This window comes from Kitasatospora sp. NPDC002551 (assembly GCF_040296005.1).
Lineage (GTDB): Bacteria > Actinomycetota > Actinomycetes > Streptomycetales > Streptomycetaceae > Kitasatospora.
Genome location: NZ_JBEOWI010000006.1, coordinates 1 through 55,622, shown reverse-complemented (window position 1 = coordinate 55,622; position 55,622 = coordinate 1). Strand labels below are relative to the sequence as shown.

The window sequence follows — 55,622 nt, the reverse complement described above, 5'->3', positions numbered from 1 at the left end:
TGACGGCCAGCCAGGCGCCCACCGGGCCCATCGCCTGGGCCAGGCCCAGGATCGCCTGCGGGAAGTCGGTGAACCGCTTGCCGTACGGGTAGACGACCATCGGCACCACGGCGACGGGCGCGAGCGCCAGGCAGAGCGGGTTCAGCAGCGCGGCCGCGCCGAGGAAGACCACCAGGGCGAGGGCCGAGCCCACGTACGCGGTCTTCAGCGAGACGGCGCCGGTGACCAGCTCGCGCCCCGCGGTGCGCGGGTTGCGGGCGTCGATCTCCCGGTCGATGATCCGGTTGGCCGCCATGGCGAAGGTCCGCAGGCCCACCATGCACACCGTCACGATGAACAGCTCGGCCCAGTGCACCCGCTCGTCGGCCAGGAACATCGCGGTCAGCGCGGCGATGTAGGCGAACGGCAGGGCGAAGACCGAGTGCTCGATCATCACCAGCCGCAGGAAGGCCTTGACCTTGCCGGGCGGCACCTCGGGGAGGGCGGCGGCGGTGCTCACAGCCCGTACTCCTTCCAGCGACGGCTCACCAGGGCGGCGGTCGCCGGGTCGGAGCTGACCATCTCGGGCCAGCCGCCATCCCGGGTGTAGCCCTCCTCGGGCAGCTTGCGGGTCGCGTCGATGCCCGCCTTGCCGCCCCAGAACTGCTGGTAGGAGGCGTGGTCGAGGTGGTCGACCGGACCCTCCACCACGGTGAGGTCGCGGCTGTAGTCGACGTTGCCGAAGGCCCGCCAGGCGACCTCCTGGTAGTCGTGGACGTCGCAGTCGGAGTCCACCACGATGATCAGCTTGGTCAGCGACATCATGTGCGCGCCCCAGATGGCGTGCATGGTCTTCTGCGCGTGCTTCGGGTACTTCTTGTCGATCGAGACGATCACGCAGTTGTGGAAGCCGCCGGCCTCGGGCAGGTCGTAGTCGACGATGTCCGGGATGATGATCTTCAGCAGCGGCAGGAAGAAGCGCTCGGTGAACTTGCCGAGCGGGCCGTCCTCCGTCGGCGGGCGGCCGACCACGATGGACTGCAGGATCGGCCGGCGGCGCATGGTCACGCAGTCGATGGTCAGCGCCGGGAAGGGCTCCTGCGGCGTGTAGAAGCCGGTGTGGTCGCCGAACGGCCCCTCGGGCAGCAGCTCGCCGGGCTCCAGCCAGCCCTCCAGGACCACCTCGGCGTCGGCCGGGACCTGCAGCGGGACGGTCTTGCAGTCCACCATCCGCACCCGCTCGCCCGCGACGAAGCCGGCGAACAGGTACTCGTCGATGTCGCCCGGCAGCGGCGCGGTGGCCGCGTAGGTGACGGCCGGCGGGCAGCCGAAGGCGATCGCGACCGGCAGCTTCTCGCCGCGCTTGGCGGCCACCGCGGCGTGGTTGCGGCTGTCCTTGTGGATCTGCCAGTGCATGCCGATGGTGCGGCGGTCGTGCCGCTGCAGCCGGTACAGGCCGAGGTTGCGGATCCCGGTGTCCGGATCCTTGGTGTGGGTGAGGCCCAGGTTGAAGAAGGAGCCGCCGTCCATCGGCCAGGTGAACAGCGCCGGCAGCTCGTCCAGGTTGACGTCCTCGCCGGTGAGCACCACCTCCTGCACCGGGGCGTCGCCGGACTTCACGTGCTTCGGCGGCACGTGGGCCATCGAGGCGAGCTTGCCGAAGGCGTCCCGGAAGCCGGTGAAGCCCTGCGGCAGCTCCGGCTTCAGCAGGCCGGAGATCTTGTCGCCGATCTCCTCCGGGCCCTTGAGGCCGAGCGCCTTGGCGAGCCGGCGCTCGGTGCCGAAGACGTTCATCGCCAGCGGCATCGTCGAGCCCTTGACGTTCTCGAACAGCAGGGCCGGGCCCTTGGCCTTCTGCACCCGGTCGACGATCTCGCCGATCTCCAGATGGGGGTCCACCTCCGCCTTGATGCGCTTGAGGTCGCCTTCGCGGTCGAGGGCCCGCAGGAACGAGCGGAGATCGTCGTATGCCATGCCTGCCAGTATCCGCCACCCGCTAGCCTGGCCTGTGTCAAGGGCCCCCTTGACGCGGCGCACCGTCAGCGGCGGCCGTTCCGAGGGGCCCGACCGCCACCGACGCCGCCCGGGGGAGATCGCCGCCGTGCTGAGGATCCTGACCTTCGTGCTCCCGCTCGCCCTGTGGGTGTGGGCCTTCATCGACTGCCTGACCACCCCCGAGGAGGAGGTGAAGCACCTCCCCAAGGTGGTCTGGGTGATCATCGTGCTGCTCTTCCCGCTCGTCGGCTCGATCGCCTGGCTGGTGGCCGGCAAGCAGCGCGCGGTGCGCACCGCCCCGGCCGGCGGTTACGGCGCGAACGGCCCGGCGTACGACCGCCGGCGCGACGGGCGCCCGCTCGCCCCGGACGACGACCCCGAGTTCCTCGCCTCGTTGAAGAAGCACAACAACGAGCACGAGGACATGCTCAAGCAGTGGGAGGCGGATTTGCGCCGCCGCGAGAACGAGCTGCGCGGCAAGGAGGATCCGGACGAGGGCCGGCGGGGCTGACCCCGGATCGCCCGGACAGCCCACCCGGCATCCACCGGGTGGGCTGCGGTGTTTTTGGCGCATCCCTACGACTGGGAGGGCACCACCGCCTCGTCGGCACGGCCTTCACCGCCGTACCAAGCGCCCCTTGAGCAGCCCTTGAGCCGCGTCGGGCAGTATTCACGGAGACAGCCCTGACCTGCACGTTTCCTCATGTTCAGCTCACCCCGGGGCCATCTCGGCGACAGCCCGGGGTAATCGAACAGCTACCGGTCGCACGGGCCGAAACGCTTCGGTTTCTGTGCAGCCCTGACATCTAAACGGACGCGACCTTGTACGGAATCGACGCCGAAACCAGCGTGCGGCCCCTCGTACAGTCATAAGTGAAGAAGTGATTCGCAGCCGGGGGCATCGCAGACGTTGGCTGTCGGACAGTTCCCTCACCTTTGGAGTGGTTCGAGATGACGGTTGTGCACCAGGCGCCGGTCGACGACGACGCCCCCGAAGCCCCCGCCGACGTGCGGGGCAGGGTCGCGGAGCTGCACGAACTGCGCGAGCAGGTCCGCCGCGGCCCGAGTGAGAAGGCCACCGAGGCCCAGCACGCCAAGGGCAAGCTGACCGCCCGCGAGCGCATCGACCTGCTGCTCGACGAGGGCTCGTTCCGCGAGGTCGAGCCGCTGCGCCGGCACCGCGCCTCCGGCTTCGGCCTGGAGGCGAAGAAGCCGCACACCGACGGCGTGGTCGTCGGCTGGGGCACCGTGCACGGCCGGACGGTCTTCACCTACGCCCACGACTTCCGGATCTTCGGCGGCGCGCTCGGCGAGGCCCACGCCCAGAAGATCCACAAGATCATGGACATGGCCATCGCGGCCGGTGCCCCGCTGGTCTCGCTCAACGACGGCGCCGGCGCCCGCATCCAGGAGGGCGTCACCGCGCTGGCCGGTTACGGCGGCATCTTCCAGCGCAACACCAAGGCCTCCGGCGTCATCCCGCAGATCTCCGTGATGCTCGGCCCGTGCGCCGGCGGCGCGGCCTACTCGCCCGCCCTCACCGACTTCGTCTTCATGGTCCGCGAGACCTCGCAGATGTTCATCACCGGCCCGGACGTCGTCCAGGCCGTGACCGGCGAGAAGATCAGCCAGAACGGGCTCGGCGGCGCCGACGTGCACGCCGGGGTCTCCGGCGTCTCGCACTTCGTCTACGACGACGAGCAGTCCTGCATCGAGGAGGTCCGCTTCCTCCTGTCGCTGCTGCCGCAGAACAACCGCGAGATGCCGCCGGCCGCCGTCAACGACGACCCGGTGGACCGCCGCAACGAGTCGCTGCTCGACCTGGTGCCGGCCGACGGCAACCGGCCGTACGACATGCGCAAGGTGATCGAGGAGATCGTCGACCACGGCGAGTACCTGGAGGTCCACGAGCGCTGGGCCACCAACGTGCTCTGCGTCCTCGCCCGGATCGACGGCCACGTCACCGGCATCATCGCCAACCAGCCGCAGTCGCTGGCCGGCGTCCTGGACATCAACGCCAGCGAGAAGGCCGCGCGCTTCGTCCAGATGTGCGACGCCTTCAACATCCCGCTGGTCACCATGCTCGACGTCCCCGGCTTCCTGCCCGGCGTCGACCAGGAGCACGACGGCATCATCCGGCACGGCGCGAAGCTCCTCTACGCCTACTGCAACGCGACCGTTCCGCGGATCCAGCTGATCCTGCGCAAGGCCTACGGCGGTGCCTACATCGTCATGGACTCGCGCTCGATCGGGGCCGACCTCTCCTTCGCCTGGCCGACCAACGAGATCGCCGTCATGGGCGCCGAGGGCGCCGCCAACGTCATCTTCCGCCGGGACATCAACGCCGCCGACGACCCGGACGCGATGCGCACGCAGAAGATCAAGGAATACAAGAACGAACTGATGCACCCGTACTACGCGGCCGAGCGCGGTCTCGTGGACGACGTCATCGACCCCGCCGAGACCCGCCAGGTCCTGGCGTCCTCGCTGGCCATGCTGCGCACCAAGCACGCGGACCTGCCGAGCCGCAAGCACGGCAACCCCCCGATGTAGCAGCACCGCCCGGCCGGCACAGCACCGCCGGGCGCGCCGACGACGACCGACCCACCACCATCCGCCGGGAGAAGACCGGACCATGACCGCTTCCGCCGAACCACTCGTCCGCATCGTCCGCGGCTCGCTCACCGACGAGGAGCTCGCCGCCCTGACCGCCGTGCTGATGGCCCGCGCCGCGGCCGCCCAGCAGGCGGCGGCCGCCGCCTCGCCGGTCGAGCCGATCGCCAACTGGCAGCGCCTGGAGCGCCGCCCGGCGTACTACTCGCCGGTCAGCTGGCAGTGGGCCGCCTGACGGCTCGACCGAGGACCCGGACGGCACCCGTCCGACCGCCGGCCGGCCACCCGCGCACACGGGTGGCCGGCCGGCGGCGTTCCTCCCCCGGGGGCCGCGCGACCGGCGCGCACCGGCGCGCACCAGTGCCCGGAACGGCTCGAAAGGATCGCTACCGCACGGTACGCGGGCCGACGCCCGGCCCGGCCCCGTAGGATCCAGCCCTGCCGACGACTCGACACCAGGGAGACTGCGATGGCCAGGCAGGCCCGGGCGCTGGCGACCCGCCAGACGGTGCTGCGCGCCGCGGCCGAGGTGTTCGACGAACGCGGCTACGCGGGCGCCACCATGGCCGAGATCCTGGAACGGGCCGGCGTCACCAAGGGCGCGCTCTACTTCCACTTCCCGTCCAAGGAGGAGCTGGCGCTCGCCGTGATCGAGGGCCAGGGGTCCTGGCTGGCCACCTGGCGGCCCGCCTCCGACAGCCCGATGCAGACCGTCATCGACCTCGGCTACGCCTTCGCGCACTCGCTGCTGAACGACCCGCTGCTGCGCGGCGCGATCCGGCTGACGATCGAGCACGGCAGCTTCACCCAGCCGCAGATCGGCGCGTACCAGGGCTGGACGGACGCGGCGCGCGAGCTGCTGGAGCACGCGCAGGACGCCGGCGAACTCCATCCCGGGGTGCGGCCGGCGGCCGCCGCCGGGGTGATCACCGGTGCGGTGACCGGCATCCAGCTCAGCTCGCAGGTGCTGACGGACCGCAAGGACCTGCTGCAGCGGATGGCCGACCTCTGGGCACTTCTGCTTCCCGGCCTGGTGGAACCGCGCACCCTGACCCGCCTGAACGCTGCCGTTCGCCCGCTCGCCTCCGGGGTGCTCTGACCCGGCGCGGACGGCCGGCGCCCCCTAGACCGCGCTCGGGGCGGGGCACCCGATCGCCCGGATCCGGTAGGCCGGCAGGCGGTCCGGCGGGACGAGGGACGGCAGGGCGGCCGACCAGAGGCCGGTGATCGCCGCGGGGGCGAGCCGGCCGGTGGACTCGGCGGCGAACAGGACCAGCCCGGCCGCCAGGGTGGTGAGCAGTTCGGCCGCCTGCCCCCGGTCGAGACCGGGGCGCAGCTCGCCGGCCGCCGAGGCCCGGTCGAGCAGGGTGCGGAAGACGGCGGTCAGGCTCCGCCAGGCATCCGCCGAGGGCTCCGGCGGCGAACCGGCCGGGGCGACCACCCCACCGGTCGGGCAGTCCGCGGGCCGGCCGCCGAGGCCCAGCAGCACACCGGCCCGGACCACCACGTCCTCGCGCAGCAGCCGGGCCAGTTCGTGGGTGAGGTCGACGAGTTCCTGGACGGCCGGCCCGCCACCGCGCAGCGCCCGCAGCACGGCGAGGCCGACGGTGTCGGCGGCCTCGGTGCGGACCCCGTCGGCCAGCGCCTGCTTGGAGACGAAGTGGAAGTAGAGCGCGCCCTTGCTGACGCCCGCCCGGCGGCTGATGTCGACCAGGCTGGCCGACTCGAAGCCCGCGTCGGCGAAGGTGTCCGCCGCGGCGAGCAGCACGGCCTGCCTGGTTCGCCCCGCCCGTTCCTGCTTAGCCACTCGGCCCCTCCGGCCCCGGCCGCGGCGAGCTCCGGCCCGCCCGGTTGCTGTCACGGCGCCGCCGTCGATGGCGCGGCGCCCCCGTCTGCGGACCGTCGGTGGCGCGCCGCGCCCGCCCGAAACCGCATGGTTGGTATCTAATCTAGCCCCTGTTCGGCCCCCGCCGTCCAGGGGGGATCGGGCCCCGTCCGGGGGCCCGAGCGAGGCGGCCAGGCGTTGCCGCAGGCCGGGGCCCGGGTACGGTGGGCACCACGGGTGCGCGCCGACGGCGACCCCTCGGGGGAAGCAGAAACCGGGTGGCCTGTATGTTTTCCCCGGGCCGCCCGCACGGCCGGCCGACCGACACCCGGGAGTGGGGCCCGTCATGCCAGTGTTCAGCGCGATGGACGGCGACGCCCCCTATCCCCACCCCGGCCGTTACGACTTCCACGAGCGGACCGTCTCCCGGCACCTGGTGCGCCGTTCCTCGGTCGCCGAGGTGCTCATCACCGGCTGGCAGGCCACCGGCCCCTACGACTTCCTGCTCGGCGCCCAGTGGCCGCGCCTGCACGGCTTCTACCGGCTGCCCGGCGACCGGCACCACGACCCGGTGCTGATGGCCGAGACGGTCCGGCAGGCCGCCCTTCTGGTGGGCCACGCCGGCTTCGGCGTCCCGCACGACCACCACGCGGTGCTCGACGAGCTCGGCTACACGCTCGGCCCGGCCGGCCTGGAGGGGCTCGCGGTCGCCCCCGCCCCCACCGAGCTGATGCTCCGGATCAGCTGCCACGACGTCCGGATGCGGCACGGCCGGCTGGCCGCCCTGCGGGTGCACGCCGAGGTCGAACGCGACGGCCGGCCGGTCGGCCGCGGCTTCGGCGGCCTGCGGATCCTCTCCCCCGCCGCCTACGACCGGCTGCGCGGCCCCGGCCCGGCCGCCGCCCCGCTCAGGCTCCCGGACCAGGCCACCGCCCCGGAACTGGTGGGCCGCCAGCAGGCCGCCGACGTGGTGCTCGGCCCCGCGCTGCTGCCAGGCAGCTGGCTGCTGCGCGCGGACGCCGGTCACCCGGTGCTGTTCGACCCGATGGACCCGGCGCCCGGCCACCTGCCGGGGATGCTCGTCCTGGAGGCCGCCCGGCAGGCCGCCCAGCGGCTGCACCACCCGGACCGGGTGGTGCCGCTGGAGCTGGTGACGTCCTTCCACGACCCGATCGCGCCGGACCGCCCCTGTGTGGTGCGGGCCGTCCGGGAGGCGGGGCAGGAGACCGGTGGCGGCAGCGGACGGCGGGCGCCGCTGCGGGTCCTGCTGGTGCAGGAGGGCCGCACGGTGGCCGAGGCCCGGCTGCTCACCGGACCGGCCGACGGCGGCCCGGCCCAGGCCGCGCCGGCCCCGGCCCGCCGCGGCCTGCCGCTCGCCAGCTGAGCCCCCGCCCCGGCGGCACCGCCCCGGCGACCGCGCACCGCCGGCCGAGGACGGCGCCACCGGGCCCGGCGGATCAGGCGGCGACCAGCGCGGAGGGCCGCCCGGCGTGCATCACCGAGAGGTTCTCCGCCAGCCGGCCCGGGTCCTGGGCCAGCCAGAGCCGCAGCGCGGCGCCCAGCATCGCGCTGGCCGAGCCGATCCGCACCTGCGTCACCTGGGCGATCCGGGCCGCGCCCGGCACCAGCAGGTCGGCCAGCGGCGTCGGCAGCCAGACGGTCAGCGCGCACGGCGCGGGGGCCGCGAGGGCGCCCAGCAGCCGGTAGGCGTCGGCCGGCGAGCTGAACGTGGGGATGATGTCCAACAGCCCGTCGGCCACCACCTCGGACACGTCGCTGCGGTGTCCCTGGGCGAGCCGGCGGAGCAGCAGCTGCTCGGCGGCGGTGATTCGGACGGTCAGCATGACCTCGTCGCACTCCATTGCGCGATTTCCTCCTCAGTTCCTCTCCGTACCGGACCGGGCGGCCGGCACGAACTACCCCTGTCGCACCTCGGCCCGGCTTCCTCCTGGGGAGTGCCGGGCCGGTGGGTGGTTTCCGGTCCCGGTCAAATCCCCGCGTAGGAGTGCTTGCCGGTGACGAAGATGTTCACGCCGTAGTAGTTGAACAGCCAGCAGGCGAAGGCGGCGAGCGCCAGGTACGCGGCCTTGCGGCCCTTCCAGCCGGCCGTGGCGCGGGCGTGCAGGTAGCAGGCGTAGGCGACCCAGGTGATGAACGACCAGGTCTCCTTCGGGTCCCACTCCCAGTACTTGCCCCAGGCGGCCTCGGCCCAGATCGCGCCCGCGATGATGGTGAACGTCCACAGCGGGAAGACCAGGGCGTTGATCCGGTAGGACAGCTTGTCCAGGGTCGAGGCGGCGGGCAGCCGGCGCCAGATCGACGGCGAGGTGCCGAGCGGGCCCTTGGCCAGGCCGGCCGCCATCCGCTTGTCGAAGGAGTCCTTGCCCAGGTACAGCAGGGCGGAGATGAACCCCGCGTAGAAGGCGCCGCCGCAGACGATCGCGGTGGAGACGTGGATCGCCAGCCAGTACGAGTGCAGCGCCGGGACGAGCTGCTCGGACTCGGTGTACAGCACCTCGGTGGCGACGCCGAGGGTGAGCACGACGGCCAGGGTGACCGGCAGGCCGAGCCAGCGGACCGGCTTCTTCGCGAGCAGCAGCCCGACGAAGGCGAGCGCCATGGCGAGCGCGAAGGCGCAGGAGAACTCGTACATGTTGCCCCACGGCCAGCGGGAGACCGAGAGGCCGCGGGTGAGCACGCCGCCCACGTGCAGCAGGAGGCCGAGGACGGTGAGCGAGACCGCGATCCGGCCGGACAGGTCGGCCTTCTCGCTGGTGCCGGCCGCGCCGGGCCCGTCGACGTCCTCGTCGCCGCGCCCGCTGGTCACCACCGTGGCACCCTCGCCGGCCAGGGCGGTGCGGGTGAGCGTGGTGGTGCCGCCGCCCGCCGAGGCGACGGTGACGGTGACCTTCCTGGCGCCCTTGGCCTTGGCCTCGGCGACCGTCTCGGCCAGGCCCGCCTGCTCGGTGGAGCGGACGGCCACGGTGCCCTTGGCACCGAAGGTCCACTCGAACATGTAGGCGAACATGGCGATCAGGTAGACCGCCATCGCCGAATAGATCAGCTTGTTGGACAGGTCGGCCAGCTGCGGGTCGACCGACGAGGCGAGGTGCACCGTCTACTCCTTGGAGTTCGGGTCTGCGGGGACTGCGGTTCTTTCGGGTGCCGAGGCCTCGTCGGCCTCGGTGGTGCCGCTCTCGTCGGGCTCGTCATCGGGCTCGTCGTCGAGCGCGGGCGCGTCGTCCTGGAGGTCCACCGCGAGCGTCGCGAGCTCTTCGGCGATCTTCGCCGACTCGCTGCGGCCCAGCCCGGCCAGCTCGACCAGCGTGCCGCCGTCCGGAAGGGCCACCGCCCGCACCCAGATCCGGCGCCGCTGGATGAACAGCGAGCCGATCAGGCCGGCGATCGCCGCCACCGCGCCGACCAGCGCGATGCCGTTGCCCGGGCGGTGCGAGACGTTGAAGCTCGCCCACTGCTTGTAGCCCTCGAAGGTGACCGTGCCGTAGCCGTCCGGCAGCGTCCAGCCCTGGCCCGGCTTCAGCCGGGCCTTGGCCGGCTGGCCGTCCTGCTCCAGCTGGGTCAGGTTCTTGGTGTTGAGCTGGTAGATGTTCTGCGGCAGGCCGGAGTCGGTGCCCAGGTCGCCCGCGTAGACGTTCAGCACCAGCGCCGGGTCCGCGTCACCGGGGAACAGCGAGCGCGGGCCGGTGTTCCGGTCGAAGGCCTCCGGCGCGGTCGGCAGGAAGAAGCCGGACAGGCCCAGCTGGGTCTTCTTCCCGTCCTTCTCGCCGTAGTCGGAGACCTTGATGACGCCGGTGGAGGTCAGGTTGCCGTCCTGCGGCAGGAACGGGGTCGCGCCGGTGTAGACGACGTCGCCCGCGCCGTTGCGCACCGTGATCACCGGGGCGTAGCCGTGGCCGATCAGGTAGAACTTGCTGCCGCCGATCTCCAGCGGGTGGTTGACCTCGATCCTGCCCTGCTTGAGCTTCGACGGGTCGCTGCCCTCGTAGTACTCGACGCCCGCGGTGAACTGCCGCGCGCTGCCGACCTGCGAACCGTTGTTCTGGAACTTCGCGGTGAAGCTGTCCAGCTTCACGTAGAAGGGGTCGAGGTCGCCGGTGCCGTAGAACCGGGTGCCGGTGAAGTCGTCCAGCTGCGTGATGGTGTTGGAGTAGCCCTCGCCCTCGACCAGCAGCTTGCCGCCGGTGCCGCTGGCCAGGCTCGCCCAGGCGAAGCCGCCGAGCAGCGCGAACAGCGACAGGTGGAAGACCAGGTTGCCGACCTCGCGCAGGTAGCCCTTCTCGGCCGCCACCGCGCCGCCGTCCAGGTGCGCCCGGAAGCGCCGCCCGCGCAGCAGCCGGTGGGCGGCGGCGTTGACGGCCGCGGCGTCGGCGTCCGTCCGCCAGGCCGCGTACACCGGCATCCGGGTCAGGTTGCGCGGCGCCGCCGGCGGGCGCGAGCGCAGCACACCGACGAACTGCCAGGTGCGCGGGACGATGCAGCCGGCCAGCGAGACGAACAGCAGGATGTAGATCGCCGAGAACCAGACCGAGCTGTAGACGTCGAACAGCTGGAGCTTCTCGTAGATCGGCGCGACCGTGGTGTGCTGCGCCTTCCAGGCCTGGACCTTGAACTGGTTCTGGCCGTTCTGCGGGATCAGCGAGCCGGGGATGGCCGCCAGCGAGAGCAGGAACAGCAGGATCAGCGCGACCCGCATCGAGGTCAGCTGGCGCCACATCCAGCGCAGCCAGCCGAGCACGCCGATGCCGGCGGGGCCGTCGGAGTCGGCCGGGGCGGTGGTGAGCCGCTCGGCCGCTTCCTCGGCCGCGCCCTGCGCGGCGGCGGCCTCGCGCTGCTCGCGATCGGTCGTGGTCTTGGTCACGGGTCAGATTCCGATCTGGAAGTCGGCGAACTGGTTCTGCAGGTCACTCACCATGGAGTCCCAGGCCCCGGTGACCAGCAGCAGACCGACCACGACGAGCATGCCGCCGCCGATCCGCATCACGAGCGGGTAGTGCCGCTTGACCCAGCCGAAGGCGCCCAGCGCCCGCCGGAAGGCCACCGCGGCCACGACGAACGGTACGCCCAGGCCCAGGCAGTAGGCGGTCATCAGCAGGGCGGCGCGACCGGCGTCCGCCTCGTTGAAGGCCAGCGTCTGGATCGCCGACATGGTCGGACCGAGGCAGGGCGTCCAGCCGACGCCGAACACCACGCCCAGCATCGGCGCGCCGAGCAGGCCGACGGCCGGGCGGCGGTGCGAGCGCAGCTCACGCATGCTCAGCCCGGGCACCAGGCCCATGAAGGCCAGGCCCATGACGATCGTCACGGCGCCGAGCACGATCGAGATGACCCGCTTGTGCTCCTGGAGCGTCTGGCCGAAGAAGCCGAACAGCGCGCCGCCGGAGACGAACACGGCGGTGAAGCCGAGGATGAACAGCAGCGCGCCCGCCAGCATCCGGCCGCGGCGGACCCCGCGCGCGTCGGCGAGGTCCGAGGCGGAGAAGCCGGTGACGTACGACAGGTAGCCGGGGACGAGCGGCAGCACGCACGGCGAGAAGAAGGACAGCAGGCCGGCCGCCACCGCGATCGGCGCCGCCAGCAGCAGCGCCCCGCTCTGGATGGTCCCGGTGGTGTCGGCGAGCTGCAGCGCCGCGCTCACCGCTGCCGCTCCGCCACGATCGGCTGGAGCATCGATTCCAGGGCGTCGTCGGTCTGGCCGCCGACGGCGCGGGCGGCCAGCTTGCCGTCCCGGTCGACCACCAGGGTGGTCGGGATGGACTGCGGGTTGAGGCTGCCCTTGGGGAACTTGAGCAGCTCGGCGCCGGCCGGGTCGTAGATGCTGGGGAAGGTGACGCCCTTCTCCTGCTCGAAGCGGACGGCGTTCTTGATCTCGGTGTCCCGGGTGTTGATCCCGAGGAACTGCACGCCCTGGTCCTGGTACTTCTCCCAGACCCGCTGGAGGTCGTCGGCCTCCGAGCGGCACGGGCCGCACCAGGAGCCCCAGACGTTCAGCACGACGACCTTGCCCCGGTAGTCGGAGAGCTTGGCCGGGGTGCCCTCCAGGGTGGTGCCGCCGATGTCCGGCGCGTCCTGGCGGTGGCCGACGGCGGCGGTCGAGATGTTGCTGCCCTTGGCGGTGACGAAGCCGATCTGTCCGTCGCCACTGGTCGAGGAACCGGAGGAGCTGCAAGCGGTGAGGACCAGCGCGGCAGCGGCGGCGGTGACCGCGGCGGCGGCGACACGGGGACGGGGGCGCGTCATGCCAGACATGTGAAAAGTTTCGCATGGAGTCGCGGGCGGGCCCCGGGGGGTCCGGCCTTGTCTGCCGGACCCCCTCTGACCTGCGATGGGACCGCCGTACCTGGTGTCGCGGGAGTGTGACCCAGGCCTTACTCACACGGCTCTTACGCCGGATCGGGAACCATGAACACCGTTCCGCGCGTCCGGGCTTCCTCGGCGTACCCGGAATCACCCGTCCCCGCGGGGGCGTTCGGCGGCGTTCGGCGGCCGGTCTCAGGCTCCGAAGCTCTTGCCCACCGGCTTGCTCTTGCCGCCCTTGCCGACCAGGTGGGCCGGCAGCAGGTCGCGGGCCGGCTCGCGGTAGCCGACCGAGACGATCTGGTCCCCCTCGTAGGTGAAGCTGGTCAGCGAGGCCAGCGAGCACTGCCGGTTGCGCGGGTCGTGCCAGAGCCGGCGGCGCTCCACGAAGGAGCGCACGATCCAGATCGGCAGCTGGTGGCTGACGCAGACCGCCTCGTGCCCGCGCGCGGCGTCCCGGGCCGCGGCCAGCGCGCCCATCATCCGCACCGCCTGCTCCAGGTACGGCTCGCCCCAGGAGGGCTTGAACGGGTTGGTCAGGTACTTCCAGTAGGACGGGTTGCGCAGCGAGCCGTCGCCCACCCCGAAGGTCTTGCCCTCGAAGATGTTCTCCGCCTCGATCAGCCGCTCGTCCACGGCCACGTCCAGGCCGTGCGACTTGGCGATCGGCGCGGCGGTCTCCTGGGCGCGCTCCAGCGGGGACGCCACCACGTGGGTGATGTCCCGCCCGGTCAGGTCCTCGGCGACCCGCTCGGCCATCTCGCGGCCCAGCTCGGACAGCCGGTAGCCCGGCAGCCGCCCGTACAGGACGCCCTCGGGGTTGTGCACCTCGCCGTGCCGCATCAGGTGGACGACGGTGATGTCCTTGGCGCTCACTTCTCAGTACTCCTGGGACTCGTAAGGGGCCTAGGCCGTGGCTTCGGCGGCGGCCCGGGCGGCGGCGGGCAGGGCGGCGGCGATCCGCTCCAGCGCCCGCTCGTCGTGCGCGGCGGAGACGAACCAGGACTCGAAGGCGGACGGCGGCAGGTAGACGCCCTCGGCGAGCATCGCGTGGAAGAACGCGGTGAAGCGGAACGCCTCCTGGGTCTTCGCCTCGGCGTAGTTCGTCACGGCGTCCTCGGTGAAGAACACCGAGAACATGTTTCCGGCGGTCTGCAGCCGGTGCGCCACGCCCTCCTTGGCGAGCGCCGCGGAGACCAGGCCGGAGACCTCGCCGGCGACCCGGTCGACGGTCGCGTACACCTCGTCGGTGCAGCCGCGCAGCTGGGCCAGGCCGGCCGCGGTGGCGACCGGGTTCCCGGAGAGGGTGCCGGCCTGGTAGACCGGGCCGGCCGGGGCGAGGTGGGCCATCACGTCGGCGCGGCCGCCGAAGGCCGCGGCCGGGAAGCCGCCGCCCATGACCTTGCCGAAGGTCAGCAGGTCGGGCGCCCAGCCCTCGTTCGCCGCCTCCAGGCCGTACCAGCCGGCCCTGGAGACGCGGAAGCCGGTCATCACCTCGTCGGAGATGAACAGCGCGCCGTTCTCCCGGCAGAGCCGGGCCAGGCCGCCGTTGAAGCCGGGCAGCGGCGGGACGACGCCCATGTTGCCGGGCGAGGCCTCGGTGATCACGCAGGCGATCTCGCCGGGGTGGGCCCGGAAGGCCTCCTCGACGGCGGCGAGGTCGTTGTAGGGCAGCACGATGGTGTCGCCGGCCTGGGCGCCGGTGACGCCCGGGGTGTCCGGCAGGCCGAAGGTGGCGACGCCGGAACCGGCGGCGGCCAGCAGGGCGTCCACATGGCCGTGGTAGCAACCGGCGAACTTCACGACCTTCGCCCGGCCGGTGAAGCCGCGGGCGAGCCGGATCGCCGACATGGTGGCCTCGGTGCCCGAGGAGACCAGGCGGACCTGCTCGACCGGGGCGACCCGGGCGACGATCTCCTCGGCCAGCTCGACCTCGCCCTGGCCGGGGGTACCGAAGGAGGTGCCGCGAGTCACCGCCCGCTGCACGGCGTCGAGGACGTCCGGGTGCGCGTGGCCGAGGATCATCGGGCCCCACGAGCAGACCAGGTCGACGTACTCGCGGCCGTCGGCGTCGGTCAGATAGGGGCCGGTGCCGGACACCATGAAGCGCGGCGTGCCGCCGACGGCGCGGAAGGCGCGCACCGGCGAGTTGACGCCGCCGGGCGTCACGACCGACGCGCGGTCGAAGAGCGACTGGGACTGGGGTGCTTCGTAGGGGTAGCTCACGGGAGACATGGTCTCAAATCGTGTCCTTCACCTCTGCATGTCGGACCTCATCATCTGGAACGATGATCCGGGCGCCCGAGTCTGTACGGTTATCCGTACAACGGGACCCCTGGCTGCGCCGGCTACCCGGACCAGTCAGACTATGTACCCAGAGTGTCTCCGGAGTTCCTCCGGCCGCGAGGACGGACGGGCGCTCCGGGTCGATGCAGGGGTGTGGAGAGGACTGCCGCGTACCGCGACTGGGTACGGCGGCGCATGACGGGTAAGGAGCACGTCCGGAGGGACACGGACGTGCGGGGGTCTGTCGATTCCGGCGAATTCCGGTGAGGATGGTCCGAGTGTCCGAGGCGCAGGACGGCCACGACGAGGCCGCGGGTGGCCCCCGCCGGCCCACCGAGGCCGCACGCGGGGGTACGGGAGCGGGAACGGGGCGTAGCGGCCGTGGCCGTGAGAGGCGGGGTGAGGGACGCGTGGGGGTGACGTACAAGTACTTCGGCGCACCCGACCGGGCGACCGCGGCCCGGGTCCCGACCGCCCTCGGGCCGGGCGGGCTCGGACTGGACGCGGGCGAGCTCGGCTCACTCGGCCGGCTCGGCGACCTGATGGAGACCAGTGGCTCCCCCAACGGCCACCTCTCCACCAAGATCAAGCCGGAGACCATGAGCGCCATGGTCCTCACCGGCATCCAGGGCGTGCCGCTGCACCAGGTGCCGCCGCTGGAACTGGTCGTGCTGCACCCGGACTACGCCGTCGTCCAGCTGCCGCAGAACGTCGTCGAACCGCTGCGCAAGGCGGACGAGACCGAACTCGGCGCCGCCGCCTTCATCTGGTCCACCGTCCCCGACCGCCGGGGCCCGCGCGACGCCTTCGTGATCTACAGCATGCTGCACGAGTGGCAGGACTTCGCCAACCGCCTGCACGACGCGGGCCACCAGCTGTACTGCCTGGTCTGGCCCTGACCTTCACGTGAACGCGGGAGGGGCCCCGGCCGACCGGCCGGGGCCCCTCCCGCGTGCCCACGGGGGATCAGCCGCCCGAGCCGTAGGTGGTGTTGGCGCAGATGTCGTCGTCCGCCGAGCGGGCCTCCTCGGTGACCGAGGTCGGCAGCGGGGCGGGTGCGGCCGGGGCCGTCGAGGCGCCGGGGGCGGTGGTGCCGGCGCCGCCGTTGGCGTCGGCGTAGTCCTTGCCCAGGACGACGTTGATGCCCGCCGCCGAGATCGGGGCGAGGGTGGCCCCGGGGAACAGCGCGGCGACCTTCTCGGCGTTGGCCTTCTGCCCGGCGCCGTACTCGATCGTGGTGGTGGCCTTGTTGGTGGACTTCGCCTGGTTGACCCCGGTGACGGTGAACTGCGCCGCCTTCAGGGCGTCTCCCGCCTTGGCACCCAGGCCGTTGACGGTCGTTCCGTTGTAGACCGCGACCTTGACCGGGGCCGCCGGGGCGGTGTGCGCGGGGGCCGTGGTGGTCGGCGGGGCCTCCGGGGTGGCCGGCGCCTCGGGGGTGGCGGGCGCGTCGGGCTGCTGGCCGGTGGCGTCCTTGCCGTCCAGGGTGCGGTCGGCGCGGATGGCCTCCCACAGCCGGTCCGCGTCCGGCTTCACCAGGTCGAGGTTGGCCTCGTTGTAACGCCACGGCGGGGTCACGAACTTGAGGTCGTGCAGGTCGATGTTCTTCAGCGACAGGGCGAAGGACATCAGCTTGTCGACGGTGTTGAGCCCCTCGTCGACGCGCAGCGACTTGGTGGCGGCGTCGGCCAGCGGCAGCAGGGTGGTGGGCTCCAGGCCCTTCTTCTTCACCGTGCTGATCATCGAGCTCATGAAGGCCTGCTGACGCTTCATCCGGCCGATGTCGGAGCCGTCGCCGATGCCGTGCCGCAGCCGGACGTAGTCGAGCGCCTGCTGGCCCTCGACCTTCTGCTGGCCCTTCTTCAGGACGAGGGAGCCCTTGGTGGGCAGCTTCTCGTTGAGGTCCCTCTGGTAGATGTCCTTGGGCAGGCAGACCTCGACACCGCCGACGGCCTTGGTCATCGCCGCGAAGCCCTGGAAGTCGACCACGATGGTGTGGTCGACCCGGATGCCGGTGAGCTTCTCCACCGTGTTCTGAGTGCAGGCGGGGTTGCCGTCCGGCGACTCGCCCACCGTGAACGCGGCGTTGAACAGGACGTCCTTGCCCTTCTGTTCCTTGGTCCACTTCCCGTTCGGGAGCTTGCACGGCGGGATGGTGACCAGGGTGTTGCGCGGGATCGAGACGCCGATCGCGTTCTTGTGGTCGGCGTAGACGTGCAACAGGATCGTGGTGTCCGAACGGGCGCCGTCGGTGTCGCCGCCGCCGAGGTCGGAGTTGCTGCCGCCGCGGCTGTCGGAGCCGATCAGCAGGATGTTCACCGGCTTGTTGCCGTTGGCGTCGGCGGCGGCCTCCGGCGGGCGGTCCTTGCTCAGCGCGTCCGAGTCGATGGTCTTGATGTTGCCGTTGAGCTTGAAGTAGATCGCGCCGCCGGTGCCGGCTATCAGCACCAGGGCGCCGACCGCCGTCCAGCCGACGATCTTCTTGACGTTGCGCTGGGGCTTCTTGCCGCGCCCGCCCGCCCTGCGGTGACCCTGACCGGCCGCCCCGCCGTCGCCGCCCTGCCCGCCGCGGCCGCCCTTGGACTGCGCCGCCCGCCGGGCCTCGGCCCGGCCGCCCGGCCGGGGCGCCGGCACCGAACCGGTGGATTCGCCGCCCGACGAGCCGCTCCGGGCACCGGTGGAACCCGCCGAGCCGGTCGAGCCCTCCGGACGCGGCCGGGCCACGCTGGGCTGACTCCTGTCTCGGCGACCCGACATCCCCGCACCTCTTCACGGCTGTGCCATCGAACGATCAGCGGCCAGGACGTCCCCCCTGGCGCCAGGTGGAGCATACAAGCCGACCGGAAACCGACTACCGCCGCGCCCGGGCCTGAGCTCCGGGCGGCGGCGCGGCCCTCAGCCGCGCGGGCGGCGGGCCCGGCGCACCGTCCGCTCGCCCCCGACCGGATCGGCCAGCGCCCCTCCCCCTCCCACCAGCCGGGTCAGCGCCCTGACGAAGACGGTCCGCTCGTCCGGCGGCAGCGTGTCCAGCACCTCCCGGTGCACCCGGTCGGCGATCGCCGTGCCCCGCTCGACGGCCCGCCCGCCCGCCTCGGTGACCCGTACGATCCGGGCCCTGCGGTCGGCCTCGGCCTGGCGGCGCTCGGCCAGTCCGGCCCGCTCCAGCTCGTCGACGGTCACCACCATGGTGGTCTTGTCGAGGCCGGCCAGCTCGGCCAGCTGGATCTGGGTGCGCTCGGCCGCCAGGGCGTGGAAGAGCACGCAGTAGGCGCGCGGGGTGACGCCGAGCTCGGTGAACGCCGCCGCCATCCGGGTCGCCAGGACGTGGCTGGCGTGGTCCAGCAGACCGGAGAGGTCGCGGATCTGACGCACGGGCGGCGTGCGGCTGGTCGTCATGCCGTCGAGGTTACGCGGCCCTCCGGAGCCGGGAACCGGGGGCCGGGGCCTGCCGGAGGGGCCCTCCCGGGGGCCCGCCCGGGGGCCCGCCCGGGGGCCCGCCCGGGGGCCCGCCGGCGGCCTACGGGATGCCGAGCTCGAAGAGGGCGTAGCCCGCGTACCAGCCGGCCGCCACCGCCGGCATCGCGACCAGGCCGCCCAGCGTCGACGGCCGCAGCCGGCGCAGCGCCACCGCCAGACCGATGAACAGCGGGAAGGCCGGCAGCAGGTAGCGCGAGATGTTGCCGTAGATCTGGTTGCTGCTCAGCGCCATGAAGACGGTCAGCAGCGTGTAGAGCACCAGGACCAGCGGCGGCCGCAGCCGGAACAGCAGCACCAGCAGCCCGGGCAGGGCGATCAGCAGGCCCACCGCGATGAGGTCCGGCGCCGGGTTGGACTGCCAGAACGTCCAGTGACCGGTGACCGTGTCCAGGGTGCTGCGGGCGGTGGACGCGCCCCAGTCGAAGTAGCGGTTCCAGGCGCCGCGCTGGAGCTTGAAGTACCCGGTCCAGTCGCCCATCCGGTAGCCGACCCAGGCGACGTACCCGAGCAGGCCCCACGGGGTGATCAGCATCGCGGTCAGCGGGCGGGCCACCCCGTCGGTGCGCCGCACCAGGGCGACCAGCGCGGAGATCGAGACGGCCGCGATCAGCGCGGCCGCGGTCGGCCGGTTGAGGCCGGCCACCAGGGCGAGCACCCCGGCGGCGATCCAGTGGCGGGTCATCACGCAGTAGCAGGCCCAGGCCGAGAGGGCGACGAACAGCGAGTCCGAGTAGACCGCCCACTCCACGCCCGAGCCCGGGAACAGACCCCAGATCACCGCCGCGATCACGCCGGCCCGGAAGCCGCCGAGCCGCTCGGCGACCGCGAAGATGCCGGCCGCGGCGACGAAGGAGGCGAGCACCGAGACGACGATGCCCGAGCCGTACGGGCCGAGCCCGGTGACCGTCCCGACCAGCCGCATCAGCCACGGGTAGAGCGGGAAGAACGCGGAGGAGTTCTCGTAGTAGGTGGCCAGCGGGTAGCCGTGCAGCGGGATCAGCTGCGGGTCGTAGCCGTTCTCGGCGATCCGCTGGTACCAGATGCCGTCCCAGGTGCCGAGCACGTCCCACGGCCGGGCGCCGCCGCCGCGCCCCGCGTCCTTCTTCAGGAAGTCCTCGGTGTGCGAGAGCAGGAGGAGGAAGACGGTCAGGCCGGTCGCCTTGACCACCGCGTACGCGCCGAGCGCGGGCGCGTAGCGGTCCACCGCGGCGCCGAAGCGGCCCGGGGCCCGTCCCTCCGCCGCCCGCTCCCCCGAAGTCTCCGACGCCTCCGAAGCCTCCGGGGCTTGCGTCGACGGGGTGGCGGGCGACGGGGGCACGCCCGCGCCACCGCCCGACGACTCGGTGCTCGATGCCGCGCTCATCAGCTCTGGTACTCCCCGCCCCACTCGTGACCGGTGCGCCGACCGACAGCGCGACGCCGGCCGAGCCTACGACACGACCGCCGCCGGACGGGCGGGGAGCCCGCCCGGCGGACGGACGGCAGGTCGGGGACGGATCAACCGTGCGGGTGGACGGCGCCGGGCCCGGTGGGCCGCCGGAGCCGGGCCGGCGCACCGGCGACCGGACCCGGCGCGGCCCCGGGAACGCCGAGAGCCGCCGCCCCACACCCTGGAGGGGTGTACGGGAGCGGCGGCTCGCACCGGCCGGACCAGCGGCTGATCAGCCGTTGTTGACGCAGGTGTTGCCGAAGGCCGGGTTCAGGATGCCGATGATGTCGATGGTGTTGCCGCACAGGTTCACCGGGATGTGGACCGGGATCTGCAGCTGGTTGCCGGAGATGACGCCGGGGGAACCGGCGGCAACGCCCTCCGCGCCGGAGCTGGCCATCGCGGTGCCGGCACCTGCGGCGACGATGCCGACCACAGCGGCGCCGACGGCGGCCGTCTTCTTGATGCTCATGGGAGCCTCCTGACTGTTCGACAGAGATGCACGGGGAGTGCGACATCTCCAACGAGACCCGCTCGGACCGGTTGCGAGGGCACCCCGGTTGTCACCCGTCCGGAGGAACGGAACCCCGGGGCCGGGCAATCGGGTGACACCGGGATCCGGCCGTTTCCGCCGGCACCCTGCCTCGTTCTCCAGTCGGAACACGCTCCACCCGCCCCGCTACGACGAGGAGATCCGCCGCCGGTCCAAACCCGTCCGGAATTCTCCCGGTCGCGCGTCGATTCGAATGCCTCCCGGCCGTGCGGGAGGAATTCGCGGCGCACGGTGCCGCGGCGGCCGCTCATCGCCCGAGCCATGGGCGACACGCGCCAGCTGGGCCGCCCGAGTGACAATCACGGCATTTCCAGAAGCCAACGGGCCAGGATTTCCCCGCGCCCGGCTCCCGACTATTTCCACAGACGGTCGGGAAGAATACGGAGGAAGAACACATGCGCAACCTCAAGAAGGCCGCCGTCCTGTCTCTCGCCACCGCCGGCCTGGTGGTCGGTGCGGCCGGCGGCGCGATGGCCAGCTCCGGTGCCGAGGGCGTCGCCGCCGGCTCCCCGGGTGTCATCTCCGGCAACCAGATCCAGGTCCCGGTGCACGTGCCGATCAACCTCTGCGGCAACAGCATCGACATCATCGCCCTGCTGAACCCGGCGTTCGGCAACACCTGCGTCAACGCCGGCTGAAGCGGCGGCCACCGAACCGGCGGCCACCGCTTCCCCGCCCTCGTGCCGCACTCCGCCACCGGGCGGGGCGCGGCCCGCTCAACCCGCGTGTGATCGAGGAGATCAACCCCCATGCAGAACGTGAAGAAGGCCGCCGTCCTCTCCGCCGCCGCTGCCGGCCTGGTGCTGGGTGCGGCGGGCGGCGCCGCCGCCAGCGCCGGTGCCGAGGGCGTCGCCGCCGGCTCGCCCGGTGTCGTCTCCGGCAACCAGCTCCAGGTCCCGGTGCACGTGCCGATCAACCTGTGCGGCAACTCCATCAACCTGGTCGGCCTGCTGAACCCGGCGTTCGGCAACACCTGCATCAACGCCGACGCCCCGAAGCAGGAGGCCCCGGAGCACGAGCACCACGAGCACCAGCACCACGACGAGGACGACTGCTGATCCCGATCGGCACGCGTTCCCTCCGCACTGCCCCCCCGGTCCCACGGCCGGGGGGCGGTTCGGCGTACCCGGGCGCGGTCGGCTCGCCCGGGACCCCCTCCCCCCGAAGGTGATTGCCCATGATTTCGACGAAGAGCGGGGCCGGCCTCGCCGCCGCCCTGGGCGCCGCGATGCTGCTCGGCGGCGCGGGCGCGGCGCACGCGGCCCCGGCAGGCGGCGGCGCCGCGCTGACCAAGACCGACCTGGCCCAGGCGCTCGGCGGCACCACGACCGGCCTCGGCTACGGCATCGCGCCGCTCAAGGACCTGCGGCTGGACCCGTGGGCCAACTCCTCGGCCGACGTGCTGAACAACGGGGCGACCGTCCAGCCGGAGAACTCCGGCCTGGGGCCGATCGGCACCGGGACGCTGACCGGCCCGCTCAGCGCCGGCGGCGGCCCGCGCGACCTGCCGCTGGTCGGCGGACTGCTCGGCGTGCTGCCCGGCTGAGCCGCCGCCGCACGCGCGAGAGCCCGGCACCCCGCCGCGAGGGGGTGCCGGGCTCTCGCCGTCGCGCAGGAGTCCTAGAGCTGGGCGAGACCGGCCACGCCGCTCTCCTGGACGACGCCCGTGGTGGTGGCGGTCGCCGTGGTGGCCAGGTTCCCCACCGAGTCGGTCACCGAGATCCGCTCGTCCTCGTTGCCCAGGGTGGCCTTGGCGCCGGGCACCGCCTGGACCGCGCCGGTCAGCAGCCGCGGGTCGATCTCGCCGACCTTGAGCCGGCCGTCGGCGAGCTGGCCGGTGCCGTCCTCGACGAGCGAGAGCGGCTTGCCGAGGCCGATCCCGGGGGTCTCGGCGTGCAGCGGCGCGGCCGGGGCGTCCAGCAGCAGCTCGCCGAGGTCCGTGCCCCGGTCGAGCAGCGGCAGCGGCAGCTCGGCCTTGGCGGTCGGGCCGACCTTGCCGATGTCGACCCCGGGCACGATGCGCTCCGGGATCAGCGCGTCCCCGGTGGTGTGGCCGGGCGCCTGCGGCATCAGCAGCGAGGACGGGATGCCGGCCGAGATCCGGCTGTCCAGCGGCGCCAGCGGGATGTCCACCGGCACCTGCTGGGTGGCCAGCTGGTCCTCCAGCGCCCCGACCTGCTCGGGGCTGACCGGGGCGGCGGACGCCGCCCCCTGGGAGGCGAGCACGCCCGCACCGACCGCCAGCAGCATCGCGCCGGCCCGCTTGGAGAACCTCATGCTTTTCACCGTTCTGCCTGTCCGTACTGGAGATCCATGGGGAGACGGCTGCGCGGGCGCAGCCGAAAGCAACGGGCTCAACGAGCGAGCGGTGTCCCCGATAGCGACGGTTAACCACTTCGGGTTAATAATCCGACCGGAAACCGTTGCCCGCCGCGCCTCCCGGACTCTTTTCCAAAATCCCCGTAACCTTCCGTGCCGTGATTCTTTGATCTGAACGTCAGTGACCGCAGACCGGGTCTGGGCGTTGTACGCGTTGTACGCACGGAAACCGCACGGAAACCGAGCTTTTCAGAGAGGGATCTCCCCATGATCCAGAAGTCCTTCGCCGCCGCCGGCCTGGCCGCCGCGGCGCTGGCCGCCGCGGCGCCGGCCTCGGCCATCGGCGACGCGGACGGCGCCGCCGGGTCGTTCCAGGGCAACGGCGGCACCAACTTCACCGGCACCGTCGGCGACCACAGCCCGAACTTCCACTTCCTGGACAACGCGAACATCTGCCTGCCCGAGATCCACAACATCGCCGTCGGCGTGCTCGGTGTGGCCGTCCCGGTCGAGGTTCCGATCGCCAACAGCGGCGGCAAGCAGTACTGCACCCAGGGCCAGGGCACCCAGTCCAAGGGCGACGCGGGCGTCTCCCACCTGATCGGCTGACCCGCCCGTCCCGGCAGCGTCACCCCTTCCGACCGAACCGACCACCTTCGAATCGCTCCCCGATTCACCCCCCGAGAGGAACACCGAAATGATCAAGAAGTCCCTCGCCGCCGCCGGCCTGGCCGCCGCCGCCATCGCGATGTCCGCCGGTTCGGCCGCGGCCATCGCCGACTCGGACGGCGCCGCCGTCTCCGCCCAGGGCAACGGCGGCACCAACCAGACCGGCACCCACGGCGACCACAGCCCGAACTTCCACACCCTCGACAACGCGAACATCTGCCTGCCGGAGATCCACAACGTCGCGGTCGGCGTCCTGGGCATCGCCGTCCCGGTCGAGGTTCCGATCCTCAACAGCACCCCGAAGCAGATCTGCAACGTCGGCCAGAACACCCAGTCCTCGGGCGACGCGGGTGTCTCGCACCTGATCGGCTGATCCAGCCGCACGGCGCGACGGAGGGCCCGGGGACGTCTGGTCCCCGGGCCCTCCGGGCGTCCGGGCACACCCCCACAAGCAGAGCGTCCGCACCGGGCGCTCCGGAAGAAAGGGCAGATCCATGAAGAGCACGCTGGGCAAGATCACCCTGACCGCCATCGGCGCGCTGGCGCTGGCCGGCCTCGCCGCCCCGGCGGCGTCCGCCCACGTCGGCCTCGCCGGCGGCGGCGAGTTCGTCGCCTCCGCCGACCCGGTGTTCGCGGCCGGCGAGTGGTGGGGCGTCGCCCACACCTCGCACATCAAGACCGGCGCCCACGGCTTCGGCGCCGCCACCTCCACCGACCTCGTCGGCGGCGTGGAGGGCTTCGCCCACCTCGGCGACTGACGGCGGGCACGCCGAAGGCCGGGTCCCTCCCGTCGGAGGGGCCCGGCCTTCGGCGCGCGCGGCCCTACTTCAGCAGCGCGGCGGCCTCGACGGCCCAGTAGGTGAGGATCTGCTCGGCGCCGGCCCGGCGGATCGAGGTGAGGGTCTCCAGGATGGTGCGCTCGCGCTCGATCCAGCCGTTGGCGGCGGCGGCCTCCACCATCGCGTACTCACCGGAGATCTGGTACGCGGAGACCGGCACCGGGGAGACGTCGGCGACCTGCCGCAGGACGTCCAGGTAGAGCATGGCGGGCTTGACCATCACCATGTCGGCGCCCTCGGCGAGGTCCAGCTCCAGCTCGCGCAGCGCCTCGCGGGCGTTGGCCGGGTCCTGCTGGTAGGTCTTGCGGTCGCCCTTGAGCGAGGAGTTGACGGCCTCGCGGAACGGACCGTACAGCGCGGAGGCGTACTTGGCGGTGTAGGCCAGGACGGCCACGCCCTGGTGCCCCGCCTCGTCCAGCGCCCGGCGGATCACCGCGATCTGGCCGTCCATCATGCCCGACGGGCCGACCATGTGGACGCCGGCCTCGGCCTGCACCACGGCCATCTCGGCGTAGCGCTCCAGGGTGGCGTCGTTGTCCACCGAGCCGTCCTCGGCCAGCACGCCGCAGTGGCCGTGGTCGGTGAACTCGTCCAGGCAGAGGTCCGACATGACCACGAGCCGGTCGCCGGCCTCCGCGACCACGTCGCGGATCGCCTGCTGGAGGATGCCGTCCGGGTTGGTCCCCTCGGAGCCGTCGGCGTCCTTCACCTCGGGCAGGCCGAACAGCATGATGCCGCCGATCCCCGCCTCGGCGGCCTCCGCCGCGGCCCTGCGCAGGCTGTCCCGGGTGTGCTGGACCACGCCCGGCATCGAGGAGATCGGCTTCGGCTCGGTGATGCCCTCGCGGACGAAGGCGGGAAGGATCAGCTCCGCCGGGTGCAGCCGGGTCTCGGCGACCAGCCGGCGCACCGCCGGGGTCGAGCGCAGGCGGCGCGGGCGGACGTACGGGAATTCGGCGGACACGGCTTCTCTCTCCGGACGATGTGCGGTGCCGGGGGCGGCGGTCGGGCCGCCCCCGGTCTCTACGTCAGCGCGCGGCCTTGCGGCGCGAGCCGGGACGGCGCTCACTGGGGCGGTAGACGGGCTCCCCCGCGGCGGTCGCGGTGTCCCGGCGCTTGGCCCCGAAGTCGGCCAGTGCCTGGGCCAGCGCGGCGGCCGACGGTGCCGGGGCCATCACGTCGACCCGCAGGCCGTGCTCCTCGGCGGTCTTGGCGGTGGCCGGACCGATGCAGGCGATGACCGTCACGTTGTGCGGCTTGCCCGCGATGCCGACCAGGTTCCGCACGGTCGAGGACGAGGTGAACAGCACCGCGTCGAAACCGCCGCCCTTGATCGCCTCACGGGTCTCGGCCGGCGGCGGCGAGGCGCGCACCGTCCGGTACGCCGTCACGTCGTCGACCTCCCAGCCCAGCTCGACCAGGCCGGCCACCAGGGTCTCGGTGGCGATGTCGGCGCGCGGCAGCAGCACGCGGTCGATCGGGTCGAACACCGGGTCGTACGGCGGCCAGTCCTCCAGCAGCCCGGCCGCGGACTGCTCACCGGACGGCACCAGGTCCGGCTTCACGCCGAAGTCCACCAGCGCCTGCGCGGTGCTCTCGCCGACCGCCGCGACCTTGATCCCGGCGAACGCCCGGGCGTCCAGGCCGTACTCCTCGAACTTCTCGCGCACCGCGCGCACCGCGTTCACCGAGGTGAAGGCGATCCACTCGTAGCGGCCGGTGACCAGGCCCTTGATCGCGCGCTCCATCTGCTGCGGGGTGCGCGGCGGCTCGACCGCGATGGTCGGCACCTCCTGCGGCACCGCGCCGTACGAGCGCAGCTGCTCGGAGAGGCCGTAGGCCTGCTCCTTGGTGCGCGGCACCAGCACGTTCCAGCCGAACAGCGGCTTGGTCTCGAACCAGGAGTGCGAGGCGCGGTGGGCGACCTGCTCACCGACCACGGCTATCACCGCGGTGGCCGGGTCCACCGGGGCCGAGACCGGCGAGGGCAGCACCCGGGCGGCCTTGAGGTCCGCCGCGATGGAGGCCAGGGTCGCGGTGAAGGTGCGCTGGCGGGTGGTGGTGCCGGAGAGCGTCGCGCTCAGCGCGGAGTCCGGCTTGCGGCCGTTGGAGACCAGCGCGTTGGCGGTGGCCGGCAGCTGGCCCAGGGTGGTGCGCACCACCAGGGTGGTCTCCGGCGCGCCCAGGTCCACCGGGGAGCCGGCCAGCAGCGCCGCGGCCTCCACGAAGCGGACGTCGGTGCCGGCCGCGCCGCGCAGCGGCACGCCCGCGTAGGCCGGTACGCCGACCGACTGGGCGACGCCCGGGATCACCTCGAAGGCGATCCCGGCGCCGGCGCAGCCGAGCATCTCCTCGGCCGCGCAGCCGTCCAGGCCCGGGTCGCCGTCGACGGTCCGCACCACGTGCTTGCCGGAGCGCACGGCCTCGGCGACCAGGTCGGCCAGGTCGAAGTCCGGCCCCTCCGCGCCCGGGGCGTGCACCTGCACGCCGGACGGACAGTGGCTGCGCACGGCGGCGGCGGTCAGCGGGTCGGCGACCAGCACGTCGGCGGAGGCCAGCACCTCGACCGCGCGCAGGGTCAGCAGGCCCGGGTCGCCGGGGCCCGCGCCCAGGAAGGTGCAGCGGCCGGTGGCGGGGACGGTGCCCCCGAACGGGCTGTCGGCCGGGAACGGGCCGTCGGTGGCGGTGGTGGGGCTCATCGGGCTCGCTCCCCCATCAGGGCGGCCGCGCCCGCGTCGAGCAGCCGGGCGGCCAGCGCGCGGCCGAGGGCCGCCGCCTGCTGCTCGGCGGTCTCGTCGAGGACGATCGGACCGTGGGCGGACATCTTCAGCAGGGTGGCGCCGTCGACGGTGCCGACCACGCCCTCCAGCCGCAGTTCGGTCTGGTGCTCCCAGCCGGCCAGCGCGGCGACCGGAGCGGAGCAGCCGGCCTCCAGGGTGGACAGCAGGGCGCGCTCGGCGGCCACCGCGACCCGGGTGGGGGCGTGGTCGAGGGCCGACAGCGCGGCGGCCAGTCCGCTCCCGTCCGGGAGCACAGCGGCGGGGGTGCACTCGACGGCGAGCGCGCCCTGGCCCGGAGCCGGGATCATCAGCTCGGGGTCGAGGTGCTCGGTGATCTCGGCGGCCCGGCCGAGCCGGTTCAGGCCGGCCGTGGCCAGCACCACCGCGTCCAGCTCGCCGGAGGTGACGAAGCCGATCCGGGTGTCCACGTTGCCGCGGATCGCGACCGTCTCCAGCCGGACGCCGTTGGCCCGGGCCCAGGCGTTCAGCTGCGCCATCCGGCGCGGCGAGCCGGTACCGACCCGGGCCGCGCGGCCGGAGCCGGCCAGCTTCTCCACCAGCTCGCCGAGCGCCAGGCCCTCTCGCGCCACCAGGGCGTCGCGGCTGTCCTCGCGCTGCGGGACGGCCGCCAGCACCAGGCCCTCGGGGGCCGTGGTCGGCAGGTCCTTGAGCGAGTGCACGGCGAAGTCGATCCGGCCCTCCAGCAGCGCGTCGCGCAGCGCGGAGACGAACACCCCGGTGCCGCCGATCTGCGCCAGCGCCTCGCGGGAGGTGTCGCCGTAGGTGGTGATCTCCACCAGCTCGACGGGGCGTCCGGTGAGGCGGGTCACCTCGCGGGCGACCATGCCCGACTGGGCCATGGCGAGCGCGCTGCGCCGGGTGCCGAGCCGCAGGGGTGTCGCGGTGGCGTCCGACGTGTGGCCGGTGAGCGGTTGACCATTCATGAGGTGATCGTCCCGGTGGTACTCGTGGGATGGCTGACGGTTCATCCGGCGCCCCCGCCCGCAGGCTGCTGGGCGCCGATCGGAGTGCCCGAAACCGCGTGCACGGCGGCCGGGTCGAGGTCGAACAGTTCGCGCAGGGCCTCCGCGTAGGAGGCACCGCCCGGCTCGGCGGCCAGCTGCTTCACCCGCACGGTGGGCGCGTGCAGCAGCTTGTCCACCACCCGGCGGACGGTCTGGCCGATCTCGGCGCGCGAGCGCTCGTCCAGTCCGGGCAGCCGGGAGTCCAGGCGGCCCAGCTCGGCGGCGACCACCTCGGAGGCCATCGCGCGCAGCGCCACCACGGTCGGGGCGATCCGCGCGGCCCGCTGGGCGGCGCCGAAGGCGGTGACCTCGTCGGCGACGATGCCGGTGACGGCGTCGACGTCGCCCGCGCCCGGGGTGGCGGCGTGGGCGTGCGAGAGGCTCTCCAGGTCGACCAGCAGCGCGCCGGGCAGCTCGTGCACGGCGTGGTCGACGTCGCGCGGCATGGCGAGGTCGAGGAAGGCGAGCGGGGCCGCGCCGCCGCGCGCGGCGACCGCGGCGGCGACGTCGTCGGCCTTGACCACCACGCCGGCCGCACCGGTGCAGGAGATCACCAGGTCGACGTCGGCCAGCGCCTCGGGCACCTTGGCCAGCTCCAGGGTGCGGGCGATGTCGGTGCCGAGGATCTCGACCAGCCGCTCGGCGCGGGCCGGCGTCCGGTTGGCGATCAGCAGGTCGGTCACGCCCGAGCGGACCAGCGTGGCGGCGGCCAGCGAGCTCATCGAGCCCGCGCCGACCACCAGCGCCCGCTTGCCCGCGATCTCGCCCGCGCCGGCCGCGACCTGCTCCAGGCCGAAGGTCACCAGCGACTGGCCGGCCTTGTCGATGCCGGTCTCGCTGTGCGCCCGCTTGCCGACCCGCAGCGCCTGCTGGAACAGCTCGTTCAGGCCGCGCCCGGCGGTGTGCTCCTCCTGGGCCTTGGCCAGGGCGTCGCGCAGCTGGCCGAGGATCTGGCCCTCGCCGACCACCATCGAGTCGAGGCCGCAGGCCACCGAGAAGAGGTGGTGGACGGCCCGGTCCTCGTAGTGGACGTAGAGGTGCGAGGTCAGCTCCTCGAGGTCCACCCCGCTGTGGTGGGCGAGCAGCAGCGACAGCTCGGCGACGCCGGCGTGGAACTTGTCCACGTCGGCGTACAGCTCGATCCGGTTGCAGGTGTTCAGCAGCGCGGCCTCGGCGACGGTCGCGGACGCGGCCGCGTCGTGCAGCAGCCGGGTCGGCACCCCACCGGTCAGCGCGGCGCGCTCCAGCACGCCGACCGGGGCCGTGCGATGGCTCAGCCCTACGACGAGAAGACTCACGCCCGCTCCCTGGTCCCACGAATCTCGGTGCTCATGCCGGCATCACCGCGGACAGCTCGCCCTCGCCGGCCTTGCCGGGCTTGCCCTTCGCCGCCGGGTCCGCGTCCTCGGCGGCCGGGCGGGTCTTGCCGCTGCCCCCGGCCGCCCGGCGGAGCTTGGCGGCGGCGGCCCGGACCGGGCCGGGGGCCCGGTCGAGCACGGACTCGGTGCGGTCCGGCTCGTCGCCGGCCTTGCGCTGCTCGTGGAAGGCGAGGATCTGCAGCTCGATGGAGAGGTCCACCTTGCGCACGTCCACCCCGTCCGGGACGGTCAGTACGGTCGGGGCGAAGTTCAGGATGCTGGTGACGCCGGCCTCGACCAGCCGGTCGCAGACCTGCTGGGCCGCACCGGGCGGGGTGGTGATGACGCCGATCGAGACGTGCTGGCTCTCCACGATGGACTCCAGTTCGTCCATGTGGCGCACGGGCAGGCCGGCCGCGCTGCTGCCGACCACGGCCGGGTCGGCGTCGAGCAGGGCGGCGACCCGGAAGCCGCGGGAGGCGAAGCCGCCGTAGTTGGCGAGCGCGTGGCCGAGGTTGCCGATGCCGACGATGACGACCGGCCAGTCCTGGGTCAGGCCCAGCTCGCGGGAGATCTGGTAGACGAGGTACTCGACGTCGTAGCCGACGCCGCGGGTGCCGTAGGAGCCCAGGTAGGAGAAGTCCTTGCGGAGCTTGGCGGAGTTCACCCCGGCCGCGGCGGCCAGTTCCTCGGAGGAAACGGTCGGCACCGAGCGCTCGGAGAGCGCGGTGAGCGCACGCAGATAGAGGGGCAGCCGGGCGACCGTCGCCTCCGGGATGCCCCGGGCACGCGAGGGTCGGCGCGCGGCGCCCGGGTCGGGCGTCTGCGAACTGCTCTGTGGTGATCGGCCGATTGCCACGGTGCTCCTGTGGGTGAAGCTGGGCTTTGGCAGCCAGGCTATGCGTTTGTGAACGTGTGCACAAAGATGGTGTCCGATTTGTCCCCGCACAGTGATGCGCATCACGCCGAGGACCCCATAGCACCGGCCGATTTCCGGGCCGTCGCCGGGGGCGGTGCAGCGGGTGGCCGGGACCCGTACGGAAGACGGTCCGGCAGGTCGCGCGGGGCGGGCACGGGAGCCGGGCGGAAGGGGTCGCGCAGGACCAGCGGGACCGGCTCGCCCGACGGGCGCGAGCGCGCCCGCCCGAGCCTCGGCCACGGCACCCGGGCCGCCTCCCGCAGCGGCCCGGTCCAGTCCCCCGGCGGGCAGGACGGAGCGTCCAGGCAGTGCCGCAGCAGGCCGGCGGTGGCGCGGGCGTCGCCCAGCGCGGTGTGCGCCGCGAAGCCGCCGAGGCCGGCCGCCTCCACGCAGGCCGCCAGCCCGAAACCGCGGGCCTGCGGCAGGTGGGCGCGGGCCAGCCGCATGGTGCACAGCAGCGGCACCGCCGGCAGCGGCACCCCGATCCGGGCGAACTCGCGGTCCAGGAAGGCCTGGTCGCAGGTGACGTGATGGCCGACCAGTACCCGGCCGGCCAGCAGCTCCAGCAGCCTCGGGGCGATCTCGCGGAACCGCGGGGCGCCCTCAACGTCCTCCTGCGCGATCCGGTGCACGTGGGTCGGGCCGACCGGGCCCAGCGGGTCGAGCAGCGTGCAGAACTCGCCCTCCGGGCGCAGCCGCTCGTCCAGCAGCACCACGGCCACCTCGACCACCCGGTGCCGCCAGGGGCTGCGGCCGGTCGCCTCCACGTCGACCACGGCGAAGCCCCCGCGCGCGGCCGGCGGGTCGGCGGGCGCTGCCGGGGAAGGGCCGGGAAGCATGGCGGCACTCCTCGCGTGCTCAGCCCCCCATGGGCGCAAACGAGTTCGATCGTAAGCCGACCGACGGGCGGCGTCCCAAGCCGAGCACGCGGAATCTTCGCAACGATTCGGCGAACCGCCCCCGCCGGACGGCGGGGGCGGGGCTCGGGGAATCAGGCGCCGAGGGCGGTGCGCAGGCGCTTCTCGTCCACCCGCCAGAAGTCGTGCTGGCGGCCGTCGATCAGGGTGACCGGGATCTGTTCCCAGTAGCGCCGGTAGAGCTCCTCGTCCTGGGTGATGTCCTTCTCCTCGAAGGACGCGCCCAGCTCGGCCGTCACCCGCACGATCACCTCCCGGGCGTCGTCGCACAGGTGGCAGCCGGGCTTGGCCACCAGGGTCACGGTCCGGTCGGCCGGCTTCGGCTCGGGCTTCTTGTCGCGTCGCAGCAGTGGGCTCACCCCGCCATTGTGCGACGCCCCTACACGACGGGCCGGACACGACCGGCCTTCCTCCCGTTCACCCCCCGGGCACGCCGCCGTCACGGCCCCCGCCCAGGTGGCTGGCTATGCTCGGTGACATGGCCGTGCTCCGAAGGCTCCTCCAGACAAGGCGCTCCACCAGCGCGCGGACCGCCCTGGCGGGCGAGGCCGCGGCCGAGGCGGCGGAGGCCGCGCTGCGGGCCGTGCCACGGCCCGCCGGGGAGCCCGGGCAGGCCGGGGAGGGCCCGCCGGCCGGGGAGGCACGGCCCGCCGAAGGGGACCGAGCGGCCGAGCAGGCGCAGCCGGCCAGGCGCGGCAGGGCTCCCAAGGCTCCTGTGGGCAACCACACACCCGAGCCGGACGACCCGCGCGCCGCCGCGTTCTTCGACTGCGACAACACCATCCTGCGCGGCGCCGCGATCTTCTACCTCGGCGTCGGCCTCTACCGGCGCGGCTTCCTCAGCCGCCGGGACGTCGCCCGGTTCGCCTGGCAGCAGGCCTGGTTCCGGGTGCACGGCGCCGAGGACCCGGAGCACGTGGCGGACGCCAAGCACACCGCGCTCGGCGTGGTGGCCGGCAAGCGGACCGCCGACCTGGAGGCGCTCTGCGAGGAGGTCTTCGAGGACGTCATCGCCGACAAGGTGTGGCCGGGCACCCGCGCGCTGGTGCAGATGCACCTGGACGCCGGGCAGCGGGTCTGGCTGGTCACCGCCGCCCCGGTGGAGGTGGCCCGGATCATCGCGGCCCGGCTCGGCATGACCGGCGCGCTCGGCACGGTGGCCGAGGCGCGCGACGGCGCGTACACCGGCCGGCTGGTCGGCGACCTGCTGCACGGGCCGGCCAAGGCGGCCGCGGTGCGGGCGCTGGCCCGGCGCGAGCGGCTCGACCTCGACCGGTGCGCCGCCTACAGCGACTCGGCCAACGACATCCCGATGCTCTCGCTGGTCGGCCACCCGTACGTGGTGAACCCGGACGGCGCGCTGCGGCGGCACGCCCGGGCGCAGGGCTGGCGGGTCCGGGACTTCCGCACCGGGCGCAAGGCGGCCCGGGTGGGCCTGCCCGCGGCCGCCGCGCTCGGCGTGGCGGCCGGCGCCGCCGCGGCCGGGGTCGCGCTGCACCGGCGGCACCGCGGCTGAGCCGCCGCACCCGGGGCGGGCCGGGCCCCGGCGCCGCTCCGCGGCCGCCCGTCCGGCCGCCGCCCGCCGGGGTGAGGGCGGTCAATCCGCCCGCTGACCAGGCCGCTCGTACGGGCGAACTCCCGCGCGTCGCGGGGCCGTCCGGACCTCACGACCGAACTCGCCGCCCGGTGACCGGATCTGATCGTTCGCCGACTCGCCAAAGTCGGGGATTATCGGGTCACCGAGCCGGGAAACCGCCCGCCGCGCCGCCGAATTGGTCACCTGGCGCACTCGTTCTGTCACGTTGAGCCAGGCTATCGCCGACACGTTCGGACAGTGTCGGCCGGATATGCACTCCATGCGGATCCCAAACGACCACTTCGACCACACGGTGTAGCTGTCATTGCACAAAGCGTTATTCTCTCCTGGATGCACGTCACCCACCCGCCCCAGGTACGACCGGGCGGGACGGGCGTGCTCTCCGCGCAGGCGGAGGTGATCCGTCCACAGTTCTGCCTCTGGGAGTCCCGTGTACCCACCCGTCCGGAACGACGCGCCTGCACCCTCCCGCCCGTCGTCCGCGCCCCTGCGCTCCCGCGCCGGCCTCCGCGGCCGCCCGGTCCCGCCCCGGCAGATCTCCACCGGCCTGGACCTGCTGCGCAGCCTGCTCCGCAGCCAGCTCGCCGCCGTCCCCCAGCCGGTGCCCGCCGGAGCCCCGTCCGTCCACGGCCCCGTCGCCGGCGGCCCGTTGCTGCGCACCACCGCCGCCGGATCGACCGGCGCCGGCACCCGCGGCCGCACCGGCACCACCGGCGGCCGTAGCCGGGCCCGCACCACCACCGGCCCCGGCTACGAGACCGAGCACAACCCGATCATGGAGCTGGTCGAACGGGCCCAGGCCGGCGAGAGCGAGGCCTTCGGCCGGCTCTACGACCACTACGCGGACACCGTCTACCGCTACATCTACTACCGGGTCGGCAGCCGGGCCACCGCCGAGGACCTCACCAGCGAGACCTTCCTGCGCGCGCTGCGCCGCATCGGCACCTTCACCTGGCAGGGCCGGGACTTCGGCGCCTGGCTGGTGACCATCGCCCGCAACCTGGTCGCCGACCACTTCAAGTCCAGCCGCTTCCGGCTGGAGGTGACCACCGGCGAGATGCTCGACTCCAACGAGTGCGAGCGCAGCCCCGAGGAGTCGGTGCTGGAGTCGCTCTCCAACGCCGCCCTGCTGGAGGCCGTCCGCCGGCTGAACCCGCAGCAGCAGGAGTGCGTCACCCTCCGCTTCCTGCAGGGGCTCTCGGTCGCCGAGACCGCCCGGATCATGGGCAAGAACGAGGGCGCCATCAAGACCCTCCAGTACCGCGCCGTGCGCACCCTGGCCCGCCTGCTCCCGCCCGACGCGCGGTGAACGGGCGGTGCCCCCGGGCGGGGTCCGGGGACGCGCCGGGAGGGCCGGGGCGCGGATCGTCACCTTCCGGGACGGCCCGACACATCCGGGTGAACGGGCGGGCCGGTGATCAACCGTGCGTAACCGACCGCCCGCGCCGCTCGTTGGCCAGCGTGCAAGCCTCCACCAGGCGTACGGTCAAGTCGAATTGCGACCTCTCACCCGATGGAGTGGCTTTGGCTTGCCGGGGCAACCGTCCGGCAGGCCGGGGTGTCGACAACGACGAAGGGAGGTGTGGCCCGTGACGGCAAACGTGCTGGAGCACCGGCGGGCGAAGGCCTTCGCCGAGGCGCTGGAGGCCCACCAGGCGGAGCACCGCGCTGCCGACGGCGACGGAACGGCCAGCACCGCCGGCGGGAACGCCGGTCCGGCCGCGATGGCGGAACTCATCGACACGGTCGGCGCGCTCCGCGCGCTGCCCGCGCCGGGCCTCGACCGGGAGGTCAGGACCGTTCAACGCGCCCAGCTGATGGCCGCGTTCGAGCAGGCCTTCGCGGGCGGTCCGGGCGCCACCGTGCCACGGCAGCGCCGCCACCGGGCCGTGCGCACCGCGCCGCGCGGACGCTGGAGCCGCCGGTTCGCGATCGGCGGCCTGGTCGCCGGCCTCGCGGTCGGCAGCTTCGCCGGCGCCGCGGCCGCCAGCGGCAACGCCCTTCCCGGCGACCCGCTGTACGGCATGAAGCGCGGTCTGGAGGGCCTGCGGCTCAACCTCGCGGGCTCCGACAGCGAACGCGGCGAACTGCTCCTGGACAACGCCTCCACCCGCCTCGGCGAGGCGAGGTCGCTGGTGGGCCGGACGGACTCCGCCGGCGCGCTCAGCCCGGGCACCGTCGAGCAGGTCCGCAGGGCCCTCGACGCCATGCACGCCGACGCGATCAGGGGGCGCGACCTGCTGCGCGCCGTCTACCGCAACAACGGCTCGCTGGACCCGATGCGCGCCCTGGCCGGCTTCGCCCAGGACGGCGACGGCACCTGGACCGAGCTGCAGTCCCGGCTCCCGGTCCAGCTCATCCCGCAGGCGCACCTGGTGGACCAGCTCTTCGACGACATAAGTGAGGACGTCGCGCCCCTGCACCTGGTCGAGCAGCCCGCCAAGGGCGGTGCGCCGGCCGGAGGCGGGGCGGGCGGCGCGACCCACGGCGCGGGCAGCGGCGGCTCGGGCGGACCGTCCGCCGGGACGGCGCCCGGCGGCAACCCGGCGGTCGGCGACGCGCCGGCCCAGGGCGGCGCCACCGGCGGCCCGGCGGCCGGGGCGGTCGGCGGCAGGCCGGGCGTCACCCCGCAGGTCCCGGCCCAGGGCGGCATCCTCGGCCCGGCGGCGCCCGCCGCACCGGTCCTCCCGCTGCCGAGCAACCCGGCCGACGTCGTCCCGGCGCCGGTCGGCGGGCTGGTCGACAACCTGACCAGCGGGCTCACCGGTGTCAAGCCCTCGCCCAGCGCGGACGCCCCCGCGGCCCCGGCCCCGGCACCGGCGCCGGACCAGCCCCCGGCCTCGCCGAGCGAGGCGCCCAGCGCGAGCGGCGCCGCCCAGCAGGGCGTCGAGGTGCCTCCGCTGATCCCGGGCCTGCTGCCCGGTCTGCGGATCCTCGGCGGCTGACCGGACCGGCGGGAGAACGGAACGGGCCCGGCGGACACCACGTCCGCCGGGCCCGTCCGCGTCCGCGCGGGCGCCCGTCGTCAGAAGAACACCGAACGCCGCCGCACCAGCAGCTGGTAGAGGGTGTGCTGGATGGTCTCCCGCACCTCGTCGGCCAGGTCGAAGACCAGCATCGGATCGTCCGCCGCCTCCGCCGGGTGCCGGTCGGTGGCGATCGGCTCGCCGAACTCGATGATCCACTTGGTCGGCAGCGGGACCGCCCCGAGCGGCCCCAGCCACGGGAAGGTCGGCGTGACGGGCACGTACGGCAGGCCGAGCAGCCGGGCCAGCGTCCGGAAGTTCCCGATCATCGGATAGGTCTCCTCCGCCCCGACGATCGAGCACGGCACGATCGGCACCCGTGCCCGCAGCGCCGAGGAGACGAAGCCGCCCCGGCCGAACCGCTGCAGCTTGTACCGCTCGGAGAACGGCTTGCCGATCCCCTTGAAGCCCTCCGGCCAGACGCCGACCAGCTCGCCGCGCTCCAGCAGCGCCTGGGCGTCCTCGTTGCAGGCCAGGGTGTGCCCGGCCTTGCGGGCCAGCTCGTTGACGCCCGGCAGCACGAACACCAGGTCGGCGGCGAGCATCCGCAGGTGGCGCCGGCGCGGGTGGTGGTCGTGAATCACCACCTGGGTCATCAGGGCGTCCAGCGGGATCGTGCCGGAGTGGTTGGCCACGATCAGCGCGCCGCCCTCGGCCGGGATGTTCTCGATCCCGCGCACCTCCACCCGGAAGTACGTCTCCGCCAGCGGCCGCAGCAGCCCGAGCAGCACCTCCTCGGTGAGCTCGCGGTCGAAGCCGAACTCGTCGACCTCGTAGTCCCCGGTGATCCGGCGGCGCAGGAAGGCCAGGCCGTCGGCGGCCCGGTCCTCCCAGCCCTTGCCGAACGCCCGGGTCGCGGCGGCGCCGAGCCGCCCGGCCAGCGCGCCGCCGACGGCCTCGGCGACCCGGTCGGCCAGGCCCGGGCCGTCGGCCGGCGGCTGCTCGCTCCAGCTGGGGGCGGACTCGATCGGGATGACCTTCGCCTCGCCCGGCGCGTTCTCGGCGGCGGCACTCATGCGGGTTCAGCTCCTCGGTCGGGGCGGTCGGGGCGATCGGGCACCGGCGGCGTCGGCGTCGGCCCCGGCCAGCAGCGCGGCCAGGCCGTCGGTGACGGCGGTCAGCCGGCCCGGGGGCAGCAGGCCGGGCGACTGCGCGGCGGCGAAGTCCGCGAAGGCCTCCGGGGTGGTGAACGCCGGACGGTAGCCGAACTCCTCGCGCAGCCGGGCGGTGTCCACCACCCGGCCGTGGGTCAGCAGCCGCAGCTGCTCGGGCGAGACGTCGACCAGCCGGGTCTGCCGGGCCAGCCCGGCCATCCAGCTGACCGCGGGCAGCAGCAGCGGCAGGGTCGGCCGGCCCAGCCGGCGGGCGCACTGGGAGAGCAGCAGCACGCCCTCCCCCGCGACGTTGAAGGTGCCGGTGTTCACGGTGCCGGGCCCGGCCGGGAAGGAGGCCCGGCAGAGCACCTCGACCACGTCGTCCTCGTGCGCGAACTGCAGCCGCGGGTCGTAGCCGAGGACGGTCGGCAGCACCGGCAGCGCGAAGTACGCGCCGAGCGGGGTGTCGGCGCCCGGGCCGACGATGTTGGCGAACCGCAGCACGGTGACCGCGACGTCCGGGCGGCGCCGGGCGAAGCCCCGGACGTAGCCCTCCACCTCGACGGCGTCCTTGGCGAAGCCGCCGCCCGGCAGCACCTTGGGCTGGGTCCGCTCGGTGAACACCGCCGGGTCACGCGGCGCCGAGCCGTAGACGCCGGTGGTCGACTTCACCACCAGCCGGCGCACGCCCGGTGCCTTCTGGCAGGCGCCGAGCAGCTGCATGGTCCCGATCACGTTGGACTCCTTCACCGCGGAGCGGTGGGTGGAGCCCGGCCCGGTGGCGCTGACCGCCAGGTGGACGACCGTGTCGACGCCGTGCTCGGCGATCACCCGGGCCACCGCGGGACGGCGCAGGTCGAGCTGGTGGAAGCGGTACGGCGCGGCGGGCCCCTCCGGCTCCGCGAGCGCGCGCAGCGCCGGGCGCGGCGGCTGCACGTCCACCCCGACCACCAGGTCCACGCCCTCCCGGCGGCGCAGCTCGGCGGCGAAGCGGGCGCCGAGGTGGCGGGCCACGCCGGTGACGAGCACGACGGTTCCCACAGCGCTGCACCCCATTCCTCGGCCCGGGAGACCTGCGTGCACCGTACCGCGCCGCCCGGGCGGGCCGGGAAACGACACCGCCCGCCCCGGGCCGTGAGGACCGGGACGGGCGGTGCGAAGCGCTGGGCGCGCGAGGCGCGGCCGGGGGCGCTTACTTCTTGTTGCGACGCTGAACGCGCGTGCGCTTGAGAAGCTTGCGGTGCTTCTTCTTGGCCATACGCTTGCGACGCTTCTTGATGACAGAGCCCACGGAACAACCCTCGCTCACTGAGACTCTCGCCCGTGAGAGACGGAGTCCATACGACTGACGGAGGGCCTAGCCTACATTCCACACGCCCAGGGCCGTAATCGCGCTCCCCGAAGCGGGCGAACAGGCGGCGAATCCGGGGCGAACGGATACGGGGCCCACCGAGGTGGACCCCGTACCGGACCGGCCCGCCTACGCGCTCTCGAGCCGCACGTAGGAGTCCTTGAGGTACTCGTGCACTGCCTGCTGGGGCACCCTGAACGAGCGGCCGACCCGGATGGCGGGCAGCTCACCGCTGTGCACCAACCGGTAGACCGTCATCTTGGAAACCCGCATGACCGCGGCCACCTCGGCCACGGTCAGGAAGACGACGTCCTGCAAGGGGCGTTCGCCGGAACTCATGACCATCACCCGACCCTTACCCGTGTGCAAGGCACCGGCTTCCCCTCCGGTGACTCCACCGGCACACGTGTATCCCCAGAGTAGTTATGGGTGGTACCAGTGGGAAGAGGGGGAAGCGCAGTCCTCTGACGGTGAGGGATAAGCCCGTTGCAGTACGTAGCCGATCCTCGGTCTGCACTAGTCGGCGTGCGCACGGAAAGCGACGACGCACCAGGTCTTCACAAGTGGAGGCACCGGTTCGGCGGCCCGGATCAGGGCATCAGGCCGTGGTGCGGCAGAACGGCGCGGCGGGTCGCCAGGATCGCCTGGTCGAGACGGTCCGCCGGATCGTATCCCGCGTCGAAGTCGCGCCAGACCGGCCGGGCGCCGTCGGTCATCCGCAGCGGGGCCGGACGGCGGGTGCGCCGGTACACCTCGGCACGCCAGGACTCCGGGGTCTCGGTGGCCGGGTCGACGGGCCGGCCGGCCGCGGTGGCGACCAGGTGCGTCCAGGTCCGCGGGACGACGTCCACGACGGCGTAGCCGCCCCCGCCGAGGGCGATCCAGCGGCCGTCGGAGTGCTCGTGGGCCAGCTCGTGCAGCTCCTGGGCGATGGCCCGCTGGGCGTCCACGGTGACGGCGAGGTGGGCGAGCGGGTCCTCCAGGTGGGTGTCGGCGCCGTGCTGGGTGACCAGGACCTGGGGGCGGAAGGCGGCGAGCAGTCCGGGCACCAGGGCGTGGAAGGCGCGCAGCCAGCCGGTGTCGCCGGTGCCGGCCGGCAGCGGCAGGTTGACCGCGGAGCCCTCGGCGCCGGGGCCGCCGGTCTCGGTGGCCCAGCCGGTCTGCGGGAAGAGGGTGGCGGGGTGCTCGTGCAGGGAGACGGTGAGCACCCGGGGGTCGTCCCAGAAGGCCTGCTGGACGCCGTCGCCGTGGTGGACGTCGATGTCGACGTAGGCGACCCGCTCGGCGCCGAGTTCCAGCAGCCGGGCGATGGCGAGGGCCGGGTCGTTGTACACGCAGAAGCCGGAGGCGCGGTCGGGCATGGCGTGGTGCAGGCCGCCGGCGAAGTTGACGGCGTGCGGGGTCTCGCCGCGCCAGACGGCCTCGGCGGCGGCGACGGACTGGCCGGCGATCAGCGCGGAGGCGGAGTGGACGGCGGGGAAGGACCAGTTGTCGTCGGTACCGAGGCCGTGCCGCGGGTCCTGCCGCTCCGGGTGGGCGGCGGCGTACTTGACCGCCTCGACGTACTCGGCGGTGTGCACCAGGCGCAGCGTGGACTCGCCGGCGGGCGGCGCGGCCCGGACGGTGACACCCGGTCCGGCGGCGAGTCCGAGGTCCTCCACCAGGCGCATGGTGAGCGCGAGCCGGGTCGGGTCCATCGGGTGGCCTGGGCCGAAGTCGTAGGCGGTGACCGCCTCGTCCCAGAAGAGGTGCAGGCCGCAGGAGGTGTCACGCTCGGCTTCGGGCATGGCGTCCACCGTAGTGGGTGGGGGCGGCCCGGCCCGGCAACGGGTCCTCGAACGGCGGCCGTACGGCCGTCAGGCCCCGACGCGCCCGTTCGCCGTCGGCGCGGGTGCGGCCGCGGGCACCGGGACCGCGATCCGGCCGGGGCGGCGGCCGGCACCGGGCGCGGGTCGCCCTGGAGGCCGGGGCGCGGGCCAGGATCCCGGACCGCCGTTCAGACGGCCGCCGGAGCCGGGGCGGGGGCCGTCGGGCCCGGGGCGAAGCGGTCGGCGAGCGGGAGGACGGCGAGCACCAGGAGCATCGGCGCGAGCAGGGCCCAGCGGTAGGAACTCGCGTCCGCCAGCGCGCCCACCAGCGGCGAACCCAGCAGGAAGCCCACGTAGTTGAACAGGTTGAGCCGGGCCACGGCGGCGTCCGAATCGGCCGGGAAGAGCCGGCCGCCAGCCGCGAAGACCTGCGGGATGATCGCGCAGATCCCGAGGCCCAGCACGGTGAAGCCGGCGATCCCGGCCCAGGCGCCCGGCGCGGCGGCGGCCGCCGCGAAGCCCAGCGCGGCCAGCGCGGCGCCGGTGCGCACCACCGGCACGGCGCCCCAGCGCTGCACGGCGCGGTCGCCCAGCGCCCGGCCGAGCAGCATCGCCAGCATGTAGCCGAGGTAGGAGAGCTTGGCGACGTCCTCGGGACTGCCCAGCCCGTCGGTCAGGTACTTGACGCTGTAGTTGGAGACCGAGGCGTCGGCGATGTAGGCGAAGGCCATCGCCAGGCAGAGCGGCAGCAGCGGACGCCAGGGGATCGACCGGGCGGCGGCCTCGGCGGCCTCCCGGACGGCGTCGCCGAGTTCGGCGGGACCGGCGGCGTACGTGCCGGCCAGCAGCGCGAGCGGGGCGATCACCGCGGCCGCCGTCCCGAAGAGCACCGGCAGGCCCAGGCCGTAGTGCGCGCCGAGGCCGGCGACGGCCGCGCCGAGGATGCCGCCGAGGCTGAAACCGGCGTGGAAGCCGAGCATCACCGAGCGGCCGTAGCGGTGCTGGAGACCGACCCCGAGCATGTTCATACTGGCGTCCAGCGCGCCGACCAGCAGTCCGAACGCACCCAGGGCGAGGGCGAGTTGCCAGAGCGCGTCGCCGAGGCCGACGGCGGCCAGGGTGACGCAGACGGCCGGCTGGACCACCCGCAGCACGGCCCGCGCGCCGGTCCGGCGGACCAGCCGCTCGGAGGCCATCGATCCCACCCCGGCCAGCACCGGCACCGCGGCCAGGAAGAGCGGCAGCAGCGCGTCGCCCAGCCCGTACCGGTCCTGGATCTCCGGGATGCAGGTGACCAGCAGGGCGAAGGTGACGCCCTGGAGCAGGAAGCTCGCGGCCAGCGCGGCCCGGCCGGCCCGGAGCCGGGGCGTGACGACGGGACCCTCGGTACGCACATGCACCTCGCTACTGGCCGGTACGGCGGTCGGTGGCGAGAGCGTAGGCGCAGACGGCCGATCCCGGGAAGGGGTGTGCGGGACCGGAAGGGGCCGGGCGCGGCCGGGGCCTAACGGCTCAGCAGGGCGGGGACCTCGGCCAGGTCGGCGATCAGGCCGGTGGCGCCGGCCTCGGTCAGCTTCGCCGGGTCGGTCAGCGCGGTGTAGCCGTAGACGTCCATGCCCGCCGCGCGGGCGGCGAGCACCCCGTTGGGGCTGTCCTCCACCACCAGACAGGCCGCCGGGTCGACGCCGAGGGCGCGGGCCGCGTGCAGGAAGAGGTCCGGCGCGGGCTTGCCCACGCCGACGTCCTGGGCGCTGAAGATCCGCTCCTCCGCGACGTGGCCGCGCAGGCCGGTGGCGTCCAGCGCGGCGCGGATCCAGCTGTGGTGGGCGGAGGAGGCCAGGCAGTAGGGCACGGAGCGCCGCCGGAGCTCCTCCAGCAGCGCGTCCGCGCCCCGGACGGCGGCCAGCTCGGTGGCGAAGGCGTCGAAGACCCGGCCGTGGAACGCGTCGTCGAAGCCCTCCGGGAGCCGCGCGCCGTCGTAGCGCTCGGCGATCACGTCGTGCACCCGGTGGGCGGCGGTGCCCATGAAGTCCCGGTAGGAGTCCTCGATCGTGGTCGGGTAACCCAGTTCGGTCAGGTACTCGGCCAGCAGCCGGTTGGAGAGCGGCTCGCTGTCCACCAGGACACCGTCGTTGTCGAAGATCACCAGTTCGTAGCTCATGCGTTCGACCCTAGCCGGACGGCCCCGGCCATCACTTGCCGCCGGAGGCCAGCTCCCGGGAGCGGTCCCGGGCCGCCTCCAGGGCGCCCAGCAGGGCCGCCCGCACCCCGTGGTTCTCCAGCTCGCGGATGGCGGCGATGGTGGTGCCGGCCGGCGAGGTGACCGCCTCGCGCAGCTTCACCGGGTGCTCGCCGGAGTCCCGCAGCATGACCGAGGCACCGATCGCCGACTGCACGATCAGGTCGTGCGCCACCTGCCGGGGCAGCCCCAGCAGGATGCCCGCGTCGGTCATCGCCTCGACCAGGAAGTAGAAGTACGCCGGGCCGGAGCCGGAGAGCGCGGTCGCCGCGTCCTGCTGGGACTCGGGCAGCCGCAGCGCCTTGCCGACCGAACGGAAGATCTCCTCCGCCCGCTCCAGGTGCGCCTCGGTGGCGTGCGAGCCGCCGGAGATGACGCTCATGCCCTCGTCGACCAGCACCGGCGTGTTCGGCATCACCCGGACCACCGGGGTGCCGGCCGCCAGCCGGGCCTCGAACCAGGCGGTCGGGATGCCGGCCGCCGCCGAGATCACCAGCCGGTCCGGGGCGACGTGCGGCGCCAGCTCGTCCAGCAGGGTGCCCATGTCCTGCGGCTTCACCGCGAGGATCAGGGTGTCGGCGAGCTTGGCGGCCTCGGTGTTGCCCACCACGCCGACCCCGTACCGGGAGGCCAGCTCGGCGGCCCGCTCCGGACGGCGGGCGGTCACCAGGACGTCCCCCGGGTCCTTGCCGGCCCGCAGCAGACCGGAGAGCAGGGCCTCCCCGATCTTGCCCGTGCCGAGGAAGGCGATCTTCTGTCCGTGCGCCGCGCTGCTGGTCATGGCCGCTCCTTGCCTCCGGTGCCGCGTTCCGTCACCGCGGCCATCCTCGCACCGCGCGCCCTCCACCGGCGGCATCGTCCACTCTGCGGGCAGCCCGGACGGGGCGCCCCTTAGGGCGAAACTCCGGGTTGTCCCCTATGGCCCGGGGCTGGGCGCGGGCGCACCGTGGAGTCATGGCACACGGAGAGATGTCCCGACGTGAGAACCGGCAGGTCGCCGTCGCCGCGGCGACCCTGGGGCCGTGGCGGACGGCCGCGGGAGTCGGTGCGGTGGTGGGGGCGACGGACCTGGTGATCGATCTGATCGACGGGGACTGGTCGCTGAGCATGCTGGCAGGGCCGGCCGGTTGGGGCCTGTTCTTCTTCTTCCTGGTCGGCACGGTCGGCGCCCGGCTGCGCCGGGAGGGCGGCGACCGGCGGCTGCAGCGGTGGGCGAACGAGCACCCGTGGCAGGCGGCGCTCCCGGCGGCCGGCGGACTGCTGGTGCTGAACGTGCTGGCGCAGCTGTTCCTCGGGGACGCGGGCGTGTTCGAGGCGTTTTTCGAGTCGCTGTTCCCGGCCGCCATGCTGGTGACCGTCGCCGGGGTGGTCGGGTCGGTGAAGAAGGCCCGCGGCAAGGACTGACGCGGGCGCGGCGGCGGGCCCGCGAGGGACAAAAGCGCCCCGATCCCCGCACACCGCTGGCGCGTTCACCGAACGGTGTGCCCCCGATCGAACATTCGTCACACCCCGTCGGCATACTGGCGCGATGCCGATCGCCGAAGACCCAGAACCGCGCCCGTCCGAGGGCCGGGAACCGGACGGGACCGCCCCGTCCGGACCGGACGGGAAGGACCCGTTCGCCGACCTCGTCCTCGACGAGGAGTTCGTCAACGGTGCCTCCGTCAAGGAGCAGACGGGCCGCACCCGGATGCTCGCCGCCCAGTGGAAGCACACCCCGCCGGTCGACCCGGGCGGCCGCCGCTCGGTGAACGACGGGCCGGCGCCGAAGAAGCGGTTCGCCCGCAGGGCGCGGCCGGTCGACGCGTGGGGCAGCCCTCGGCCGCGCCGCGCACTGGAGTGGCGCACGCCGCTGTTCGTGGTGCTGGCCATCGCCCTGGTGCTCGCCGCGCTGAACGTCGACGGGCTGCGGAACTGGTACTCGACGCGCTTCGGTGACGGTTCCGCCGGCACGGCCTCGTCCGCCCCGGTGCCGACCGTCGCGCCGGAGACGGCCCGGCCGACCGAGGCGCCGTCGGCGGCGGCCGGGCAGCGCCCCACCGTCGACCACCCGTGGGCCGGTTCCCCCGCCGAGGGGTGGCCGACCAGTATCACGGTGTTCGAGCCCAAGGAGACGCCCGGCGCCATCGGGGTGTTCACCGCCGAGGAGGTCGCCGAGCAGGTCGCGCTGGTCAAGGACTACCTGGCGCTGGCCAACATGGACCCGGCGGTGGTGGCCGGCGGGCGTCCGACGGCCGCGCTGGCGATGCTGGACGCCGAGGAGCAGAACTCGGCGGTCAAGGCGCTCGCCAAGCCGTCCGCCGAGAGCGATCCGACCTACTGGTTCACCCGCTTCGACCCGGCCGAGGCGATCCCGGTCAACGGCACGGTGAAGCTCCAGGGCTTGATCACGGTCGAGGGCGACGGCGAGAAGGGTGTCCTGGTGCACACGGACTTCACCTTCGTGTACGCGCTGCGGCCCGGCCCGGAGGCCGCCAAGCGGGCCGCCTCGCCCAGGCCGAAGCCCACCGCGCGGCCGACCGCGCCGGGCGGCGGCGGCAATGAGGGCGGCAACGGAAGCAGCGGGGGCGGCACCGCCCGCCCGGTCGGCTGGACGGTGCCGGCCGCCGACGTCGCCGGGGACACCTGGACCGCCCGCACGGTGATCCGCAAGGTGGAGACCTTCCGGTTCTACAACCCGAAGCGCTACGACGTGATCCCGAAGAAGCTGAACATCAACAGCAGGTCCGAGATCGGCAACAGCGCCTGCGACGTCTACGACGGCTACCTGCACCCGCGGTTCGACCAGTTCTCGGCCACGTTCGACGGCCCCGAGCCGGCGCCCAGCGGCACCGCCAGCGACCCGTACGACCGCACCAAGGACCTGCCGGCCGACGACGGCGAGTGCGGGACGGTGACCCGCAGCTAGGCCCTCTCTTTCGGATCACGCCAGGCGGTCGCCGCCGGAGCACGCACCTCGCCGGCTTGTCGTCGGTCGCCGATGGCCCCCAGCCCGGCGGCCGGGAGGTGCCCCCACCGCATGGACTCCCTCCTCCGCACCACCGATGCACGCACTCCACCGACGCCCACTGGTCCGACGTGATCCGAGAGAGAGGGCCTGAACTCAGCGCCTGCGCTTGGGGCGGCCCGGCGTCCTGGCGCCGGGCCGCCCGCTGCGGTTCGCCTGCCGGCGCTCGTGGCGGTCGAGCTCCCGCTCGTAGCGGGCGCGCCGGACGGCCTCGCCCGGCGCCTCGCGCAGGCTGCGCACGAAGTAGGCGAGCAGGGCGCCGACCCCGCCGATGATCCAGACCACGCCGAGCGACTTCTCCTCGGCCATCCAGCCGGTCAGGTTCTCCTTGCCCTCGGCCAGCAGCTTCCAGGTGCGCAGCGCGGCGAGCAGCGAGCAGATCGCGACGGCGGCGACCAGCAGCCCGTTCAGGAACCCGCCGTTGTCGGCGATCTGGATGCCGTCCACGGCGAAGCGCAGCACGAGGGCGGTGGCCGCGGCGGCGAGCAGGGCTCCGACCGGGACGAGGACGCGGCGCAGCCGGTAGTCGCCGCCGCGCTCGACCCAACTGGTGCCGAACCAGCGGATCGGCTCCGGCTCGGGCGCGCCGGCGGGCTGGGCAGGGGGACTGGGTTCCTGGGTCACGGGTCCGATTATCCCCGGTGGGCGGGAACGGCGGAGGAGCCGTCCCGGTGGCCGGGACGGCTCCTCGTCACTCGCCGGTGCCGCGGTGGGGTCAGCCGAGCTTGCTGACGTCCCGGACGGCGCCCTTGTCGGCGGAGGTGGCCATCGCGGCGTACGCGCGCAGGGCCTGGCTGACCTGGCGGTCGCGGTTCTTCGGCCGGTAGCCGCCGGCGGCCTCCAGCGCGCGGCGGCGCTCGTCCAGGACCTCGGCCGGCACCTCCAGCGAGATCCGCCGGCCCGGGATGTCGATGGCGATGGTGTCGCCGTCCTCGACCAGGGCGATCGTGCCGCCGGAGGCGGCCTCCGGGGAGGCGTGGCCGATGGACAGGCCCGAGGTGCCGCCGGAGAAACGGCCGTCGGTGACCAGCGCGCAGGCCTTGCCGAGGCCGCGGCCCTTGAGGAAGGAGGTCGGGTAGAGCATCTCCTGCATGCCGGGGCCGCCCTTCGGGCCCTCGTAGCGGATGACGACCACGTCGCCCTCCTTGACCCGCTTGGCGAGGATCGCCTCGACCGCGTCCTCCTGGGACTCGACGACGACGGCCGGCCCGCTGAACGTCCAGATCGACTCGTCGACGCCGGCGGTCTTCACGATGCAGCCGTCCTCGGCGAGGTTGCCGTACAGCACGGCGAGGCCGCCCTCGACGGAGTAGGCGTGCTCGACGCTGCGGATGCAGCCCTTGGCGGCGTCGGTGTCCAGCGAATCCCAGCGCTCGGACTGGGAGAAGGCCTCGGCCGAGCGCACGCAGCCGGGGGCGGCGTGCCACAGCTCGACCGCCTCGGCGGACGGCGAGCCGCCGCGGACGTCCCAGGTCTTCAGCCACTCGGCGAGCGAGTCGGCGTGCACGGTGTGCACGTCCTCGTTGAGCAGACCGCCCCGGTAGAGCTCGCCGAGGATGGCCGGGATGCCGCCGGCCCGGTGCACGTCCTCCATGTAGTACGAGCCGTTGGGCGCGACCTTGGAGAGGCAGGGCACCTTGCGGGAGATCGCGTCGATGGCCCGCATGTCGAAGTCCAGCTCGGCCTCCTGGGCGGCGGCGAGCAGGTGGAGGATGGTGTTGGTCGAGCCGCCCATCGCGATGTCGAGGGCCATCGCGTTCTCGAAGGCGGCGCGGGTGGCGATCGCGCGGGGCAGGACGGAGTGGTCGTCCCGGCCGTAGTGGCGGTCGGCGATCTCGACGACGGTGTGGCCGGCCCGCTCGTAGAGGGCGCGGCGGGCGGTGTGGGTGGCGAGGACGGAGCCGTTGCCGGGCAGCGAGAGGCCGATCGCCTCGGTGAGGCAGTTCATCGAGTTGGCGGTGAACATGCCCGAGCAGGAGCCGCAGGTCGGGCAGGCGTTCTCCTCGATGATCGCGATGTCCTCGTCGGAGACGTTCTCGTTGACCGCCTGGGAGATCGCGTCGACCAGGTCGAGCTTGCGCACGGTGCCGTCGACCAGGGTGGCCTTGCCGGCCTCCATCGGGCCGCCGGAGACGAAGACGGTCGGGATGTTCAGCCGCAGGGCGGCCATCAGCATGCCGGGGGTGATCTTGTCGCAGTTGGAGATGCAGATCAGCGCGTCGGCGCAGTGCGCGTTGACCATGTACTCGACCGAGTCGGCGATCAGGTCGCGCGAGGGCAGCGAGTAGAGCATGCCGCCGTGGCCCATCGCGATGCCGTCGTCGACGGCGATGGTGTTGAACTCGCGGGGGATGCCGCCCGCCTCCTTGATCGCCTCGGAGACGATCCGGCCGACCGGCTGGAGGTGGGTGTGGCCGGGGACGAACTCGGTGAAGGAGTTGGCGACCGCGATGATCGGCTTGCCGAAGTCCTCGCGGGCTACGCCGGCCGCCCGGAGAAGCGCCCGGGCGCCTGCCATGTTGCGACCGTGGGTGACCGTACGGGACCTCAGCTCGGGCACTGTGCTCCACTCCTTCGGAGGCTGGCTGGCGGCCCCGGTCGTTCGGAGGGTGCGGGGCCGCTGTGTCCGTCGAGCCTACGCCCGCCGTCCGGGCGGCGGACGCCGCGTCCGCGATGCGGTCAGCGCCGCGGTCAGCGGGGGACGACCGCGACGGTGAGGTCCAGGCGGTACGGCACGGTGACCGGGCCGTCCGGGAACTCCGCCAGCAGCGCCTCGCGCTCGCCCTCCAGCAGCGCACGGCGCCGGTCCTCGCCGAGGACGGCGACGTAGGAACGCGAGGACAGGTCGGTGATCAGGTGGTCGACGGTGGTCCGGCGCTCCCAGCGGAGCACCGTGCCGACGGACTCCAGACCGAGGCGGCGCCACTGCTCGGCCGCCGTCTCCACCTCGTCGAACCGGCGGACGGCCCCGGGCATCAGCGTGCGCTCCCGGGCGCCGGCGGCGCGGACCCAGGCCACGTCCTGGTCCATCACGTTCCACCAGGCGGCGAGCGCTCCGCCGGGGCGCAGGACGCGGACCGCCTCGGGGACGGAGCGCTCGGGATCGGTCCAGTGGAAGGCCTGGGCGTAGGTGACGAAGTCCGCCGAGTGTTCGTGGAACGGCAGCTCGTCACCGCGGCCCCGGACCAGCGCCAGACCCGGGCCGCTCGCCAGGAACTGCGCCGCCATCCCCGCGCTCGGCTCCACCCCGACGACGTCGGCGCCCCGCGCGGCCAGCAGCCGGGTGGAGATGCCGGTGCCGGCACCGACGTCCAGGACGCGGGCGCCCCGCAGGGTGCGGCCGGCCAGCCGCTCCAGCTCGTCGAACAGCTCCTGCGGGTACGACGGCCTGCCCCGGTCGTACTCCGCAGCCACCCCGCCGAACGACTCCGCGAGCCCGCGGAACTCCTGGACGTCCGCCATGTCTCCCCCTCCGTCGGACCGGGCCGGGTTCAGGTGCGGTTTCGGGCCGGGCTCAGGCGCGGTTTCGGGCCGGGGTGAGCGCGACGTTGAGGTACAGCACGTACGGCTCGATCACCCAGCCGTCCGGGAACTCCGCCAGCAGCGCCTCGCGCTCGACGGCCAGCAGCGGCTCGCGCCGCTGCGGGGTGAGCGCGGCGAGGTAGGAGCGCGAGGAGAGGTCGGTGATCAGGTGCTCGACGGTGATCCGCCGCTCCCAGTGGAGGACCGACTGCGTGTTCCGCAGGCCGTACGGGGCGAGGTGGGAGGCGATCTCCTTGGTGGCACCGTAGCCGTGGTAGGTCCCGGGCAGCGCGACGGCGAGCCGCTCGCCCATCGCCCGCACCCAGGCGACGGTGCTGTCCTTCACGTTCCACCAGGCGGCGAGCGCTCCGCCGGGGCGCAGGACACGGACCGCCTCGGGGACGGAGCGCTCCGGGGCCGTCCAGTGGAAGGCCTGGGCGTAGGTCACGAAGTCCGCCGAGTGGTCGTGGAACGGCAGCTCGTCGCCACTGCCCCGGACCAGCGCCAGACCCGGGCCGCTCGCCAGGAACTGCGCCGCCATCCCCGCGCTCGGCTCCACCGCCACCACGTCGGCGCCCCGCGCGGCCAGCAGCCGGGTCGAGATCCCCGTCCCCGCGCCGACGTCCAGCACCCGCGCGCCCCGCAGGGGGCGGCCGGCCAGCCGCTCCAGCTCGTCGAACAGCTCCTGCGGGTACGAGGGCCGCGCCCGGTCGTACTCCGCCGCCACCCCGCCGAACGACTCCGCGAGCCCGCGGAAGTCGCTGCTGGGCCTGGTACGGGTTCCGTCCTGTTCCGCCATGTCTCCCCCTGAGTACGGCAGTTCGTGTGCCGTCAGCGTACGCGCGCGTGGGTGGCCAGGTGCAAGCGGGTGAAGGCGAGCGCCTCGGCGAGATCGGCCTCGCGTTCGGCGGGCGACGCGGCCCGGCGGGTGTTGACCTCCAGCACCACGTGGCCGTCGAAGCCGGTCCGGGCGAGGTGTTCCAGCAGCTCGGCGCAGGGCTGCTTGCCCCGGCCCGGGATGAGGTGCTCGTCCTTGCCGGAGCCCGAGCCGTCCGCCAGGTGGATGTGGGCGAGCCGGTCCCCCATCCGCTCGACCATCGCGAAGGCGTCCACCCGCGAGGTGGCGACGTGCGACAGGTCGATGGTGAAGTGCCGGTACTCCTCGTCGGTGACGTCCCAGCCCGGCGCGTACGCCAGCATCTCGCGGTCCTTGTAGCGCCACGGGTACATGTTCTCGACGGCGAACCGCACGTCCGTCTCCCCCGCCATCCGGTGGATGCCCTCGACGAACTCGCGGGCGTACTGGCGCTGCCAGCGGAACGGCGGGTGGACGACGACCGCGCTCGCGCCGAGCTTCTCGGCCGCCGCCCGGGCGCGGACCAGCTTGGTCCACGGGTCGGTGGTCCACACCCGCTGGGTGATCAGCAGGCACGGCGCGTGCACGGCGAGGATCGGCATGCCGTGGACGTCGGAGAGGTGGCGCAGCGCCTCGATGTCCTGGCTGACCGGGTCGTTCCAGACCATCACCTCGACGCCGTCGTAGCCGAGCTTGGCGGCCAGCTCGAAGGCGATCGCGGTGGTGGCCGGGTAGACCGAGGCGGTGGACAGGGCGACCTTGGTGTCCGGGATGTGCAGGGCCGGGTGGGCGGGCAGCACCAGGCGGTCGGTGGTGCGCAGCAGCGGGGGGCGGGCGGCGGCCTGGCGGGCGGCCTTGACGGACTTCACCGACTGGACGGCGGCCTTGGCGGCGCCGGCCGCGCGGGCGGTGCGGGTGCTGCGGGCGGGCTGCGCGGGCTGGGCGGCGGGGGCCTTGGGGGGCGTCTTGCTCGTCTTGCTCGTCTTGCTCGCTTTGCTCGTCTTACTCGCCTTGGTTGCGCCGGCCGCCTTGCCCGCGGCTCTGGTGGCGGCCTTCCGGGCGGCCTTCTCGGCGACGCCGCCGGCGGCCTCACGGGCGGCCTTGCCCAGCTTGCGGGGGCGGGCGGGGGCGTCCGTCGGGTCCGCCGGGGCGGCCCGGCGGACCGCCGTCGGGGGCGTGCCGGGGGCCCGGTCCGGGCTCCGGACGGCGGGCGGCCCGGGGGCCGGCTCTGCGGGCGGCTCGGGGGCCGTGCGGTGGGCCGGGCGGCGCGGGATGTCCGGCCGCGGCTGCCCGTCCTCGGGAGCGCGGCCCTCCCGCGTTCCGTCCTCGCCCGCTGGTGGTGCCACGGGAGACAGCGTAAGCGGACGGCGCCCGGAACGGGGAGCGGGTCGCCGCCCGCCCGGCCGTTCCGGGCACCGGCCGTCAGGGGGTGAGGGCGGGCCGGCGGCGGTCGGCGGCGTTGTCCATGGCGTCCAAACGGCGCAGGATGATCCCCTCGCGCAGCGCCCAGGGACAGACGTCCAGCTCGTCGAGGCCGAACAGGTCCATCGCGGCGTCGGCGACCAGCGCGCCGGCCAGCAACTGCTTGGCCCGCCCCTCGGAGACGCCCGGGATCTGCGCCCGTTCGGCGACGGTCATCGCGGAGAGCCGGGGCAGCCAGGCGGCGAGGTTGGTCCGGGTGAGCCGGCGGTCCGCGTACGGGCCGGCGTCGGCCGGGGCGGCGCCGGTCATCCGGGCGAGCTGCTTGAAGGTCTTGGAGGTGGCCACGGCGTGGTCCGGGGCGCCGAGGCGGGAGATCTCGCCGACGACGGTGGCGATCTCGGCGCGGATGTGCCGCCGCAGCCCGCGCAGCTGCTCGGGGTCGGCGACGTCGCCGGGCAGCCAGCGGGCGGTCAGCCGGCCGGCGCCGAGGGGCAGCGAGCAGGCGGCGTCGGGCTGCTCGTCCAGGCCGCAGCCGATCTCCAGCGAGCCGCCGCCGATGTCGAGGTTGAGCAGCCGGCCGGAGGACCAGCCGAACCAGCGACGGACCGCCAGGAAGGTCAGCCGGGCCTCGTCCTGACCGGAGAGCACCCGCAGCTCCACTCCGGTCTCCTCGGCGACCCGGCGCAGCACCGCCTCGCCGTTGGCGGCCTCGCGCACGGCGGAGGTCGCGAAGGGCAGTATGTCGACCACGCCCTTGTCCTCGGCGACCCGCAGCGAGGAGGCGATCATGCCGATCAGCCTCTCGACGCCGGCCTCACTGATCGCGCCCTGCTCGTCGAGGAGTTCGGCGAGCCGCAGCTCGGCCTTGTGGGAGTAGGCGGGCAGGGGTGCGGCGCCCGGATGGGCGTCCACCACGAGGAAGTGGACCGTGTTGGAACCTACGTCGAGAACACCGAGTCGCATAACTCTCCACGCTACGCGATCCCGACCCGGAGGAGACCGGTCGTGCCGGTGTTCGTGCTGGTCCGGGCACTGATCGCGGCTGCGGGGGGTGCTTCGGGCCCGGGGCGGCGGGGTCGTTCGAACGGTATTCGGACGGTGTTGTTCCGGCGTTCACCCGGGCGGCGGAGGGCTCGGCGCAGTCTGCTGGCGCCACCCGTTCAGAGCAGGCCGTCCCAGAGCTGCTCGACGACGACCGCCCACCAGTTCTCCGGGTCGGCGAAGACCTCCGGGTCCAGCGCCGCGAGGCCGTTCTGCAATTCGGCGACGGCCGCTCCGGCGGCCTGCGGGTCGAGCCCGCGCAGGCCTGGCAGCCGGCCGGCGAACAGGGCGAGGGAGCGCACGAAGGCGGTGAGCGAGGCGTTGCAGTGGCGGGCCGTCGCGTCGTCGGGGTCGACGGCGCGGACGGCGCCGCAGGCGGTGTCCAGGGTGATCAGCGCCCAGCCGTCCGTGCCGAGCACCAGCTGCGGGGCGAGCGCCCGGCGCTCCCGCTCGGCCACCCGGGTGCCGCGGCCCGCCGCCGCCAGGTGGTCGGCCAGCGGCGGGAGCACGGTGGCGGGCCCGTGGAGGCCGCCGTTCGGGCGCGCGCCGCCCAGGACCGGGTCCGGGCCCGGGTCGTGCAGGGCGAAGTAGCCGTCGACGGCCGTCGGCACACCGACCGTCAGCAGCACCCGGGCGTCCTCGGCCGGCAGGTCGGCGCGCGCGATGTCCGCCGGCGCGAACCGCCGGACGCCGTCCGGCCCGAACCGCGCGGTCAGCCGTTCCGCGAGCGCGTGCTCGGCCTCGGCGGGCGCGGGCGCGGCGGCGCGCGGGAACGGGACCCGGTTGCGGACCGGCCCGGCGCCCTCCTCCTGCGGCAGCGCGCGGACGGCCGCCGCCCGCTGGTCGAAGCGCGGGCCGTACGGCAGCTCGAAGTCGAGGCGCGCGTCCGGGAGTTCGGCCGTCAGCGCGTACGCCCAGTAGCCGCCCGGCAGGGCGCTCGGCCGCAGGTCGGTGCGGACGGCGAGCACCTCCTCGGGGCGGACTCCCTGCCCGCGCAGCCACCACCAGCCGCGCAGCGCCGGGTGCGGCAGGCCGGGTGCCGAACGCAGGGCCAGGGTCCTTTGCTCACCGGTGGCGTCACGGTAGATCAGCTCGGCCCGGGTGCCGCGACCGGTGGCGGGCGGCCGGGTGGGGTCGTACCCGCCCGCGCCGACGAAGTCCCGGTACAGCCGGACCACCTCGGGCACCGGGACGGACGGCCAGACGGTGAACCGGCCGTCCGTCCGGTCCACCACGGCGCAGGCCGCCCCGATCTCCTCGGGCGCCCGCCGCTCCCCGGTCAGCGGGTCCACGTGGACCGGCGGCGGATCGGCCCAGACCACCCAGCCCAGCTCGAACTCGTGCGAACGGACCCGCCGGGCGCGCGCCGTCGGCAGGTCCCCGTTGATCCACCGGTGCGCCGCCTCGATCGCCGCCGCCCTCGTCACCGCCACCGCGGCCACCTCCGACTCCTCGTGCCCAGCCCCACCGCGCCCACCTCATTGTGCCGACCCCCCTCACACCGCCCCGCCGTCCTCCTTCCGCCCGCCGCTTCTGATCGTCCGGCGACCCCGCGGGTAGGCTCCGCGGCCATGACTCCAGTCCACCTGGCGGGCCGCCGGCTGGCCCTGCGCGAAGTCGAACCCGGGGACACCGACGACCTTCTGGCGATCTACGGCGATCCCGGGGCCACCCGGCACCTCGGTTTCGAGCCCCGCACCCGGGAGCAGGTGCAGTCCATCGTCGGCCGGTCCGTCGTCTCCGCCGGGGACACGCCGAGGACCGGGTACTGCCTCGCCGTCACCGGGCCCGGCGAGCACCGGCTGATCGGCTACGCGCGCCTGGCGACCGAACCGCAGCGGGCCGCCACCATCGGGTTCGCCCTCCACCCGGCCGAGTGGGGCCGCGGCCTCGGAACGGAGACCGTGCATCTGCTGTGTGAGCTCGGCTTCAACGGCCTCGGCCTGCACCGCGTCTGGGCGGCCCGCTCCCCCCTCAACGAGGCTTCCGCGCGGACCCTCCTGCGTGCGGGGATGACCGAGGACGGCCGGATCCGCGACCACGTCTTCGTCCACGGCGCCTGGCGTGACTCGATCACGTACCCGATCCTGGAGCACGAGTGGCGGCCGCCGGCTTGAGCGACGGTCCTGGCACGGCGTACTCGCGGGCCCGGTGGGGTCGAATATGCAGACCGGTCTAGAGAATCTGCTGCGTCGAAGGCGGAATATGTGGACCGGTCTACCTTTTCCCAGGGTGAATCTGTAGACCGGTCTGCATAAAACCCCCGGGTCGGAGCGGAGCAGGGGTCGGCGCAGGCGATCGCCGGAGTCACGGGGTGGGGGCGGGCAGGTCGAGGGGGCGGCCTTCGGGAGTGAGGGCGATGGCCCAGAGGCCGTGGTCGGCGGGGTGGAGGGGGGCCGGGGCCCGGCGGCCCGCCTGGTGGTCGAGGTAGGTCACGGTGTCCTGGTGGTTCACCGCGTTCCAGGCGTGCGGGCGGCCGAAGCCGTCCAGGGTGAGCAGCACGGCCTGGGCGCCGTGGCCCGCCCGGCGGAGCTCCCCCGCGAGGCGGGCGAAGGCCCGGTCGCCGTCGCCGAGGTCGCGGAACGGCGCGCCGAGTTCGCGCTCGGCGCGGTCGCGGCCGCCGCGCTCGCCCGCGTCGCCCTCGGTGGGCACACGCGGGGCCGCGCAGGTCGGCCGGCCGGTGAAGGTGTCCACGGCGGAGAGGGCGATCTCCAGGCCGTTGTTGGCCCGCCCCGGTGCGCGGTACCCGCCGTCGTTGACCACCTCGGTCCAGCCGCCCGCCGCCGGGTCGGGGTGGCGGACGGGCAGGCCGTCGGCGTCCCGGGGCGCCCGGCGCTCGATCTCGCGCTGGTGCTCCGGGTCGACCGGGCCGAGCCCGCCGGGCAGGCCGGTCGGCCGGCTGTCGGCGATGGTCCGCAGCCGGACGACGGGCGTGACCGCGCCGCCGTCCGCGCGCAGCGCGCGCATGGCCAGGTGGAGGGCGGTCGCGTGCGCGGGGGCCACCGGCACCACGCCCCAGGCGGGCCCGGCCTGGGCGTCGGCGGAGGGGCCGTCCGTGCGGCGGCGGTGCGGATGATGGCCGTCCGGGTGGTCGTCGGGCCGCCCGGGCGCGGGTCCGGGGCCGGGAACGGGCCCGGGGGCCGTGCCCGCGCCGGGCCCGACCGTCGGCGGGGCGGCCGGGGGCGGGGGAACGGTCAGCGGCACCGGGGCACCCACCGGGACGAAGGCCGGGTGCCCGGCCCCGGCGGCCGCGCGAGGGGCCGGGGCGCCGGGGGCAGGAGCGGATCCGGGCGCGGGGGCGGCCGGCGACGGGCCCGCCGGGGCGCCCGCGCCCATCCCCCGGCCGAACCGAGCGGGCCCG

General features: G+C 74.0%; 56 protein-coding genes (1 of these 56 running past the window's edge). 18 read left to right on the top strand and 38 right to left on the bottom strand.

Annotated features, from left to right (window positions below):
- Positions 1-499, bottom strand: partial view of a menaquinone biosynthesis prenyltransferase MqnP gene (gene mqnP, locus ABT093_RS08110; protein WP_350561672.1) — the 5' portion only. The gene continues 407 nt to the left of window position 1, outside the view; 499 of the gene's 906 nt are visible here — the first part of the coding sequence; it begins with the start codon at positions 497-499; the stop codon falls past the left edge of the window.
- Entirely contained in the window at positions 496-1,953 is a 1,458-nt protein-coding gene (locus ABT093_RS08105; protein ID WP_350561670.1) for a menaquinone biosynthesis decarboxylase, read from the bottom strand. Before ABT093_RS08105 ends, mqnP begins: the two co-directional genes overlap by 4 nt.
- Positions 1,954-2,080: 127 nt before the next feature.
- On the opposite strand from ABT093_RS08105, the gene ABT093_RS08100 reads away from it, so the two are divergent.
- The 4 genes from ABT093_RS08100 (at position 2,081) to ABT093_RS08085 (ending at position 5,686) form a co-directional block, all read left to right on the top strand.
- A complete protein-coding gene (locus tag ABT093_RS08100) occupies positions 2,081-2,485 on the top strand; it encodes a PLD nuclease N-terminal domain-containing protein (RefSeq protein ID WP_350561668.1) in 405 nt (134 codons plus the stop codon).
- A 440-nt stretch (positions 2,486-2,925) separates the two neighbouring features.
- Positions 2,926-4,527 (top strand): acyl-CoA carboxylase subunit beta, encoded by a 1,602-nt coding sequence (locus ABT093_RS08095; RefSeq protein ID WP_350561666.1) that lies wholly within the window; start codon positions 2,926-2,928, stop codon positions 4,525-4,527.
- 82 nt (positions 4,528-4,609) lie between these two features.
- Entirely contained in the window at positions 4,610-4,822 is a 213-nt protein-coding gene (locus tag ABT093_RS08090; protein ID WP_350561664.1) for an acyl-CoA carboxylase subunit epsilon, read from the top strand.
- A 234-nt stretch (positions 4,823-5,056) separates the two neighbouring features.
- Complete coding sequence (locus tag ABT093_RS08085) at positions 5,057-5,686, top strand: ScbR family autoregulator-binding transcription factor (RefSeq protein WP_350561662.1); 630 nt, start codon at positions 5,057-5,059, stop codon at positions 5,684-5,686.
- 24 nt (positions 5,687-5,710) lie between these two features.
- Here ABT093_RS08085 and ABT093_RS08080 read toward each other — a convergent pair whose 3' ends face one another.
- Positions 5,711-6,394, bottom strand: coding sequence for a ScbR family autoregulator-binding transcription factor (locus ABT093_RS08080; RefSeq protein ID WP_350561660.1), 684 nt, complete (start codon positions 6,392-6,394; stop codon positions 5,711-5,713).
- A 364-nt stretch (positions 6,395-6,758) separates the two neighbouring features.
- Between ABT093_RS08080 and ABT093_RS08075 the strand changes: the two genes are divergently transcribed.
- Positions 6,759-7,796 carry a ScbA/BarX family gamma-butyrolactone biosynthesis protein gene (locus ABT093_RS08075; protein ID WP_350561658.1) on the top strand — a complete coding sequence of 346 codons (1,038 nt, stop codon included), beginning with the start codon at positions 6,759-6,761 and terminating at the stop codon, positions 7,794-7,796.
- Positions 7,797-7,869: 73 nt separating this feature from the next.
- Here the strand turns inward: ABT093_RS08075 and ABT093_RS08070 are convergent, their stop codons facing one another.
- The 7 genes from ABT093_RS08070 to hemL form a co-directional block, all read right to left on the bottom strand.
- The gene (locus ABT093_RS08070; RefSeq protein ID WP_350561656.1) at positions 7,870-8,256 is read right to left on the bottom strand and encodes a hypothetical protein; all 387 of its coding nucleotides are present in this window, start codon (positions 8,254-8,256) and stop codon (positions 7,870-7,872) included.
- A 143-nt stretch (positions 8,257-8,399) separates the two neighbouring features.
- On the bottom strand, positions 8,400-9,527 hold the full coding sequence (gene ccsB, locus ABT093_RS08065; protein ID WP_350561654.1) for a c-type cytochrome biogenesis protein CcsB: 1,128 nt from the start codon (positions 9,525-9,527) through the stop codon (positions 8,400-8,402).
- A 3-nt stretch (positions 9,528-9,530) separates the two neighbouring features.
- A complete protein-coding gene (resB, locus tag ABT093_RS08060; RefSeq protein ID WP_350561652.1) occupies positions 9,531-11,291 on the bottom strand; it encodes a cytochrome c biogenesis protein ResB in 1,761 nt (586 codons plus the stop codon).
- Between the two features lie 3 nt (positions 11,292-11,294).
- Entirely contained in the window at positions 11,295-12,068 is a 774-nt protein-coding gene (locus tag ABT093_RS08055; protein ID WP_350561650.1) for a cytochrome c biogenesis CcdA family protein, read from the bottom strand.
- Positions 12,065-12,670: a TlpA family protein disulfide reductase gene (locus ABT093_RS08050; RefSeq protein WP_350561648.1), complete on the bottom strand. Its 606-nt coding sequence runs from the start codon at positions 12,668-12,670 to the stop codon at positions 12,065-12,067. Before ABT093_RS08050 ends, ABT093_RS08055 begins: the two co-directional genes overlap by 4 nt.
- Positions 12,671-12,922: 252 nt before the next feature.
- Entirely contained in the window at positions 12,923-13,570 is a 648-nt protein-coding gene (locus ABT093_RS08045; protein WP_350561955.1) for a histidine phosphatase family protein, read from the bottom strand.
- 63 nt (positions 13,571-13,633) lie between these two features.
- Positions 13,634-14,962, bottom strand: coding sequence for a glutamate-1-semialdehyde 2,1-aminomutase (gene hemL / locus ABT093_RS08040; RefSeq protein ID WP_350561646.1), 1,329 nt, complete (start codon positions 14,960-14,962; stop codon positions 13,634-13,636).
- A 320-nt stretch (positions 14,963-15,282) separates the two neighbouring features.
- Between hemL and ABT093_RS08035 the strand changes: the two genes are divergently transcribed.
- Positions 15,283-15,912 (top strand): hypothetical protein, encoded by a 630-nt coding sequence (locus ABT093_RS08035; protein WP_502884156.1) that lies wholly within the window; start codon positions 15,283-15,285, stop codon positions 15,910-15,912.
- Positions 15,913-15,979: 67 nt separating this feature from the next.
- On the opposite strand, the gene ABT093_RS08030 is transcribed toward ABT093_RS08035, so the two are convergent.
- From ABT093_RS08030 to ABT093_RS08015, 4 genes are all read right to left on the bottom strand, one after another.
- Positions 15,980-17,737, bottom strand: a complete 1,758-nt coding sequence (locus ABT093_RS08030; RefSeq protein WP_350561644.1) for an LCP family protein — start codon at positions 17,735-17,737, stop codon at positions 15,980-15,982.
- Positions 17,738-17,908: 171 nt separating this feature from the next.
- The gene (locus ABT093_RS08025; protein ID WP_350561641.1) at positions 17,909-18,409 is read right to left on the bottom strand and encodes a MarR family winged helix-turn-helix transcriptional regulator; all 501 of its coding nucleotides are present in this window, start codon (positions 18,407-18,409) and stop codon (positions 17,909-17,911) included.
- A gap of 121 nt (positions 18,410-18,530) precedes the next feature.
- A complete protein-coding gene (locus ABT093_RS08020; protein WP_350561639.1) occupies positions 18,531-19,853 on the bottom strand; it encodes a putative hexosyltransferase in 1,323 nt (440 codons plus the stop codon).
- 298 nt (positions 19,854-20,151) lie between these two features.
- Complete coding sequence (locus tag ABT093_RS08015; RefSeq protein ID WP_350561637.1) at positions 20,152-20,391, bottom strand: chaplin; 240 nt, start codon at positions 20,389-20,391, stop codon at positions 20,152-20,154.
- 476 nt (positions 20,392-20,867) lie between these two features.
- On the opposite strand from ABT093_RS08015, the gene ABT093_RS08010 reads away from it, so the two are divergent.
- The 3 genes from ABT093_RS08010 to ABT093_RS08000 all read left to right on the top strand — a co-directional run bounded on the left by ABT093_RS08010 (position 20,868) and on the right by ABT093_RS08000 (position 22,018).
- A complete protein-coding gene (locus ABT093_RS08010; RefSeq protein WP_350561635.1) occupies positions 20,868-21,110 on the top strand; it encodes a chaplin in 243 nt (80 codons plus the stop codon).
- A 111-nt stretch (positions 21,111-21,221) separates the two neighbouring features.
- Positions 21,222-21,530, top strand: a complete 309-nt coding sequence (locus tag ABT093_RS08005; RefSeq protein ID WP_350561633.1) for a chaplin — start codon at positions 21,222-21,224, stop codon at positions 21,528-21,530.
- A gap of 119 nt (positions 21,531-21,649) precedes the next feature.
- The gene (locus tag ABT093_RS08000) at positions 21,650-22,018 is read left to right on the top strand and encodes a hypothetical protein (RefSeq protein ID WP_350561631.1); all 369 of its coding nucleotides are present in this window, start codon (positions 21,650-21,652) and stop codon (positions 22,016-22,018) included.
- Between the two features lie 74 nt (positions 22,019-22,092).
- On the opposite strand, the gene ABT093_RS07995 is transcribed toward ABT093_RS08000, so the two are convergent.
- On the bottom strand, positions 22,093-22,749 hold the full coding sequence (locus tag ABT093_RS07995; protein WP_350561629.1) for a hypothetical protein: 657 nt from the start codon (positions 22,747-22,749) through the stop codon (positions 22,093-22,095).
- A gap of 309 nt (positions 22,750-23,058) precedes the next feature.
- On the opposite strand from ABT093_RS07995, the gene ABT093_RS07990 reads away from it, so the two are divergent.
- From ABT093_RS07990 to ABT093_RS07980, 3 genes are all read left to right on the top strand, one after another.
- Complete coding sequence (locus tag ABT093_RS07990) at positions 23,059-23,400, top strand: rodlet layer protein (protein WP_350561627.1); 342 nt, start codon at positions 23,059-23,061, stop codon at positions 23,398-23,400.
- 88 nt (positions 23,401-23,488) lie between these two features.
- The gene (locus ABT093_RS07985) at positions 23,489-23,833 is read left to right on the top strand and encodes a rodlet layer protein (RefSeq protein ID WP_350561625.1); all 345 of its coding nucleotides are present in this window, start codon (positions 23,489-23,491) and stop codon (positions 23,831-23,833) included.
- A 121-nt stretch (positions 23,834-23,954) separates the two neighbouring features.
- The gene (locus ABT093_RS07980) at positions 23,955-24,218 is read left to right on the top strand and encodes a hypothetical protein (protein WP_350561623.1); all 264 of its coding nucleotides are present in this window, start codon (positions 23,955-23,957) and stop codon (positions 24,216-24,218) included.
- A gap of 64 nt (positions 24,219-24,282) precedes the next feature.
- Here ABT093_RS07980 and hemB read toward each other — a convergent pair whose 3' ends face one another.
- The 7 genes from hemB to ABT093_RS07945 all read right to left on the bottom strand — a co-directional run bounded on the left by hemB (position 24,283) and on the right by ABT093_RS07945 (position 31,657).
- Positions 24,283-25,263 carry a porphobilinogen synthase gene (hemB, locus tag ABT093_RS07975; RefSeq protein ID WP_350561621.1) on the bottom strand — a complete coding sequence of 327 codons (981 nt, stop codon included), beginning with the start codon at positions 25,261-25,263 and terminating at the stop codon, positions 24,283-24,285.
- Between the two features lie 64 nt (positions 25,264-25,327).
- On the bottom strand, positions 25,328-26,998 hold the full coding sequence (locus ABT093_RS07970) for a bifunctional uroporphyrinogen-III C-methyltransferase/uroporphyrinogen-III synthase (protein WP_350561619.1): 1,671 nt from the start codon (positions 26,996-26,998) through the stop codon (positions 25,328-25,330).
- Positions 26,995-28,023, bottom strand: coding sequence for a hydroxymethylbilane synthase (hemC, locus tag ABT093_RS07965; RefSeq protein WP_350561616.1), 1,029 nt, complete (start codon positions 28,021-28,023; stop codon positions 26,995-26,997). The genes ABT093_RS07970 and hemC overlap by 4 nt, the downstream gene beginning before the upstream one ends.
- Positions 28,024-28,064: 41 nt before the next feature.
- A complete protein-coding gene (locus ABT093_RS07960) occupies positions 28,065-29,402 on the bottom strand; it encodes a glutamyl-tRNA reductase (protein WP_350561614.1) in 1,338 nt (445 codons plus the stop codon).
- Between the two features lie 31 nt (positions 29,403-29,433).
- Positions 29,434-30,321, bottom strand: a complete 888-nt coding sequence (locus tag ABT093_RS07955) for a redox-sensing transcriptional repressor Rex (protein ID WP_350561612.1) — start codon at positions 30,319-30,321, stop codon at positions 29,434-29,436.
- Positions 30,322-30,422: 101 nt separating this feature from the next.
- Complete coding sequence (locus ABT093_RS07950; protein ID WP_350561610.1) at positions 30,423-31,220, bottom strand: 3'-5' exonuclease; 798 nt, start codon at positions 31,218-31,220, stop codon at positions 30,423-30,425.
- Between the two features lie 152 nt (positions 31,221-31,372).
- Entirely contained in the window at positions 31,373-31,657 is a 285-nt protein-coding gene (locus ABT093_RS07945; protein WP_350561608.1) for a glutaredoxin family protein, read from the bottom strand.
- A gap of 119 nt (positions 31,658-31,776) precedes the next feature.
- Here ABT093_RS07945 and ABT093_RS07940 point away from each other — a divergent pair, with 119 nt between their 5' ends.
- The 3 genes from ABT093_RS07940 (at position 31,777) to ABT093_RS07930 (ending at position 35,840) form a co-directional block, all read left to right on the top strand.
- Positions 31,777-32,814: an HAD family hydrolase gene (locus ABT093_RS07940; protein WP_350561606.1), complete on the top strand. Its 1,038-nt coding sequence runs from the start codon at positions 31,777-31,779 to the stop codon at positions 32,812-32,814.
- Between the two features lie 616 nt (positions 32,815-33,430).
- Entirely contained in the window at positions 33,431-34,204 is a 774-nt protein-coding gene (locus ABT093_RS07935) for an ECF subfamily RNA polymerase sigma factor, BldN family (protein ID WP_350561953.1), read from the top strand.
- Between the two features lie 280 nt (positions 34,205-34,484).
- The gene (locus ABT093_RS07930) at positions 34,485-35,840 is read left to right on the top strand and encodes a DUF5667 domain-containing protein (RefSeq protein WP_350561604.1); all 1,356 of its coding nucleotides are present in this window, start codon (positions 34,485-34,487) and stop codon (positions 35,838-35,840) included.
- Between the two features lie 80 nt (positions 35,841-35,920).
- On the opposite strand, the gene ABT093_RS07925 is transcribed toward ABT093_RS07930, so the two are convergent.
- The 8 genes from ABT093_RS07925 to proC all read right to left on the bottom strand — a co-directional run bounded on the left by ABT093_RS07925 (position 35,921) and on the right by proC (position 43,194).
- Complete coding sequence (locus ABT093_RS07925; RefSeq protein WP_350561602.1) at positions 35,921-36,937, bottom strand: lysophospholipid acyltransferase family protein; 1,017 nt, start codon at positions 36,935-36,937, stop codon at positions 35,921-35,923.
- Between the two features lie 6 nt (positions 36,938-36,943).
- A complete protein-coding gene (locus tag ABT093_RS07920) occupies positions 36,944-38,056 on the bottom strand; it encodes an NAD-dependent epimerase/dehydratase family protein (RefSeq protein ID WP_350561600.1) in 1,113 nt (370 codons plus the stop codon).
- 151 nt (positions 38,057-38,207) lie between these two features.
- Positions 38,208-38,306 (bottom strand): 30S ribosomal protein bS22, encoded by a 99-nt coding sequence (locus tag ABT093_RS07915; RefSeq protein ID WP_003948845.1) that lies wholly within the window; start codon positions 38,304-38,306, stop codon positions 38,208-38,210.
- 189 nt (positions 38,307-38,495) lie between these two features.
- Positions 38,496-38,705: a helix-turn-helix domain-containing protein gene (locus ABT093_RS07910; RefSeq protein ID WP_329885539.1), complete on the bottom strand. Its 210-nt coding sequence runs from the start codon at positions 38,703-38,705 to the stop codon at positions 38,496-38,498.
- A 251-nt stretch (positions 38,706-38,956) separates the two neighbouring features.
- A complete protein-coding gene (locus ABT093_RS07905; RefSeq protein WP_350561598.1) occupies positions 38,957-40,153 on the bottom strand; it encodes an acetoin utilization protein AcuC in 1,197 nt (398 codons plus the stop codon).
- A 209-nt stretch (positions 40,154-40,362) separates the two neighbouring features.
- Positions 40,363-41,568, bottom strand: a complete 1,206-nt coding sequence (locus tag ABT093_RS07900) for an MFS transporter (protein WP_350561597.1) — start codon at positions 41,566-41,568, stop codon at positions 40,363-40,365.
- Between the two features lie 110 nt (positions 41,569-41,678).
- A complete protein-coding gene (locus tag ABT093_RS07895; protein WP_350561596.1) occupies positions 41,679-42,335 on the bottom strand; it encodes an HAD family hydrolase in 657 nt (218 codons plus the stop codon).
- A 31-nt stretch (positions 42,336-42,366) separates the two neighbouring features.
- Complete coding sequence (gene proC, locus ABT093_RS07890; RefSeq protein ID WP_350542447.1) at positions 42,367-43,194, bottom strand: pyrroline-5-carboxylate reductase; 828 nt, start codon at positions 43,192-43,194, stop codon at positions 42,367-42,369.
- Positions 43,195-43,382: 188 nt separating this feature from the next.
- On the opposite strand from proC, the gene ABT093_RS07885 reads away from it, so the two are divergent.
- Positions 43,383-43,817, top strand: a complete 435-nt coding sequence (locus ABT093_RS07885) for a hypothetical protein (protein ID WP_350561595.1) — start codon at positions 43,383-43,385, stop codon at positions 43,815-43,817.
- Positions 43,818-43,941: 124 nt separating this feature from the next.
- Positions 43,942-45,321, top strand: a complete 1,380-nt coding sequence (locus tag ABT093_RS07880; protein WP_350561593.1) for an SCO2583/SCO2584 N-terminal domain-containing protein — start codon at positions 43,942-43,944, stop codon at positions 45,319-45,321.
- A gap of 195 nt (positions 45,322-45,516) precedes the next feature.
- Here ABT093_RS07880 and ABT093_RS07875 read toward each other — a convergent pair whose 3' ends face one another.
- From ABT093_RS07875 to ABT093_RS07845, 7 genes are all read right to left on the bottom strand, one after another.
- On the bottom strand, positions 45,517-46,044 hold the full coding sequence (locus ABT093_RS07875; protein WP_350561591.1) for a hypothetical protein: 528 nt from the start codon (positions 46,042-46,044) through the stop codon (positions 45,517-45,519).
- A 91-nt stretch (positions 46,045-46,135) separates the two neighbouring features.
- Positions 46,136-47,980, bottom strand: coding sequence for a dihydroxy-acid dehydratase (ilvD, locus tag ABT093_RS07870; RefSeq protein ID WP_350561589.1), 1,845 nt, complete (start codon positions 47,978-47,980; stop codon positions 46,136-46,138).
- Between the two features lie 131 nt (positions 47,981-48,111).
- Positions 48,112-48,882 carry a class I SAM-dependent methyltransferase gene (locus tag ABT093_RS07865; RefSeq protein WP_350561587.1) on the bottom strand — a complete coding sequence of 257 codons (771 nt, stop codon included), beginning with the start codon at positions 48,880-48,882 and terminating at the stop codon, positions 48,112-48,114.
- Positions 48,883-48,934: 52 nt separating this feature from the next.
- Positions 48,935-49,741, bottom strand: coding sequence for a class I SAM-dependent methyltransferase (locus ABT093_RS07860; protein ID WP_350561585.1), 807 nt, complete (start codon positions 49,739-49,741; stop codon positions 48,935-48,937).
- 32 nt (positions 49,742-49,773) lie between these two features.
- Entirely contained in the window at positions 49,774-50,601 is an 828-nt protein-coding gene (locus tag ABT093_RS07855) for a sugar phosphate isomerase/epimerase family protein (protein WP_350561951.1), read from the bottom strand.
- Positions 50,602-51,220: 619 nt separating this feature from the next.
- A complete protein-coding gene (locus ABT093_RS07850; RefSeq protein WP_350561583.1) occupies positions 51,221-52,183 on the bottom strand; it encodes a Ppx/GppA family phosphatase in 963 nt (320 codons plus the stop codon).
- A 197-nt stretch (positions 52,184-52,380) separates the two neighbouring features.
- A complete protein-coding gene (locus ABT093_RS07845) occupies positions 52,381-53,703 on the bottom strand; it encodes an SUKH-4 family immunity protein (protein WP_350561581.1) in 1,323 nt (440 codons plus the stop codon).
- A gap of 129 nt (positions 53,704-53,832) precedes the next feature.
- Here ABT093_RS07845 and ABT093_RS07840 point away from each other — a divergent pair, with 129 nt between their 5' ends.
- Positions 53,833-54,378 (top strand): GNAT family N-acetyltransferase, encoded by a 546-nt coding sequence (locus ABT093_RS07840; RefSeq protein ID WP_350561579.1) that lies wholly within the window; start codon positions 53,833-53,835, stop codon positions 54,376-54,378.
- A 190-nt stretch (positions 54,379-54,568) separates the two neighbouring features.
- On the opposite strand, the gene ABT093_RS07835 is transcribed toward ABT093_RS07840, so the two are convergent.
- Positions 54,569-55,622 (bottom strand): toxin glutamine deamidase domain-containing protein (locus ABT093_RS07835; protein WP_350561577.1); only part of this gene is annotated, 1,054 nt, incomplete at its 5' end.

Excerpts from the sequence above, each read along its gene's own strand:
- proC (WP_350542447.1), bottom strand. The coding sequence starts at position 43,194 with ATGACCAGCAGCGCGGCGCACGGACAGAAGATCGCCTTCCTCGGCACG.
- hemC (WP_350561616.1), bottom strand. The coding sequence starts at position 28,023 with ATGAATGGTCAACCGCTCACCGGCCACACGTCGGACGCCACCGCGACA.
- ABT093_RS07910 (WP_329885539.1), bottom strand. The coding sequence starts at position 38,705 with ATGAGTTCCGGCGAACGCCCCTTGCAGGACGTCGTCTTCCTGACCGTG.
- ABT093_RS07980 (WP_350561623.1), top strand. The coding sequence starts at position 23,955 with ATGAAGAGCACGCTGGGCAAGATCACCCTGACCGCCATCGGCGCGCTG.
- ABT093_RS08010 (WP_350561635.1), top strand. The coding sequence starts at position 20,868 with ATGCGCAACCTCAAGAAGGCCGCCGTCCTGTCTCTCGCCACCGCCGGC.
- ABT093_RS07860 (WP_350561585.1), bottom strand. The coding sequence starts at position 49,741 with ATGGCGGAACAGGACGGAACCCGTACCAGGCCCAGCAGCGACTTCCGC.
- hemL (WP_350561646.1), bottom strand. The coding sequence starts at position 14,962 with ATGTCTCCCGTGAGCTACCCCTACGAAGCACCCCAGTCCCAGTCGCTC.
- ABT093_RS08090 (WP_350561664.1), top strand. The coding sequence starts at position 4,610 with ATGACCGCTTCCGCCGAACCACTCGTCCGCATCGTCCGCGGCTCGCTC.
- ABT093_RS08075 (WP_350561658.1), top strand. The coding sequence starts at position 6,759 with ATGCCAGTGTTCAGCGCGATGGACGGCGACGCCCCCTATCCCCACCCC.
- ABT093_RS07970 (WP_350561619.1), bottom strand. The coding sequence starts at position 26,998 with ATGAGCCCCACCACCGCCACCGACGGCCCGTTCCCGGCCGACAGCCCG.
- ABT093_RS08015 (WP_350561637.1), bottom strand. The coding sequence starts at position 20,391 with ATGAGCATCAAGAAGACGGCCGCCGTCGGCGCCGCTGTGGTCGGCATC.
- ABT093_RS07995 (WP_350561629.1), bottom strand. The coding sequence starts at position 22,749 with ATGAGGTTCTCCAAGCGGGCCGGCGCGATGCTGCTGGCGGTCGGTGCG.
- ABT093_RS08070 (WP_350561656.1), bottom strand. The coding sequence starts at position 8,256 with ATGCTGACCGTCCGAATCACCGCCGCCGAGCAGCTGCTGCTCCGCCGG.
- ABT093_RS08025 (WP_350561641.1), bottom strand. The coding sequence starts at position 18,409 with ATGACGACCAGCCGCACGCCGCCCGTGCGTCAGATCCGCGACCTCTCC.
- ABT093_RS08020 (WP_350561639.1), bottom strand. The coding sequence starts at position 19,853 with ATGAGCGCGGCATCGAGCACCGAGTCGTCGGGCGGTGGCGCGGGCGTG.
- ABT093_RS08005 (WP_350561633.1), top strand. The coding sequence starts at position 21,222 with ATGCAGAACGTGAAGAAGGCCGCCGTCCTCTCCGCCGCCGCTGCCGGC.
- ABT093_RS07990 (WP_350561627.1), top strand. The coding sequence starts at position 23,059 with ATGATCCAGAAGTCCTTCGCCGCCGCCGGCCTGGCCGCCGCGGCGCTG.
- ABT093_RS07925 (WP_350561602.1), bottom strand. The coding sequence starts at position 36,937 with ATGAGTGCCGCCGCCGAGAACGCGCCGGGCGAGGCGAAGGTCATCCCG.
- ABT093_RS07940 (WP_350561606.1), top strand. The coding sequence starts at position 31,777 with ATGGCCGTGCTCCGAAGGCTCCTCCAGACAAGGCGCTCCACCAGCGCG.
- ABT093_RS07840 (WP_350561579.1), top strand. The coding sequence starts at position 53,833 with ATGACTCCAGTCCACCTGGCGGGCCGCCGGCTGGCCCTGCGCGAAGTC.
- ABT093_RS07950 (WP_350561610.1), bottom strand. The coding sequence starts at position 31,220 with ATGCTTCCCGGCCCTTCCCCGGCAGCGCCCGCCGACCCGCCGGCCGCG.
- ABT093_RS07850 (WP_350561583.1), bottom strand. The coding sequence starts at position 52,183 with ATGCGACTCGGTGTTCTCGACGTAGGTTCCAACACGGTCCACTTCCTC.
- ABT093_RS08095 (WP_350561666.1), top strand. The coding sequence starts at position 2,926 with ATGACGGTTGTGCACCAGGCGCCGGTCGACGACGACGCCCCCGAAGCC.
- ABT093_RS08085 (WP_350561662.1), top strand. The coding sequence starts at position 5,057 with ATGGCCAGGCAGGCCCGGGCGCTGGCGACCCGCCAGACGGTGCTGCGC.
- ABT093_RS08045 (WP_350561955.1), bottom strand. The coding sequence starts at position 13,570 with ATGCGGCACGGCGAGGTGCACAACCCCGAGGGCGTCCTGTACGGGCGG.
- ABT093_RS07880 (WP_350561593.1), top strand. The coding sequence starts at position 43,942 with ATGCCGATCGCCGAAGACCCAGAACCGCGCCCGTCCGAGGGCCGGGAA.
- ABT093_RS07905 (WP_350561598.1), bottom strand. The coding sequence starts at position 40,153 with ATGCCCGAAGCCGAGCGTGACACCTCCTGCGGCCTGCACCTCTTCTGG.
- ABT093_RS08000 (WP_350561631.1), top strand. The coding sequence starts at position 21,650 with ATGATTTCGACGAAGAGCGGGGCCGGCCTCGCCGCCGCCCTGGGCGCC.
- ABT093_RS07985 (WP_350561625.1), top strand. The coding sequence starts at position 23,489 with ATGATCAAGAAGTCCCTCGCCGCCGCCGGCCTGGCCGCCGCCGCCATC.
- ABT093_RS07895 (WP_350561596.1), bottom strand. The coding sequence starts at position 42,335 with ATGAGCTACGAACTGGTGATCTTCGACAACGACGGTGTCCTGGTGGAC.
- ABT093_RS08050 (WP_350561648.1), bottom strand. The coding sequence starts at position 12,670 with ATGACGCGCCCCCGTCCCCGTGTCGCCGCCGCCGCGGTCACCGCCGCC.
- ABT093_RS08035 (WP_502884156.1), top strand. The coding sequence starts at position 15,283 with ATGGTCCGAGTGTCCGAGGCGCAGGACGGCCACGACGAGGCCGCGGGT.
- ABT093_RS07865 (WP_350561587.1), bottom strand. The coding sequence starts at position 48,882 with ATGGCGGACGTCCAGGAGTTCCGCGGGCTCGCGGAGTCGTTCGGCGGG.
- ABT093_RS07885 (WP_350561595.1), top strand. The coding sequence starts at position 43,383 with ATGTCCCGACGTGAGAACCGGCAGGTCGCCGTCGCCGCGGCGACCCTG.
- ABT093_RS08105 (WP_350561670.1), bottom strand. The coding sequence starts at position 1,953 with ATGGCATACGACGATCTCCGCTCGTTCCTGCGGGCCCTCGACCGCGAA.